55 protein-coding genes and 1 pseudogene (2 of these 56 only partly in view) are annotated in these 55,554 nt (G+C 64.6%); 25 read left to right on the plus strand and 31 right to left on the minus strand.

Annotated elements, in window-relative coordinates:
- From AC1RGE_RS21880 to AC1RGE_RS21895, 4 genes are all read left to right on the plus strand, one after another.
- On the plus strand, positions 1–609 hold the 3' portion of the coding sequence (locus AC1RGE_RS21880; RefSeq protein WP_065365119.1) for a FecR domain-containing protein. The gene continues 369 nt to the left of window position 1, outside the view; 609 of the gene's 978 nt are visible here — the last part of the coding sequence; the start codon falls outside the window, past its left edge; the stop codon is at positions 607–609.
- 181 nt (positions 610–790) lie between these two features.
- Positions 791–3,250 carry a TonB-dependent siderophore receptor gene (locus AC1RGE_RS21885; protein ID WP_103290320.1) on the plus strand — a complete coding sequence of 820 codons (2,460 nt, stop codon included), beginning with the start codon at positions 791–793 and terminating at the stop codon, positions 3,248–3,250.
- 61 nt (positions 3,251–3,311) lie between these two features.
- Positions 3,312–4,433: a PepSY-associated TM helix domain-containing protein gene (locus tag AC1RGE_RS21890; RefSeq protein ID WP_053154262.1), complete on the plus strand. Its 1,122-nt coding sequence runs from the start codon at positions 3,312–3,314 to the stop codon at positions 4,431–4,433.
- A complete protein-coding gene (locus AC1RGE_RS21895) occupies positions 4,430–4,618 on the plus strand; it encodes a hypothetical protein (RefSeq protein ID WP_011063883.1) in 189 nt (62 codons plus the stop codon). Before AC1RGE_RS21890 ends, AC1RGE_RS21895 begins: the two co-directional genes overlap by 4 nt.
- Here AC1RGE_RS21895 and AC1RGE_RS21900 read toward each other — a convergent pair.
- Positions 4,565–5,017, minus strand: coding sequence for a hypothetical protein (locus AC1RGE_RS21900; protein WP_492585031.1), 453 nt, complete (start codon positions 5,015–5,017; stop codon positions 4,565–4,567). The genes AC1RGE_RS21895 and AC1RGE_RS21900 overlap by 54 nt on opposite strands.
- A 100-nt stretch (positions 5,018–5,117) precedes the next feature.
- Here AC1RGE_RS21900 and AC1RGE_RS21905 point away from each other — a divergent pair, with 100 nt between their 5' ends.
- A complete protein-coding gene (locus AC1RGE_RS21905; protein ID WP_011063885.1) occupies positions 5,118–5,747 on the plus strand; it encodes a glutathione S-transferase in 630 nt (209 codons plus the stop codon).
- Here AC1RGE_RS21905 and AC1RGE_RS21910 read toward each other — a convergent pair.
- From AC1RGE_RS21910 to rloA2, 5 genes are all read right to left on the minus strand, one after another.
- On the minus strand, positions 5,744–5,914 hold the full coding sequence (locus AC1RGE_RS21910) for a hypothetical protein (protein ID WP_155246651.1): 171 nt from the start codon (positions 5,912–5,914) through the stop codon (positions 5,744–5,746). The two genes, AC1RGE_RS21905 and AC1RGE_RS21910, sit on opposite strands and share 4 nt — an antisense overlap.
- The gene (creD, locus tag AC1RGE_RS21915; protein ID WP_041120144.1) at positions 5,907–7,283 is read right to left on the minus strand and encodes a cell envelope integrity protein CreD; all 1,377 of its coding nucleotides are present in this window, start codon (positions 7,281–7,283) and stop codon (positions 5,907–5,909) included. The genes AC1RGE_RS21910 and creD overlap by 8 nt, the downstream gene beginning before the upstream one ends.
- 91 nt (positions 7,284–7,374) lie before the next feature.
- A complete protein-coding gene (gene creC, locus AC1RGE_RS21920; protein ID WP_019094051.1) occupies positions 7,375–8,793 on the minus strand; it encodes a two-component system sensor histidine kinase CreC in 1,419 nt (472 codons plus the stop codon).
- Complete coding sequence (gene creB, locus AC1RGE_RS21925; RefSeq protein WP_026020081.1) at positions 8,793–9,473, minus strand: two-component system response regulator CreB; 681 nt, start codon at positions 9,471–9,473, stop codon at positions 8,793–8,795. The genes creC and creB overlap by 1 nt, the downstream gene beginning before the upstream one ends.
- A gap of 59 nt (positions 9,474–9,532) precedes the next feature.
- On the minus strand, positions 9,533–10,033 hold the full coding sequence (rloA2, locus tag AC1RGE_RS21930; RefSeq protein WP_011063889.1) for a retropepsin-like aspartic peptidase RloA2: 501 nt from the start codon (positions 10,031–10,033) through the stop codon (positions 9,533–9,535).
- Positions 10,034–10,269: 236 nt separating this feature from the next.
- On the opposite strand from rloA2, the gene yihG reads away from it, so the two are divergent.
- Positions 10,270–11,157 carry a 1-acylglycerol-3-phosphate O-acyltransferase, YihG family gene (gene yihG, locus AC1RGE_RS21935; protein ID WP_492585033.1) on the plus strand — a complete coding sequence of 296 codons (888 nt, stop codon included), beginning with the start codon at positions 10,270–10,272 and terminating at the stop codon, positions 11,155–11,157.
- Here the strand turns inward: yihG and AC1RGE_RS21940 are convergent, their stop codons facing one another.
- From AC1RGE_RS21940 to AC1RGE_RS21955, 4 genes are all read right to left on the minus strand, one after another.
- The gene (locus AC1RGE_RS21940; protein ID WP_015637287.1) at positions 11,158–12,315 is read right to left on the minus strand and encodes a glutathionylspermidine synthase family protein; all 1,158 of its coding nucleotides are present in this window, start codon (positions 12,313–12,315) and stop codon (positions 11,158–11,160) included.
- Entirely contained in the window at positions 12,312–13,013 is a 702-nt protein-coding gene (locus tag AC1RGE_RS21945) for a DUF1190 domain-containing protein (protein WP_169892508.1), read from the minus strand. Before AC1RGE_RS21945 ends, AC1RGE_RS21940 begins: the two co-directional genes overlap by 4 nt.
- 10 nt (positions 13,014–13,023) lie before the next feature.
- On the minus strand, positions 13,024–13,452 hold the full coding sequence (locus AC1RGE_RS21950; RefSeq protein WP_123431061.1) for a DUF350 domain-containing protein: 429 nt from the start codon (positions 13,450–13,452) through the stop codon (positions 13,024–13,026).
- A 138-nt stretch (positions 13,453–13,590) separates the two neighbouring features.
- Entirely contained in the window at positions 13,591–14,157 is a 567-nt protein-coding gene (locus AC1RGE_RS21955; protein ID WP_011063894.1) for a DUF2780 domain-containing protein, read from the minus strand.
- A gap of 223 nt (positions 14,158–14,380) precedes the next feature.
- Between AC1RGE_RS21955 and AC1RGE_RS21960 the strand changes: the two genes are divergently transcribed.
- The 3 genes from AC1RGE_RS21960 to AC1RGE_RS21970 all read left to right on the plus strand — a co-directional run bounded on the left by AC1RGE_RS21960 (position 14,381) and on the right by AC1RGE_RS21970 (position 16,438).
- Positions 14,381–15,025, plus strand: a complete 645-nt coding sequence (locus AC1RGE_RS21960; protein ID WP_011063895.1) for a sigma-70 family RNA polymerase sigma factor — start codon at positions 14,381–14,383, stop codon at positions 15,023–15,025.
- Complete coding sequence (locus tag AC1RGE_RS21965; RefSeq protein ID WP_011063896.1) at positions 15,022–15,696, plus strand: anti-sigma factor; 675 nt, start codon at positions 15,022–15,024, stop codon at positions 15,694–15,696. Before AC1RGE_RS21960 ends, AC1RGE_RS21965 begins: the two co-directional genes overlap by 4 nt.
- Positions 15,697–15,853: 157 nt before the next feature.
- On the plus strand, positions 15,854–16,438 hold the full coding sequence (locus AC1RGE_RS21970) for a hypothetical protein (RefSeq protein ID WP_019094048.1): 585 nt from the start codon (positions 15,854–15,856) through the stop codon (positions 16,436–16,438).
- Positions 16,439–16,605: 167 nt separating this feature from the next.
- Here the strand turns inward: AC1RGE_RS21970 and fdhA are convergent, their stop codons facing one another.
- The 8 genes from fdhA to AC1RGE_RS22010 all read right to left on the minus strand — a co-directional run bounded on the left by fdhA (position 16,606) and on the right by AC1RGE_RS22010 (position 26,587).
- Positions 16,606–17,805: a formaldehyde dehydrogenase, glutathione-independent gene (gene fdhA / locus AC1RGE_RS21975; RefSeq protein WP_011063898.1), complete on the minus strand. Its 1,200-nt coding sequence runs from the start codon at positions 17,803–17,805 to the stop codon at positions 16,606–16,608.
- A 170-nt stretch (positions 17,806–17,975) separates the two neighbouring features.
- Positions 17,976–18,833, minus strand: a complete 858-nt coding sequence (gene purU, locus AC1RGE_RS21980; RefSeq protein ID WP_041752650.1) for a formyltetrahydrofolate deformylase — start codon at positions 18,831–18,833, stop codon at positions 17,976–17,978.
- A gap of 156 nt (positions 18,834–18,989) precedes the next feature.
- Positions 18,990–19,622, minus strand: coding sequence for a sarcosine oxidase subunit gamma (locus AC1RGE_RS21985; RefSeq protein ID WP_011063900.1), 633 nt, complete (start codon positions 19,620–19,622; stop codon positions 18,990–18,992).
- A 53-nt stretch (positions 19,623–19,675) separates the two neighbouring features.
- A complete protein-coding gene (locus tag AC1RGE_RS21990) occupies positions 19,676–22,693 on the minus strand; it encodes a sarcosine oxidase subunit alpha (protein WP_492585035.1) in 3,018 nt (1,005 codons plus the stop codon).
- Positions 22,690–22,992 (minus strand): sarcosine oxidase subunit delta, encoded by a 303-nt coding sequence (locus tag AC1RGE_RS21995; protein ID WP_019094046.1) that lies wholly within the window; start codon positions 22,990–22,992, stop codon positions 22,690–22,692. Before AC1RGE_RS21995 ends, AC1RGE_RS21990 begins: the two co-directional genes overlap by 4 nt.
- A gap of 14 nt (positions 22,993–23,006) precedes the next feature.
- The gene (locus tag AC1RGE_RS22000) at positions 23,007–24,257 is read right to left on the minus strand and encodes a sarcosine oxidase subunit beta family protein (RefSeq protein ID WP_016964291.1); all 1,251 of its coding nucleotides are present in this window, start codon (positions 24,255–24,257) and stop codon (positions 23,007–23,009) included.
- Between the two features lie 23 nt (positions 24,258–24,280).
- Positions 24,281–25,534, minus strand: coding sequence for a serine hydroxymethyltransferase (locus AC1RGE_RS22005; protein ID WP_125062331.1), 1,254 nt, complete (start codon positions 25,532–25,534; stop codon positions 24,281–24,283).
- Positions 25,535–25,846: 312 nt separating this feature from the next.
- The gene (locus AC1RGE_RS22010; RefSeq protein ID WP_210672114.1) at positions 25,847–26,587 is read right to left on the minus strand and encodes a TraX family protein; all 741 of its coding nucleotides are present in this window, start codon (positions 26,585–26,587) and stop codon (positions 25,847–25,849) included.
- A 100-nt stretch (positions 26,588–26,687) separates the two neighbouring features.
- Between AC1RGE_RS22010 and AC1RGE_RS22015 the strand changes: the two genes are divergently transcribed.
- The 3 genes from AC1RGE_RS22015 to AC1RGE_RS22025 all read left to right on the plus strand — a co-directional run bounded on the left by AC1RGE_RS22015 (position 26,688) and on the right by AC1RGE_RS22025 (position 30,376).
- On the plus strand, positions 26,688–27,728 hold the full coding sequence (locus AC1RGE_RS22015; RefSeq protein WP_011063906.1) for a threonine aldolase family protein: 1,041 nt from the start codon (positions 26,688–26,690) through the stop codon (positions 27,726–27,728).
- Between the two features lie 378 nt (positions 27,729–28,106).
- Positions 28,107–29,552, plus strand: a complete 1,446-nt coding sequence (locus AC1RGE_RS22020; protein WP_015637303.1) for a purine-cytosine permease family protein — start codon at positions 28,107–28,109, stop codon at positions 29,550–29,552.
- Entirely contained in the window at positions 29,549–30,376 is an 828-nt protein-coding gene (locus tag AC1RGE_RS22025; protein WP_011063908.1) for a nitrilase-related carbon-nitrogen hydrolase, read from the plus strand. The genes AC1RGE_RS22020 and AC1RGE_RS22025 overlap by 4 nt, the downstream gene beginning before the upstream one ends.
- Positions 30,377–30,454: 78 nt before the next feature.
- Here the strand turns inward: AC1RGE_RS22025 and gbcB are convergent, their stop codons facing one another.
- The gene (gene gbcB, locus AC1RGE_RS22030) at positions 30,455–31,555 is read right to left on the minus strand and encodes a glycine betaine monooxygenase reductase subunit (protein ID WP_011063909.1); all 1,101 of its coding nucleotides are present in this window, start codon (positions 31,553–31,555) and stop codon (positions 30,455–30,457) included.
- A gap of 291 nt (positions 31,556–31,846) precedes the next feature.
- Here gbcB and gbca point away from each other — a divergent pair, with 291 nt between their 5' ends.
- The gene (gbca, locus tag AC1RGE_RS22035; RefSeq protein WP_011063910.1) at positions 31,847–33,142 is read left to right on the plus strand and encodes a glycine betaine monooxygenase oxygenase subunit; all 1,296 of its coding nucleotides are present in this window, start codon (positions 31,847–31,849) and stop codon (positions 33,140–33,142) included.
- A 413-nt stretch (positions 33,143–33,555) separates the two neighbouring features.
- Here gbca and AC1RGE_RS22040 read toward each other — a convergent pair.
- The 7 genes and pseudogenes from AC1RGE_RS22040 to AC1RGE_RS22070 all read right to left on the minus strand — a co-directional run.
- Positions 33,556–33,858 (minus strand): annotated as a pseudogene (locus tag AC1RGE_RS22040) (GMC family oxidoreductase N-terminal domain-containing protein); the annotation flags it as partial.
- A 1,177-nt stretch (positions 33,859–35,035) separates the two neighbouring features.
- Positions 35,036–35,806 (minus strand): electron transfer flavoprotein subunit beta, encoded by a 771-nt coding sequence (gene etfB, locus AC1RGE_RS22045; protein ID WP_011063912.1) that lies wholly within the window; start codon positions 35,804–35,806, stop codon positions 35,036–35,038.
- 9 nt (positions 35,807–35,815) lie between these two features.
- On the minus strand, positions 35,816–37,036 hold the full coding sequence (gene etfA / locus AC1RGE_RS22050) for an electron transfer flavoprotein subunit alpha (RefSeq protein ID WP_015637306.1): 1,221 nt from the start codon (positions 37,034–37,036) through the stop codon (positions 35,816–35,818).
- Positions 37,036–38,985, minus strand: coding sequence for a dimethylglycine demethylation protein DgcB (gene dgcB / locus AC1RGE_RS22055; RefSeq protein ID WP_072443626.1), 1,950 nt, complete (start codon positions 38,983–38,985; stop codon positions 37,036–37,038). The genes etfA and dgcB overlap by 1 nt, the downstream gene beginning before the upstream one ends.
- Positions 38,986–39,099: 114 nt before the next feature.
- Positions 39,100–41,160: a dimethylglycine demethylation protein DgcA gene (gene dgcA / locus AC1RGE_RS22060; RefSeq protein WP_093405240.1), complete on the minus strand. Its 2,061-nt coding sequence runs from the start codon at positions 41,158–41,160 to the stop codon at positions 39,100–39,102.
- Positions 41,161–41,175: 15 nt separating this feature from the next.
- A complete protein-coding gene (locus AC1RGE_RS22065) occupies positions 41,176–41,706 on the minus strand; it encodes a 4-vinyl reductase (RefSeq protein ID WP_011063916.1) in 531 nt (176 codons plus the stop codon).
- 161 nt (positions 41,707–41,867) lie between these two features.
- Positions 41,868–42,845: a dipeptidase gene (locus AC1RGE_RS22070; protein ID WP_011063917.1), complete on the minus strand. Its 978-nt coding sequence runs from the start codon at positions 42,843–42,845 to the stop codon at positions 41,868–41,870.
- A 235-nt stretch (positions 42,846–43,080) separates the two neighbouring features.
- Here AC1RGE_RS22070 and AC1RGE_RS22075 point away from each other — a divergent pair, with 235 nt between their 5' ends.
- Positions 43,081–43,482, plus strand: a complete 402-nt coding sequence (locus AC1RGE_RS22075) for a lysozyme inhibitor LprI family protein (RefSeq protein ID WP_019095253.1) — start codon at positions 43,081–43,083, stop codon at positions 43,480–43,482.
- A 108-nt stretch (positions 43,483–43,590) separates the two neighbouring features.
- On the opposite strand, the gene AC1RGE_RS22080 is transcribed toward AC1RGE_RS22075, so the two are convergent.
- From AC1RGE_RS22080 to AC1RGE_RS22090, 3 genes are read right to left on the minus strand one after another with little or no spacing between them, the layout of a single operon-like run.
- Positions 43,591–43,941, minus strand: a complete 351-nt coding sequence (locus AC1RGE_RS22080; protein WP_492585037.1) for a hydroxyisourate hydrolase — start codon at positions 43,939–43,941, stop codon at positions 43,591–43,593.
- Positions 43,938–44,447, minus strand: coding sequence for a nucleoside deaminase (locus AC1RGE_RS22085; protein ID WP_041120175.1), 510 nt, complete (start codon positions 44,445–44,447; stop codon positions 43,938–43,940). The genes AC1RGE_RS22080 and AC1RGE_RS22085 overlap by 4 nt, the downstream gene beginning before the upstream one ends.
- A gap of 55 nt (positions 44,448–44,502) precedes the next feature.
- Complete coding sequence (locus AC1RGE_RS22090) at positions 44,503–45,840, minus strand: nucleobase:cation symporter-2 family protein (RefSeq protein WP_072451775.1); 1,338 nt, start codon at positions 45,838–45,840, stop codon at positions 44,503–44,505.
- Positions 45,841–46,021: 181 nt separating this feature from the next.
- Between AC1RGE_RS22090 and AC1RGE_RS22095 the strand changes: the two genes are divergently transcribed.
- The 4 genes from AC1RGE_RS22095 (at position 46,022) to AC1RGE_RS22110 (ending at position 48,048) form a co-directional block, all read left to right on the plus strand.
- Positions 46,022–46,936: a LysR family transcriptional regulator gene (locus AC1RGE_RS22095; protein ID WP_011063922.1), complete on the plus strand. Its 915-nt coding sequence runs from the start codon at positions 46,022–46,024 to the stop codon at positions 46,934–46,936.
- Positions 46,937–47,035: 99 nt separating this feature from the next.
- Positions 47,036–47,290, plus strand: a complete 255-nt coding sequence (locus tag AC1RGE_RS22100) for a type II toxin-antitoxin system RelE family toxin (protein ID WP_011063923.1) — start codon at positions 47,036–47,038, stop codon at positions 47,288–47,290.
- Positions 47,274–47,597, plus strand: a complete 324-nt coding sequence (locus AC1RGE_RS22105; RefSeq protein ID WP_015637312.1) for a helix-turn-helix domain-containing protein — start codon at positions 47,274–47,276, stop codon at positions 47,595–47,597. The genes AC1RGE_RS22100 and AC1RGE_RS22105 overlap by 17 nt, the downstream gene beginning before the upstream one ends.
- A 34-nt stretch (positions 47,598–47,631) precedes the next feature.
- Entirely contained in the window at positions 47,632–48,048 is a 417-nt protein-coding gene (locus AC1RGE_RS22110; RefSeq protein ID WP_093405244.1) for a DUF3010 family protein, read from the plus strand.
- Between the two features lie 37 nt (positions 48,049–48,085).
- Here the strand turns inward: AC1RGE_RS22110 and AC1RGE_RS22115 are convergent, their stop codons facing one another.
- Complete coding sequence (locus AC1RGE_RS22115) at positions 48,086–49,045, minus strand: GlxA family transcriptional regulator (RefSeq protein WP_015637314.1); 960 nt, start codon at positions 49,043–49,045, stop codon at positions 48,086–48,088.
- Between the two features lie 194 nt (positions 49,046–49,239).
- Here AC1RGE_RS22115 and AC1RGE_RS22120 point away from each other — a divergent pair, with 194 nt between their 5' ends.
- From AC1RGE_RS22120 to AC1RGE_RS22140, 5 genes are all read left to right on the plus strand, one after another.
- The gene (locus tag AC1RGE_RS22120; protein WP_011063927.1) at positions 49,240–50,184 is read left to right on the plus strand and encodes a choline ABC transporter substrate-binding protein; all 945 of its coding nucleotides are present in this window, start codon (positions 49,240–49,242) and stop codon (positions 50,182–50,184) included.
- Positions 50,185–50,272: 88 nt separating this feature from the next.
- Positions 50,273–51,160, plus strand: a complete 888-nt coding sequence (cdhC, locus tag AC1RGE_RS22125; RefSeq protein WP_011063928.1) for a 3-dehydrocarnitine:acetyl-CoA trimethylamine transferase CdhC — start codon at positions 50,273–50,275, stop codon at positions 51,158–51,160.
- A 159-nt stretch (positions 51,161–51,319) separates the two neighbouring features.
- A complete protein-coding gene (locus AC1RGE_RS22130; RefSeq protein WP_011063929.1) occupies positions 51,320–52,285 on the plus strand; it encodes an L-carnitine dehydrogenase in 966 nt (321 codons plus the stop codon).
- Between the two features lie 108 nt (positions 52,286–52,393).
- A complete protein-coding gene (locus AC1RGE_RS22135; protein WP_103408019.1) occupies positions 52,394–52,870 on the plus strand; it encodes a thioesterase family protein in 477 nt (158 codons plus the stop codon).
- 24 nt (positions 52,871–52,894) lie between these two features.
- Positions 52,895–54,055: a gamma-butyrobetaine dioxygenase gene (locus tag AC1RGE_RS22140; protein ID WP_492585039.1), complete on the plus strand. Its 1,161-nt coding sequence runs from the start codon at positions 52,895–52,897 to the stop codon at positions 54,053–54,055.
- 254 nt (positions 54,056–54,309) lie between these two features.
- Here AC1RGE_RS22140 and AC1RGE_RS22145 read toward each other — a convergent pair whose 3' ends face one another.
- On the minus strand, positions 54,310–54,738 hold the full coding sequence (locus AC1RGE_RS22145) for a DUF4952 domain-containing protein (RefSeq protein ID WP_492585041.1): 429 nt from the start codon (positions 54,736–54,738) through the stop codon (positions 54,310–54,312).
- Between the two features lie 312 nt (positions 54,739–55,050).
- Between AC1RGE_RS22145 and AC1RGE_RS22150 the strand changes: the two genes are divergently transcribed.
- Together AC1RGE_RS22150 and aac(6') are read left to right on the plus strand one after the other, a co-directional pair.
- On the plus strand, positions 55,051–55,314 hold the full coding sequence (locus AC1RGE_RS22150) for a hypothetical protein (RefSeq protein WP_015637320.1): 264 nt from the start codon (positions 55,051–55,053) through the stop codon (positions 55,312–55,314).
- A 62-nt stretch (positions 55,315–55,376) separates the two neighbouring features.
- Positions 55,377–55,554, plus strand: partial view of an aminoglycoside 6'-N-acetyltransferase gene (aac(6'), locus tag AC1RGE_RS22155; protein WP_011063934.1) — the beginning only. The gene runs 269 nt beyond the window's last position; only the first 178 of its 447 coding nucleotides appear in the window; the start codon lies at positions 55,377–55,379; its stop codon lies off the right edge, out of view.

Consider the following 55,554-nt stretch of genomic DNA (forward strand, 5'->3'; position numbering starts at 1 on the left):
CGCACCCTGCGCCTGGCCGACGGCACGGTGATCAACCTCAATACCCACAGTGCGCTGGATGTGCGCTTCGACGAGAAGCAGCGGCGGATCGTGCTTCAGGAAGGCGAGATCCTGATCGAGACCGGGCACAACGACAGCCGGCCGTTCATCGTCGAAACCCGCGACGGCCGCATGCGCGCCCTGGGCACGCGGTTCCTGGTCAAGCGCGAGGACCAGGGCACCCGCCTCGGGGTGCTGCAATCGGCGGTGGCGGCGCGGCCGCAAGCCGGTCAGGACGAGCACGTGTTCAAGGAAGGCCAGCAAGTGCTGATGCGCCGCGATGGCCTCGGCCCGCTGCAGGCCCTGAACCTGGGGGCCGACGCCTGGACCCGGGGCATGCTGGTGGTGGACAACGCCCGGCTCGGTGACCTGATCGATGAGCTGGGCCGTTACCGCCGTGGTCACCTGGGCGTCGCACCGGAACTGGCCGACCTGCGGATCACCGGCAGTTTCCCGTTGCAGGACACGGACCTCGCGCTCAATGCCCTGCTGCCGACCCTGCCGGTGAAGATCGAACGGCACACCCCCTGGTGGGTGACGGTGGTGGCCAAGGCCGACGCCAAGCACTGAGGTCGGTGTCGCAGTCTTCGCCGGCAAGCTGGCTCCTGCACCGATCCCCTAGGAGCTGGCTTGCCGGCGAATTAGCCTCAATCAGTCTAAATCTAAATTATTTTCAATCCGCCCCTATCACTTTTCCAATCTCGTCCGGCACCTAGGCAATTGCGAAACATTTCCATTCAGGAGCCGCCGTATGTCCCGCCCGCTAGACACCCTGTTGCGCCCCAGTCTCTTGGCCGTTGCCATCGCCCTCTGCGCCCCCCTGGCCAGCCCGGCGCTGATGGCTGCCGAACAGTCCACCAGCGTGCGCGCCTACAACCTGCCGGCCGCACCGCTGGCCAGCACCCTGAACCAGATCGCCAGCCAGGCCGGCCTGGCCCTGAGCCTGAATCCGTCCCTGGCGGCGGGCAAGACTTCGGCCCCGGTCAAGGGCCAGTTCGATGCACCGGGCGCCCTGCGTGAGGCCCTGCGTGGCACCGGCCTGCAACTGGAGCACAGCAGCGCCGGCACCTACAGCCTGGTGGCCACGCCGGAAGGCGTGGTGGCCTTGCCGCAAACCAATATCAGCGGCCAGAGCAGCTATGAAACGGCGTGGGGTCCAGTCGAGGGTTACATGGCCAAGCGCACTGCCGTCGGCACCAAGACCGATACCGAACTGCGTGAAGTGCCTCGCTCCATCTCCGTCGCTACCCGTGAGCAGATGAGCGACCGTGCGGTACAGAACCTCGACGATGCCGTGCGCTACATGCCCGGCGTCACCGCCAGCAGCTACGGCAGCGACAGCCGCGCCGAGTGGCTGAAGGTGCGGGGCTTCGAACCCACCCAGTTCCTCGATGGCCTGCCCCTGCCAAAGGGCACCTACACCATGCCCAAGCTGGAAACCTGGGACCTGGAGCGTGTAGCCCTGCTCCGCGGCCCGGCGTCCTCGGTCTACGGCCAGACACCACCCGGGGGCTTGCTGGACATGGTCAGCCGCCGCCCGGAAGACAGCATCAGCCACGAAGTGCAACTGCAGATCGGCAGCTACCAGCGCAAGCAGATCAGCTTCGACAGCACCGGCCCCATCGATGACGAAGGGCGATTCCTGTATCGCGTCAGCGGCGTGGTCCGCGACAGCAACACCGCCATCGAGCACAACCAGGACAAGCGTTACAACCTGGCCCCCAGCCTGACCTGGAACATTGACGAAGACACCAAGCTGACCTTCCTCAGCCAGTTCAATCGTGACGATACCGGCATCACCAGCCAGTTCCTGCCGTTGCAGGGCACCAAACTGGCGAGCCCGGCGGGCGAGATCAAGTACCACAAGAACCTTGGCGATCCGAGCTGGGAATACTACGACAAGACCTACTACGCACTGGGTTACGCCTTCGAGCACCGCCTGGATGACGTCTGGCAGTTCCGCCAGAACCTGCGCTACACCAAGAGCGATCTGTCGTTCCAGGGCATTACCGCCGGTGGCAGCTACTGGCCCAACAAGCCCGACCAGGCGGTGAGTGCCGACGGCACCGTGCGCCGTGGCGCCAACATCGTCAACGAGGACATCAGCCAGTTCGCCGTGGACAACAACTTCCAGGCCGACTTCGACACCGGCGAGCTCAAGCACACCCTGTTGCTGGGCCTGGACTACCAGCGCGTCAACACCAACTACAAGTGGCTGTACGGTGAAGCGCCAACCAGCAACATCATCAACCCGGTCTACGGTCAGGATTTCAGCAAAGTCGCCTACTTTGCCTACAACGACTACAACCAGAAGCGCCAGGGCACCGGCCTCTACGTCCAGGACCAGATGGCCCTGGACAACTGGCGCCTGACCCTGGGCGGGCGCCAGGACTGGCTGCACACCGAATCCCGGTTCTACAACATCGCCAACAAGCCCCACGATGAGCGCAACGACCAGGCCTTCACCGGCAACGCGGCCCTCAGCTACGTCTTCGATTCCGGCTTCACCCCTTACATCTCCTACGCCGAATCCTTCCAGGCCGAACCCGGCGGCAACGCCAAGGGCCAGGCCTTCGAGCCCAGCACCGGCAAGCAATACGAACTGGGCCTCAAGTACCAGCCTCCTGGCAGCGACATGCTGTTCACTGCCGCGGTGTACGACCTGACCCGGCAGAACATCGTCCTTACCGACAGCCTGGGTGTCAGCCGGCCCCTGGGGGAAGCCAAGGTCCGTGGTTTCGAGCTGGAAGCGGTGGGCAACGTCAATGAGAACCTCAAGCTGACGGCGGCCTATACCTATGCCAACAGCAAGATGACCAAGGTCGGCGACCCTCAGGACAAGAACCGCCCACTGCCATTGACCCCGGAAAACCAGGCCTCGATCTGGGCCGACTACACCTGGCACAACGGCTTGCTGGACGGCTTCGGCGTAGGCTTCGGCGCCCGCTATATCGGCGAGACCAACAACGTGCCGGCAGGCAACCTGGCCTATGTCGCGCGCAAATCCGACGGCGATACCGCGTCCTACACCGTGTATGACGCCGCGGTGCACTACGATCTCGGCCGCCTGGACAGCTCGCTCAAGGGCGCCAGCGTGGCCCTCAACGCCAACAACGTGTTCGACAAGGAATACATGTCGACCTGCGACGGCACCTACTGCTACTACGGCGACCGCCGCAACGTCATGGCCAGCGTGAATTACAAATTCTAAGAAGGGAAAACCCTCGCCGAAGGGCCGCCTGAACCGCGGCCCTTTTGCCATTGGAGCCTCGATGAAAAGCAAGACAATCCGCCGCTGGTCCTTTATCCACACCTGGACCAGCCTGATCTGCACGGTGTTCCTGCTGATGCTGGCGCTCACCGGCCTGCCGCTGATCTTCCACCACGAGATCGACCACCTGCTGGGGGATTCCCCCGAACTGCGGGAGATGCCTGCCGACACCCCGCACCTGGACCTGCAACAGCTGGTCAAGGCCGCCGAGGCTCATCGCCCGGGCGAGGTCATGCAGTACTTCGGCTGGGACGAGGACGAACCCAATGGCGTGATGACCATCATGGCCAGAACCGCCGGCACCGAGCCCAACGCCTCCCACACCTTCATGCTCGACGCCCGCACCGGCGAGGCCGTGGCCATGCCCTCGGCCAATGGCGGGTTGATGATGGTCATGCTGCGCCTGCATGTGGACATGTTCGCCGGGCTGCCGGGCAAGCTGCTGCTGGCCTTCATGGGCATCCTCTTCGTGCTGGCGATCATCTCCGGCACGGTGCTCTACCTGCCGTTCATGCGCCGCCTGAAGTTCGCCACGGTGCGCCAGGACAAGTCCAGCCGCCTGCGCTGGCTCGACCTGCACAACCTGATCGGCGTGGTAACCCTGACCTGGGCCCTGGTGGTGGGCGTTACCGGCGTGATCAGCGCTTGTGCCGACCTGATCATCGCCGCCTGGCGCAACGACAGCCTCAGCGCCATGGTCGCGCCCTACCGCGACGCGCCGCCACTGACCTCACTGGCGCCGGCCAGCCGCCTGCTGGATATCGCCAGGGAAGCCGCCCCGGGCATGCAGCCGGACTTCATCGCCTTCCCCGGCACACGCTTTTCCAGCGAGCATCACTACGCGGTGTTCCTCAAGGGCAGCAGCCACCTGACTTCGCACCTGCTGACCCCGGTGCTGATCGACGCCAGTAGCCTGCAGGTCACCGCCGTGGCCGGGCGGCCCTGGTACATGGACGCCATGGGCATGTCCCAGCCGCTGCATTTCGGCGACTACGGCGGCATGCCGATGAAGGTGCTGTGGGCGGCGATGGACGTGCTGACCATCATTGTCCTGGGCAGCGGCCTGTACCTGTGGCTAGCCCGCCGGCGAGCCGGCAAGTCGATGCCGCAGGTGCGCCCATGAAACCCCGGCAATCTAACTTCTGGAAGGTCTTCGCCGCGCCCCTGGGCATTGGCCTGCTCTGCGCCGCCGGGTTGTTCGCGGCGCTACTGGGAGACGGGGCCTGGGACAGCCTGAGCTGGCTGGGCCTGGGCCTACCGACGCTGATCGCCCTGCGCGGCCTGTTGCGGCGCAAGCCGGCGGCCTGAACCTGGCGCCGGGAAACCACGCCACAGGTACATCGAGAGCCCGAGGCCGATCAGCATCACCGGGATGAACAGGCGATTTTCCAGCAGCGCCTCGATGGCCACCAGCACGCTGAACAACGCCAGCCCCAGCAGCGGCACATAGCTGGCCGCCAGGCTCCAGCGCCAGGGCTGGGTCACCGGGTCGGGCCCGCGCCAGGCCAGCAGTGCGCAGCCCAGGCCCGGCAGGGCCAGTGCCGGCAGGGCCCAGTACCAGGCCATGTAGGCGAACGCCATGACCAGCTCCGGCTCCCCTTCACCCTTGCGGCGGAACTCGTATTGCAAGGCCATATACACCGCCAGCGCGCCCAGCAGGGTCAGGGCCAGGCTGTACAACCCGTGTAGAAGATAGGACCTGCGCACTCATCACTCCTCGTCTGTATCGCCAATCGCTCCTGTGGCCAATGCCACAGGCTGCGCTAAGATCCCCGGGCTGCGAGACTTCCACCCGCGAGGAATATTCATGTCCACCCCAAGCATGACGCTGTTCCACAACCCGGCATCACCTTACGTACGCAAAGTCATGGTGCTGCTGCATGAAACCGGGCAGTTGAACCGGGTCGCCCTGCAAGCCAGCCAGTTGAGCCCGGTAGCTCCGGACGCCGCGCTGAACCAGGACAACCCCCTGGGCAAGATCCCCGCCCTGCGCCTGGACAACGGCCAGGTGCTGTACGACAGCCGGGTAATCCTCGACTACCTGGACCAGCAGCACGTCGGCAACCCGCTGATCCCCCGGGACGGCTCGGCCCGCTGGCGGCGCCTGACGCTCGCGGCCCTGGCCGACGGGATCATGGACGCCTCGGTACTGGTGCGCTACGAGCTGGCCCTGCGTGCCCCGGAAAAACACTGGGAACAGTGGCTCGACGGCCAGCGCGACAAGATCCGCCGAGCCCTGGCGGTTCTCGAAGCCGAAGCGATTGCCGAACTGGCCAGCCACTTCGATATTGCCGCCATCAGCGTTGCCTGCGCCCTGGGCTACCTGGATTTCCGCCACCCCGACCTGGAATGGCGCCAGGACCATCCCCAGCTGGCCGCCTGGTACTTCGAGATCAGCCAGCGCCCGTCGATGCTGGCGACCCGGCCGCCGGTCTAATCGGTCAGGCGATCGGGCCTCTTCGTCGGCAAGCCGGCTCCTGCAGCACGGGGCATGGCTTGCTGGCGTACCAGCCACCAGGCATCGAGCGGAAACAACTGGCCGATGCGCTGCGCCAGATGCTCCCGCTGGCGCTGATCCTCACGCAAACCCAATGACCTACTCATGGACGGCCTCCAGATCGAACTGCAAAGGCTGCGCTGCCTTGCGCTGGCCAATGCCATACCAGTCCAGCTTGCGGGTCAGCACCATGAACACGCCCAACAGCCCGAACAGCAGCAGCGAGCCCATCAGCAGCGCGTAATCCTCGGCGCTGAGCAGGCCATAGAGCAGGCCGTACAAGGCCGCCAGCGCGATCGCGAACAGCGCGCCGTTACGCCAGCTGTGCAGCACATGGCTGACATAGAAGCCGATCAGCCCCACACAGGCTGCCGCCGACACGCCATAGGCCAGCGCAAAGCCCAGGTGCTCCGATAGCGACAGCAGCAACAGGTAGAAGAACGCCAGGGCCACGCCCACCAACCCGTACTGGATCGGGTGCACCGACAGACTCTTGAGTACCTCGAAGAGAAAGAAGCCGGCGAAGGTCAGGCCGATGAACAGCAAGGCGTATTTGATGGCCCGGTCGCTCTTCAGGTACTGGTCCACCGGGTCGATGAAACTCACGCCGAAGCTGCGGCCGTTGAAGTCCTGGCATTGCGTGCCGAATGCGCAACGCTCCATGGCCTGTTCCAGGTTGGTGGAGAAGAACGAGGTCTGCCAGATGGCTGAAAAGCCCTGCTCGGTCACTTCACGCTGCACCGGCAGGTAGTTGCCGATAAAGCTCGGGTGCGGCCAGTTGGCCGTCAGCAGGACCTTGCTGGTCTTGCCCACCGGCAGCACCTGCAACTGGCCGGTGCCCTGCAGGCGCAGGTCGAAGGCGAAATCCAGGCGGGTGTTCTTTTTCAGGTCCAGGGGCGGCAGCAGCACATGCACGCCTTCATCCAGCCAACTGACAAAGGTGCCCGGGGCGAAGTCCAGGGTCTGGCCGTTGAGTTGCAATTGCAGGGCGTTCTCGATGCCGCGGATATCGCTGATGCCCACCGCCAGGAAGGGCTGGTCGAACTGGTAGTCGGCAAAATCTTCCTTGATCCCGTATTGCTCGGGCACGGCGAAATGGCCGCTGATGTGATTGTCGGCGTGGAACAGCCGAGCCTCGTAGATGCCCCGGGCACGCAGCTCGGTCTGGGCCTTGCCGTCCAGCTCGAAGTGTTCCGGCAGGAAGAACATGCGCCCTTGCTCCTCGCCGATTTCCTGATAGCGCTTCTTGGTCTTTTCGTCGGTCTTCCAGGTGCGCACGGTCTTGCGGTAATCCACCACCATCACCGGACCGCGGATCTGCTGCTGGGTGCTGGAGCTGCGGGCAATATCGTCGAGCACGCCGTCGCGCAGGCTCTGGCGCTCGCTGATCAGGCCGCTGATCATCAGCAGCGGTATCAGCAACAGCAGGATCAACAGGCCAATGGCCCCGAGTTTGAAGGTCAGGTTGCGGTTCATGAGGCTCTCCCGGTTCGAATGGGAGAGAGTCTGGAACGCGGCTATGGGGGTTTTATGGAAGCAATGTGGAGAGTCTGTGGAGAATCCCCGCTCAGGGCAGGCGCAAGGTCACCTGCACCCCGCCCGGAACGTTGTCGATACGCATCTGGCCGCCATGCAACTGCACCACTTCCTCGACGAAGTTCAGCCCCAGGCCGGTGCTCTTGCGTCCGCTGTCCGGGCGCGGCAGGGAATAGAACCGCTCGCACAGGCGCGGCAGGGCATAGTCCGGAATCGGCTCGCCCTGGTTGAACAGCACCAGCTCCACGCCCTCCTCCACAGGTTGCGCGCTGCAACGCAACAGGCCGCCCACGGGGCTGAAGTCCAGGGCATTGGTCAGCAGGTTGCCCAGGGCCTGGCGCAGCAGGAACGGCTCGCCGGACCAGGCCAGGTCCGCCGGCACCCGAAGTTCCACCTGCAGTTGCTTGCCTTCGATACGCCCGTGCTGGCTGTTCAGCAGCTCCTTGCACAACGGCGCCAGGGGCACATTCACCCGCTCTTCCAGGCCCTGGCGCTGCTCCACCTGCGCCAGGTTCAGCAGGCGCTCGATCAACTGCTGCATGCGCGCGCTTTCGCTGTCGATATTGCCGACGAAACGCTGGCGCTGTTCCAGGGGCATTTCGCCCTGCAGCAGCTCCGCCGCCCCGCGAATCGCCGCCAGGGGGCTTTTCAGTTCGTGGGTCAGGGTATGCACGTAGCGCTCGACGTAGGCCTTGCCTTCGAGCTGGGTGCGCATGTGTTCCACCGCCGTGGCCAACTGCTCCATTTCACCGCCGCGATAGTGCGGCAACTCGGCCCGGCGCCCTTCGCTGACCGCCAGGGCGTAGGCGGTCATGCGCCGCAGCGCGGCGCTCAGCCACCAGGACAGCAAGGCACCGAACAGCAGGCCCATGGCGATCAGCCCGGCGCCGTACCACAGCAGGCGCCGCTCGGTGCGGTCGACATAGGGCTGCAGGGAACTGTTGGGCTTGGCCACAGTGACCACGCCGATGATCTGGCCGTTGTCGCGGATCGGCGCACCCACGTGCATCACCGAGGAATTGGGATCGTCGGCCAGCGAGCGCGACGAGCGCGCGCCGTACTGGCCACGCAGGGTCAGGTACACGTCGTTCCAGCGCGAATAGTCCTGGCCCACCGCCAGGCCGCTGGAATCCAGGACCACGATGCCCTTGGCGTCGGTCACGTAGATGCGGTGGTTGACCTGATTCTTCGGCAGGCCCCAGATGGTCGCCGCCGGTTGCCGCTCGCCATAGGCACGCAACAGCTGCGGCCAGCGGTTCTCGCTGAGGGTGCCGGCCTTGAAGTCATCCCGCAGGATCTCCGCCAGCAGGTTGGCGGTGTCCACCAGGGTTTCCTCGGTGGACTGGCGGACCCCGGGGCGGATCTCCTTCATCACCGTGCTCAGCACGAAATAGCCGGTCAGGCTGATGAACAGCAAATAGACCAGGAAGATCCGCAGCCCCAAGGTCATCAGGCGTGGCTCGGGCTGTAGCTGTAGCCCAGGCCGCGATGGGTCTGGATCGGTTCGGCCTGGGCCGCCACCAGGCGCAGCTTGGCCCGCAGGCTCTTGATATGGCTGTCGATGTTGCGCTCATAGCCCACATCCGCCATTACCCCCAGGGCGTCCAGCAACTGCTCGCGGCTGAACACCCGCTCGGGCTGTTCCAGCAGGCATTGCAGCAGGCGGAACTCATGCCGGGTCAGGCTCAAGGGCTGGCCACGGTAACTGATCTGCACCCGCTCAGGGTCAATCACGAACAACGCCGCGACCGCCTCGGGAGCCACCCGCGGGGCCATGCGCTTGAGGATAGCCTTGACCCGCGCCGCCACTTCCCGCGGGCTGAAGGGCTTGACCACATAATCGTCGGCACCGATTTCCAGGCCCACCACCCGGTCGATCTCGCCGTCCCGGGCACTGAGGAACATCACCGGCACCTCGCTGAAGCGCCGCAGTTGCTTGCAGGTTTCGAAGCCGCTGATATCCGGCAGGCCGATGTCGAGGATGATCAGGTCCGCCGGGCTCGCCTGCTGATGCTCCAGGGCCGCACGGCCCAGGCTCAGCCAGGTGGTAGTGAAGCCTTCGCCTTGCAGGGCAAAGATCAGGGTGTCGGCAATCGCCGCTTCGTCTTCGACAATCAGGATATGGGGCATGGCATCCAAGCACGCAAATTCAGTGGGCGAACGGTGCCGGATGCCTGGTAAGTCGTCAATCAGCAGTCGGGTTTATCGGCGGTATAACGCCGCGCCGGGTTCACCGCCGCACCGAATTCGCGCAGGGCCTTGGCGCCAATCAGCAGCGGGTAGTTGAAGCTGCTGCGGTCGGTGAGGTTGACCTCCACCGTGCGCTTGACGTTGCCCAGGCACATTTCCAGTTCCACCACCGGGCGCTTGGCCGCCTGCGGCTCTTCCCGGTCATCGTCCTCGTCGGAACGGCTCTTGATCTTGCTGATGCGCGCCACCTTGTGTTCGTAGACCTTGCTGCCAGCGTCCTTGGTGGCCAGGCGGAAGCGCACCCAGTCCTCGCCATCGCGGGTGAAGGTCTGGATATCCTTGGCCGACAGCGAAGCGGTCAGGGCCCCGGTGTCCATCTTGGCTTGCAGGGTTTCGCCGATTTCCGGCAGGCGGATGTATTCGTAACGGCCATACAGGGTCGGCTCGGCAGCCATCACCGGCAGCGCCAACAGAGACACAAGAGCAAGGACAGATTTCACGACGGTGGATTCCTTGAAGAAAGTGGGCAGCGGGATTTTAGACCGCTGCCAACGAATTGGTTCTACCCGAGCCCCGTAGGAGTCGGCTTGCCGGCGAAAGGGCCCCGATAGACACCCCAGCCAATTGCCACCACCGTACCCGCCCCCAGGTGAAACATTCGTCAGCACACTAGAATTTGGCCTGCCCGCCGAAGCTGCTTATCATGGCGCGCCCAAAAGATTGCAAAGAGTGCCTTATGCGCCGCCTGCTCACCGGCTGTTTCGTCACCCTGCTCCTGCTGCTCAACACCCTGGTGCTGTTCGGCCCGTTGATGGTGTTCGCCCTGCTCAAGCTGGTCCTGCCTGGGCGCCTGCGTGACTACGCCTCGGCTGCGGTGATGTGGATCGCCGAGACCTGGGCCGAGATCGACAAGCTGATCTTCGCGCTGTGCATCCCCACCCGCTGGGACATACGCGGCGGCGAGGGCCTGCGGGTCGACACCTCCTACCTGGTGGTGAGCAACCACCAATCCTGGGTCGACATCCCGGCCCTGATCCAGACCCTCAACCGGCGCACGCCGTTCTTCAAGTTCTTCCTCAAGAAGGAACTGATCTGGGTGCCGTTCCTGGGGCTGGCCTGGTGGGCCCTGGACTACCCCTTCATGAAGCGCTACAGCAAGGCCTTCCTGGCCAAGCACCCGGAACTGCAAGGCAAGGACCTGGAAATCACCAAGGCTGCCTGCGAGCTGTTCAAGCGCCAGCCGGTGACCGTGGTCAACTACCTGGAGGGCACCCGCTTCACCCCGGCCAAGCGCCAGCAGCAGGCCTCGCCCTTCAAGCATCTGCTCAAGCCCAAGGCTGGCGGCGTGGCCTTTGTCCTCGCGGCCATGGGCGAACAGCTGGACGCCATGCTGGATGTCACCGTGGTCTATCCCCAGGAACGCATTCCCGGTTTCTGGGACCTGATCTGCGGCAGCGTGCCCAAGGTGATCATCGACATCCGCACCCGCGAACTGGACCCCGCGCTGTGGCAGGGCGATTACGAAAACGACCCGGCGTTCCGCCAGCAGGTGCAGGACTGGGTCAACCGGCTGTGGACCGACAAGGACCAGCGCATCAGCGAGTTGCTGGGCGAAAGCCGCTGATCAATCGCTGATCACGTGGGGCAGGAAGCGGCTGCTGTCCTTGGTGATCGGCGAGTTGTCCTCACGAATGCCGATACCCGCCGGCTGGTCCCCGATCACCCAACTGCCGATCACCGTGTGGTTGCCGGCAAACACCGGCAAGGGGTGGAACTGCTGGCGGATGCAGGGCCCGCCGCCGTAGGGCCCGGCCTCGATCAAATGCTCGCCGCCTTCGGTGCAGATTTCCACATTGGCGCCCTCTCGGGAAAAGAACGGCTTGCGCACCCACCCCGGGCCCAGGCTGGCGGCGGGGTCGTCGTCGATAAACGCCGGCAGCAGGTTCGGGTGCCCCGCATGCCGTTCCCAGAGCAGGGCCAGCGCGCCCTTGTTGGAGAGAATGGCTTTCCACGGGGGCTCGACAAACTGCGTGCGGCTGCCGGCAATGGCCGGGCCAAAGGCTTCGTTGAACAGGTGCTCCCAGGGGTAGAGCTTGAACAGGCTGTCGATGGGGGTGCCCAGCAGGTCGACGAAACGCCCGCCGGCATTCAGACCGATGTCCTCGATGTCGAGCAACCGCGTCCCCAGGCCAGCCTGACGGGCAATGTCGCGCAGGTATTCGACCGTGCCGCGGTCTTCGAGCGAATCCCTGACCGAGGCAAAGTGCATCGGCGACTTGAAGCCGCCCTGGACGAAGGCCTGGAGCAGCTTGTCCTCGATGCTGTTGAACTGGTCGCAGCCGGCCGGCAATTGCCCGCGCTGCATCTGCTGTTCGAGCCAGACGTACTGGAAGAAGCTCGCCTCGTACAGCGAGGTCGGCGTGTCGTAGTTGGTTTCCAGGAGCTTGGCCGGGCCGGTGCCGTCGTAGCACAGGTCCATGCGCCCATAGAGGTGGGGGTCGCCCTGCTTCCATGACTGGCGGATCAACTCATGAAAGGCCGCAGGGATAGCCAGGCGCTCCAGCAGTTCCTCGCTGTCCACCACCTCGGCCACCAGGGCCATGCACAGCTCGTGCAGTTCCTGGGTCGGGTCTTCCAGGTCGTCCTCGATCTGCCGCAGGCTGAAGCGGTAGTAGGCCGACTCGTCCCAGTAAGGCTCACCGTCGAAGGTGTGGAAGGCAAAACCCAGTTGCTCCGCCGTGGCTTGCCAGTCCGCACGCGGAGTGCTGGGGATGCGCTTCAAGAACCGAAGCTCCAACTGCTGCGGCTGGAGGAACCGAAGCCGCTGCGGCTGACCACTTCATGGGCGCCGGCCAGCGGGTTGCCGGCGCTGGTGAAGTGTTCCGGGCTGGATATCCCGAAGCGCCCGCCACTGGCGCCGGAGAAGGTCTTGCCGGCCTCCACCTGCTGGCTGAGGGTGCTCAGCTGGGTACCGCCACGACCATCGCGCTGCTTGTACAGGGCCTCGCTGAAATAGCGCGGTTCAGGGGTCGAATCCAGGCCGATCCAGCGCCAGAAGCGCGAGCCCGAGCTGGAGCCACCACCACCACCACCACCACCACCACCACCACTGGAGCTGGTCTGTTGTTCTTCTTCGGGCTTGTCCGGCACCGTGCGCTGGGAGGTCAGGGCAAAACCGCTGGAAATCGGTACATAGGCTCGGTTATCGCGCGAGACCATGCAGTTGGCGGTGACGAAATCCTCCTCGCAACGTTGCAGGTCCAGGTAACGCGGGGCCACACGCTCCCCACGTTCGCGGGCGTCATCGCGGGCGGCCTGGCAAATGGCGGACGGAATCTGTGCCCGTTCGCATTCGCTGACGCTGCTGAAATTCTGGGTCTGGCGCACTTCCCGGGTCGCCTGGGACTGGCCGTCACAGGCGGCCAGGGCAAACGGCACGCTGCCCAGCAACACCAGGCGCACGCTCTTGCTGCGTTTCATGGCCGCGCCCTCAGACCGAAGGGGTCATGCAGGCCGCGTTCAGCAGGCCGACACCGACAGAAACCGATGCCACCAGGATGGCCGCCGCGTACTCCTGGCTGGCAATGCGCTGGGACAGGCCCTTGAGGGTCAGGCTGACCACAAAGAACGCCAGCAGCTGCACCACCGCGGCGATGCCGGCCCAGAGCAGGAAGTCGATGATCGAGATTGAATGGGAAATAGCGCTGGCCACCGGAATGGCAAAACCCAGCAAGGCACCGGACAGGGCGATGGAAGCCGCGCTGTTGCCCTCGCGGATCAGGGCGAATTCGTTATAGGGGGTCAGGCGCGTATAGATGAACGCATAGAGGGCAAAGACCAGGGCCGCGCCCAGCATGTAGAGCATGAAACCGAGCACCGCATCGGCGGGCAGAGACATCTTCAGTGCATCCATGAACATCGCGTTCAAGCTTCCTTGGAAAACGGGGCGCGAGATATAGCACAGGCCCGATTCGGCGAAAACTCCGGGAAAGGTAAAGACCAGGATTGCAGGAAACTGGGAGGGCCCCGGCGCGCCAGGCGCCGGGGCCGGAGCGCGCTACTTGGCCACGCCCCAGATGCCGCTCAGGCTTTGCAGCAGGGAGCCGCCAACGCCCTGCTGGCCCAGGTACTGCAGGATCACCGGCGCAAACTGGCCGATCATGCCGCTGTCCATGCCCAGGGCGCCGAAGGCGTTGTTCAGGTCATTGGTGTCCTTGACGTCGCCCAGGGCGCTGTCCAGGCCCTTGGTCTGCCCGGACGACTGGCCCAGCAGGCCGCTCAGGGCACCCAGGCTGCCCAGGGCGTTGCTGCCCGAGAGCTTGTCCAGGCCCGGGACACTTTTGCTCAACTGGGAATAGTCGGTGCTGCTCAACTGGTTCTTCGCCAGGCCAAGCATGGCGCCCGTACCGCCGATGGCTTGCTGGGGAGTGACATTCAGTTGCGAACCCAGGGCTCCGAGCAGGCCGGCGGTCTGGGAAGTGGGGGCCGCGGCGGCAGCCTTGTCGCCGCCCTGCATGCCGGAAATGGCATTGGCCGCGTCGTTCAGGCTGAAACCGCCGGCCAGGGCCGAACCGGCTGCCAGGGTCATCAGGGTAGCCAAGGCGAAACCGCGTGGAATATTCATCGAAACAACCTCATGGGGCAGGAAACCACCCGTGTTCGGATGGCTGGAAAACAGCCTTTTGACTGAAGCTTCGGGCGAATGTTCCGAAAGTGACGCAGCGGCGCCCGCACCCTGTGGATTTTAGTCGAGAATCACGCATCCACGGCTCGCCGCTCTGCGTATATGCAGCAACGACGACCGGCGCAGGCACATCGGCACCGGCCGTAGCAGGAGGTCGCAACCCGTGAATGGAACAACCGCCCACCCTGGACTACCCTCTGGCTGGATCGACCGATGCCAGCCGTGGTCCATTCATTTGCCACCTGCCTGGAGAACCGCCATTTCCGCTCTCGACCCCGATCAACTGCGGCACTTGCTGGCCCAGTGCTCACTGGGCGATCGCCGCGCCTTCGAAACCCTGTACCGCAGCGTTGCCCCGTACCTGAATGGGGTGGCCCTGCGCTTCATGGGCCGCCGCGACCTGGCCGAGGAGGTGCTGCAGGAAAGCTTCGTGCGCATCTGGAACAACGCCGTGCGCTACCAGCCGCACCTGTCCGCCCCCCTGACCTGGATGATCAACATCACCCGCAACCAGGCCATCGACCAACTGCGCAAGCACCGCGAGCGGCCCCTGGGCGAGGGGGAGCAGCAGCAACTGATGGACGACGCCCCCTCGGCCCACGAACAACTGGACAGCGCCCGCCAGGCCCGGGCCCTGAACCGCTGCCTGGAAAGCCTGGAGGGCATGCAGCGCCAATCCATCACCGTGGCCTACTTCCAGGGCCTGTCCTGCTCGGAACTCGCCGAGCAGCTGGCCGCGCCCCTGGGCTCGGTCAAGTCCTGGATCCGCCGCGGCATGGAACGCCTGCGCAGGTGCCTTGAATCATGAACTATCGAACCCCCGAACGGCGCCGCGCCCTCGCCGCCGACTACGCCATCGGCCTGATGCAGGGCGCCGCGCGCCGGCGCTTCGACATGCTCCTGCTGGACGACCCGGCCCTGCGCGAGGAACTGGCGCAGTGGCAGGAGAGCCTCGCCAGCCTGACCGCAGGCCTGCCCGAGCAGGAAGTGCCGGAGCATGTGTGGCAAGGCATCCAGGCGCGTATCCAGCCCCAGGTCCTGCACATGCCGCAGAAAAACCCGCTGTGGATGCGCCTGCGCCTGGCGATCGCCGCCTGCGCCGTGCTGGCCACCCTGTACATCGGCTTTATCCGGCAGGACGACCAGGTACGCTACAGCGCCACCCTGCTCAGCGCCGACCAGCAACCGGCCTTGCAGATCAAGGCCCACGCCCAGTACCTGCAGGTGGAACCCCTGACCCTGGCCGCCATCGGCCTGGACCGCAGCCTGGAACTCTGGGCGATTCCTGCCGATGGCAAGCCTATTTCCCTGGGCGTGGTACCGGTGGGCGGCAAGGGCCGGATCAACCTGACCCAGGCCCAGCGCGACCTGCTGGGTACCCCGATCGCCCTGGCGGTGAGCCTGGAACCCCACGGCGGCTCGCCTACCGGGCAACCCACCGGGCCAGTGCTGTACCAGGGGCAATTGGCGGCGCTCTGATGGGATTCTTCGCCGGCAAGCCGGCTCCTGCAAGGCTTGTGTAGGAGCTGGCTTGCCAGCGAAGCCGCCAACGCTAAACTGCCCTGCCCACTCACCAGCAGGGTCTGCGCCAGCCCCGGGTTGCCGCGCAAGCCCCCCGCACCTTTCGGCACTTGCAGTGAAACGATCTCCAATCAGAACGGCCCTCTACAGCTGCATCGCCCTGGCCCTGGCCATCCCCCTCGTCATCTGGATCATCGGCCGCCCCATCGACGGCAACCGTTGCTCGGACGCAGCCCATGCCACCGGCCCCCTGACCGAGGTCATCAGCCAGTACTTCCAGGAGACCCACGGCGCCGACTGGCAAGAGGAGATCCACTCACTGATCATTCTCGAAGTCCCGGCGGCCCAGACCCTGGCTCGCCAGCCCCAGGCCCATTACTGCGAAGCCCTGGGCCTGCTGGAAAACCCGCAACGAGCGCCCACGGAAAAATTCCATACCGCCGTGCTGATGCTCTCGCTGCCCATCGGCTACTACCTGGATTTCATGGACCGCATTCACCAGTTGTATCAGCGCGGGCTCATCGACCAATCCGTCCTGAGCATGGTGCTTTTCCCAAGAGGCACGGCGCTCAACTACTGGTGGCTACCCCAGTGGCGATCGCGTTTCCAGCGGGATGCGCCAGGCGTGTTTAGCGAGGCCGCCGCGCAGTACATCCTCAGTGGAGAACACTGGGTCGACTACCCGGGCAAGGGTTTCTGACTCGGTATCGGCAGTGCCCGACGCAGGATCGCCACGCAAGCTCGACAGCGGCTACTGGGGGGTGTTTTTAGCCACAGGGTACGAAGTGCTCGCGGCGGTATCGGGCTTACGCCACAACGCAAAAGGGCGACCCGTGGGTCGCCCTTTTTCTTCTATCGCCTCAAGTCTCAGGCAGCACTGAACAGCTTGTGCGGATCGATGACGAATTTCTTCGGCACGCCGGCATCGAACTCGCCATAGCCGCGCGGGGCGTCGTCGAGGCTGATGACTTCAACCCCTACCACGTCGGCAATGTTGATGCGGTCCCACATGATGGCCTGCATCAGTTGGCGGTTGTATTTCATCACCGGGGTCTGGCCGGTGTGGAAGCTATGGGACTTGGCCCAGCCCAGGCCGAAGCGAATGCTCAGGCTGCCCATCTTCGCCGCGGCGTCCACGGCGCCCGGGTCTTCGGTGACGTACAGGCCGGGAATGCCGATCTTGCCCGCCACCCGCACCACGCCCATCAGGGAATTGAGCACGGTGGCCGGGGCTTCGTGCTGGGCACCGGCATGGCCGTGGCCACGGGCTTCGAAGCCCACAGCGTCCACCGCGCAGTCGACTTCCGGCTCGCCCAGCAAATCGGCGATCTGTTCGTGCAGCGGGGTGTCCTTGGACAGGTCGGCAATTTCAAAACCCTGGGCCTTGGCGTGGGCCAGGCGTACCGGGTTGACGTCACCGACGATCACCACCGCGGCCCCCAGCAGGCGCGCCGAAGCAGCGGCCGCCAGGCCCACCGGACCGGCACCGGCCACGTAGACGGTGCTGCCAGGGCCGACACCGGCGGTGACGGCGCCGTGATAACCGGTGGGCAGGATGTCGGAAAGGCAGGTCAGGTCGCGGATCTTCTCCATGGCCTTGTCGCGGTTCGGCAGTTTCAGCAGGTTGAAGTCGGCGTAAGGCACCAGCACGTATTCGGCCTGGCCGCCGGTCCAGTCGCCCATGTCGACGTAGCCATAGGCACCGCCGGCGCGAGCCGGGTTGACGGTCAGGCAGACCCCGGTGTGCTGTTCCTTGCAGGAGCGGCAGCGCCCGCACGCCACGTTGAAGGGCACCGAGACCAGGTCGCCGATCTTCAGGTTCTCGACGTCGCTGCCCTTCTCGATCACCTCGCCGGTGATTTCATGGCCCAGCACCAGGCCGACCTGGGCGGTGGTACGACCACGGACCATGTGCTGGTCCGAACCGCAGATGTTGGTGGAGACCACGCGCAGGATGACGCCGTGCTCAATCTTCCTGCCGCGCGGGTCCTGCATTTTTGGATAGTCGATTTTCTGTACCTCGACCTTGCCGCTGCCCAGATACACGACACCACGATTACCAGACATGCTTTCACCTCGCTGTTGTTGTTATGGAACCGCGTAACCCAAAGGGGAAACACGTGGATTGCTCGGGTACAGATGCTGTTTCGTTTTCAAAATCGCTTTCGCGCGAACAGGCGCAACGCCTGTAGGAGCGAGCTTGCTCGCGAAGGGCTGCGCAGCAGCCCCGGGAATCATCAGAGCACCACCGTCCGGTTGCCGTTCAGGAACACCCGCCGCTCGATGTGATAACCCACCGCCCGGGCCAGGGTCAGGCCCTCGATATCCCGGCCCTTGGCGATCAGGTCCTCGGGGTAATAGCTGTGGTCCACCACCTCCACGCCCTGGGCGATGATCGGGCCTTCGTCCAGGTCGTTGTTGATGTAGTGCGCCGTGGCCCCCACCAGTTTCACCCCCTTGTTGTAGGCCTGGTGATAAGGCTTGGCGCCCTTGAACCCCGGCAGCAGCGAGTGGTGGATGTTGATGGCCTTGCCATCGAGCTTGCGGCACAGCTCCGGCGACAGCACTTGCATGTAGCGGGCAAGGATCACCAGTTCGGCGCCGGAGTCCTCGATCACCTGCCACACCTGACGCTCCTGGGACGGCTTGTCGTTGGGATCGAGGGGGAAGTGGTGGTAGGGAATCTGGTGCCAGTCGGCCAGGGGCTTGAGGTCCGGGTGGTTGGACACCACCGCCACCACGTCCATGGGCAACTGGCCGATGCGCTGGCGGTAGAGCAGGTCGTTGAGGCAGTGGTCGGCCTTGGAGACCATGATCACCACCTTCGGCCGGTAGTGCGGCGCGGTCAGTTCGAAGTTCATCTCGAAGGCCTTGGCCCGCTGCGCCAGACCATCGCGAAAGCCCTGTTCGTCGAGGCCGTCGGGCTGGCGAAACTCCACGCGAATGAAGAAGCGGCCCGAGAGCCGGTCATCGAAGGAATGGTGCTCGGTGACGTAGCAGCCCTGCTCGAACAGAAAGCGGGTCACCGCGTCCACCGTGCCGAGCACGCTGGGGCAGTCGGCGGTGAGGATCCATGTGTCGGGGGCGCGGCTCATGCGGGATAACTCCTGTTCGTTAGGGCAACCGCAGCGCGGTCGGTTCTCTGTAGGAGCGAGCTTGCTCGCGAAAAATCCAAGGGCGCTGTGGTCTTCCGGAAAATCCATCCTTCGCGAGTTCACGAGCCAGCTCGCTCCTACCAGGCCAAGCTGGGCTCAGGCCTGGACGCTCAGGCCATATTCGGCCGCGGCATCCTGCAGCCACATCCACCAGTAATCGGAGAAGCTACGGCGCACCAGCAACTCCCAGGTGTCTTCGCCGGTACGGCGGATCACCAGTTGCGACTTGGCGAACACCGTGCCCACTGCCTTGCCCACCGGGAAGTTGTTGGGGTGCACGTCGTAGCTGGTGGACTTCATCAGCACCTGACGCACGTTGGGGCCGGACAGTTCGAGGATCTGCTGGCCGCCGCTGACGTTGACGATCTGGATATGCAGGTCGCCCAGGGCGGCCCGCAGGTTCTGCTCGGCGGCGAACTCTTCGCCGCTGGGCACGATCAGCAGCCACTCATCCGGGCCCAGCCATTGCAGGCTGGTCTCGCCCTTGACCACTACGCTCAGGGCACCCGGCAGTTCGATGCCCAGGGCCTTGTGCACGCCGGCGGCGAAGGCCGGATCGTGGCCGTCGCCACGGATCGTCAGGTGGCCGAGGAGTTTTTTCTCGCGCAGGGTCACCCCGGCGTTCTTGCGGCCCTTGCCCACCAGGCTCGGCAGGTCGGCGTGGTGCAACGACGACTCGGCCTTGGCCCCGGTGGTGGGGCGCTGTTGGTAAACGTTGACTGCGGTCATAGAGCACCTGTCCTGAATTCTGTTGATAACACCCTGTAGGAGCGTGTTGTGCCTTAGATGTTCTGGCGGTCGCCTTTGGGGTCGAAGAACACCGAGGAAACGATTTCCGCCTCGATCACCCGGCCATCGGCCAGCGGTGCGAAGACCCGCTCGCCCAGGCGCTTGAGCCCCCCCTTGACCACACCCAGGGCGAAGGAATAACCCAGGGAGTTGTGGGCATAGCTGGAGGTCACGTGGCCCACCATGCTCATCGGGATCGCCTGCTTGGGGTTGAACACCAGTTGCGCACCTTCCGGCAGCCACTGGGTCGGGTCGATCGGCTTGAGGCCCACCAGTTGCTTGCGCTGCTCGCGCACGCAGTCTTCACGGTTCATGCCGCGCCAGCCGATCCAGGAGAATGGCTTGGTCCGGCCCACGCACCAGCCCATGTTCAGGTCGTCCGGGGTCATGGAACCGTCGGTGTCCTGGCCGACGATGATGAAGCCCTTCTCGGCCCGCAGCACGTGCATGGTCTCGGTGCCATAGGGGGTCAGGTTGTACTTCTTGCCGGCCTCGACGATCTGCTCCAGCACGCCCATGGCGTAGTCGGCCTGGACGTTGACCTCGTAGGACAGCTCGCCGGTGAACGAGATACGGAACACCCGCGCCGGTACGCTACCCACCAGGCCTTCCTTCCAGGTCATGAACGGGAAGCCGTCCTTGTCCAGGTCGATGTCGGTGACTTCGCTCAGCAGCTTGCGGCTGTTGGGCCCGGACAGGGTCATGGTGGCCCAGTGGTCGGTGACCGAGGTGAAGTACACCTTGAGGTCCGGCCATTCGGTCTGCTGGTAGATCTCCAGCCACTGCAGCACGCGGGCCGCGCCGCCGGTGGTGGTGGTCATCAGGAAGTGGTTGTCGGCCAGACAGGCGGTGACGCCGTCGTCGAAGACCATGCCGTCTTCCTTGCACATCAGGCCGTAGCGGGCCTTGCCCACGTCGAGCTTGGTCCAGGCGTTGGTGTAGATGCGGTTGAGGAACTCCCGGGCATCGGGGCCCTGGATGTCGATCTTGCCCAGGGTCGAGGCGTCCAGCAGGCCGACGCTGTCACGCACGGCCTGGCATTCACGCTTGACCGCGGCATGCAGGTCTTCGCCGTTTTTCGGGAAGTACCAGGGGCGTTTCCACTGGCCGACGTCTTCGAACTCGGCGCCATTCTTCACATGCCAGGCATGCAGCGCGGTGAAGCGCACCGGCTCGAAGATGTGCCCGCAGTGCCGGCCAGCCACGGCGCCGAAGGTGATCGGCGTGTAGTTCGGACGGAACATGGTGGTGCCCATCTGCGGAATGCTGACGTTCAGCGAACGGGCGGCGATGGCCAGGCCGTTGACGTTGCCCAGCTTGCCCTGGTCGGTGCCGAAGCCCAGGGCGGTGTAGCGCTTGACGTGTTCCACCGACTCGAAGCCCTCGCGGGTCGCCAGTTCGATGGCGGCCGCAGTGACGTCGTTCTGCAGGTCGACGAATTGCTTCGGCGCACGCGCCGTGCCTTTTTCGTGGGGCACCTGGAACAGCGCCAGGGTCGGTTCTTCAAGACGGGCCAGGGCCTTGGGCAGAACGCCCTCAACGGCCTGGAAACCGGCTTCGCTGGCGGCGCGCACACCGCCTTCGAAACCGTCGGCCAGGGTATCGCCGAGGCTGTAGACGCCGTTGATGCCACCGACGCACACACGTTTCTGCGGCGCTTCACCGGGCACGAAACCGAGGATGTCTTCGCGCCACACCGGCTTGCCGCCCAAGTGCGAGGCCAGGTGCACCACCGGGCTGTAGCCGCCGGAGCTGGCGATCAGGTCGCAGTCGAGCCATTCGCCGGGGCTGGTGACCTTGTGTGCCTTGACGTCGATGGCCGCTACACGCGCGCCGGTCACATGCTTGCTGCCACGGGCCTCGATCACCGCGCTGGAGGTGAGGATGCGAATGCCCTTGGCCCGGGCTTCTTCCACCAGGGCGCCGCGCGGGTTGTGCCGCGCATCGGCGATGGCCACCACTTGCAGGCTGGCGTCGAGCCAGTCCAGGGCCACACGGTAGGCGTGGTCGTTATTGGTGGACAGCACCAGTTTCTTGCCCGGGGCCACGCCGTAGCGGCGCACATAGGTGGAGACCGCGCCAGCCAGCATGTTGCCCGGCACGTCGTTGTTGCCGTAGACCAGCGGCCGCTCATGGGCGCCGGTGGCCAGCACCACGCGCTTGGCGCGGACCCGATGGATGCGCTGGCGTACCTGGCCGATGGGCGCGCGGTCGCCGAGGTGATCGGTGAGGCGCTCGTGAATGGTCAGGAAGTTGTGGTCGTGGTAGCCGTTGACCGTGGCCCGCGGCAGCAGCAACACATCCGGCAGCGACTGGAGTTCGGCAACCACACTGGCCACCCACTCCGCCGCCGGCTTGCCGTCCAGGCTCTCGCGGCTGTCCAGCAGGGTACCGCCGAACTCTTCCTGCTCGTCGGCGAGGATCACCCGGGCGCCACTGCGGGCCGCTGCCAGGGCGGCGGCAAGGCCCGCGGGGCCGGCGCCGACGATCAGCACGTCGCAGTGCTGGTTCATGTTGTCGTAGGTGTCCGGATCGTTCTCGGTGGGCGAGCGGCCGAGGCCCGCCGCCTTGCGGATGTACTTCTCGTAGGTCATCCAGAACGATTGCGGGTACATGAAGGTTTTGTAGTAGAAGCCCGGCGGCATCAGCTTGCCGCCGACCTTGCCGAGGATTCCCATCATGTCGTTGTTGACGCTGGGCCAGCCGTTGGTGCTGGTGGCCACCAGGCCCTGGTACAGCGCCTGTTGGGTGGCACGCACGTTGGGGATCTGGGTAGCTTCGGTAGCGCCGATCTGCAGCACCGCGTTGGGCTCCTCGCAGCCTGCGGCGAAGATGCCCCGGGGCCGAGAGTACTTGAAGCTGCGACCGATGATGTCCACGCCGTTGGCCAACAGGGCCGAGGCCAGGGTGTCGCCCTCAAAGCCTTTGTAGCTCTGGCCGTTGAAGGTGAAAGTGAGGACTTTGTTGCGGTCGATGCGTCCGCCGTTGGACAGGCGATTGGTCTGGCTCATACCTTCTCTCCAGCAGCCTTGGCGGTGAACTGCGGCTTGGTGCCAATCTTGTAGGTTTCAAGAATTTCGTAGGTCACGGTGTCGCGGGTGGCGTTGAAGTACTGGCGGCAACCGGCGGCGTGAATCCACAGCTCGTGGTGCAGGCCGCGAGGGTTATCGCGAAAGAACATGTAGTCGCCCCACTCCTCGTCGGTGCAGGTGTTGGGGTCCAGGGGCCGGGGAATGTGCGCCTGGCCGGACGAATGGAATTCCTCTTCGGAGCGCAGCTCGCCGCAGTGAGGACAGAAGATATGCAACATAGGGAGTTGTCCTTTTAGTGGGCGACCGCAGCAGCGCCGTGTTCGTCGATCAGCGCACCGTTGTGGAAACGGTCGATGGAGAAAGGGGCGGCCAGAGGATGCATCTCGCCCTTGGCCAGACTGGCGGCAAACACGTTGCCCGAGCCCGGGGTGGCCTTGAAGCCACCAGTGCCCCAACCGCAGTTGAAGAACATGTTCGGCACCGGGGTCTTGGAAATGATCGGACAGGCGTCCGGGCTGGTGTCGACGATGCCGCCCCACTGGCGGTTCATGCGCACTCGGGAGAGGACCGGGAACATCTCGACGATGGCCTGGATGGTGTGCTCGATCACCGGGTAGGAGCCGCGCTGGCCGTAGCCGACCCAGCCGTCGATACCGGCACCGATCACCAGATCGCCCTTGTCCGACTGGCTGATATAGCCGTGCACCGCGTTGGACATGATCACGCTGTCGATGATCGGCTTGATCGGCTCCGACACCAGCGCTTGCAGCGGGTGGGATTCGATCGGCAGACGGAAGCCCGCGAGCTTGGCCATGTGCCCGGAGTTACCGGCCGTGACCACACCGACGCGCTTGGCGCCGATAAAGCCCTTGTTGGTCTCGACGCCGATGCACACGCCGTTTTCCTTGCGAAAGCCAATGACTTCAGTTTGCTGGATCAGGTCCACGCCCAGGGCGTCGGCGGCCCGGGCAAAACCCCAGGCCACGGCGTCGTGACGGGCCACGCCGCCACGGCGCTGGACCGTGGCGCCGAGGATCGGATAACGGGTGTTTTTCGAGCAATCCAGGTAAGGAATCTCGTCCGCCACCTGCTGGGTGTTGAGCAACTCGCCATCGATGCCGTTGAGGCGGTTGGCACTGACCCGACGCTCGGAATCACGGATGTCTTGCAGGGTGTGGCACAGGTTGTAGACCCCGCGCTGGGAGAACATCACGTTGTAGTTGAGGTCCTGGGACAGGCCTTCCCACAGTTTCATGGCGTGCTCGTAGAGCTGCGCAGACTCGTCCCACAGGTAGTTGGAACGCACGATGGTGGTGTTGCGCGCGGTGTTGCCGCCGCCCAGCCAGCCTTTTTCCACCACCGCGACATTGGTGATGCCGTGCTCCTTGGCCAGGTAGTAGGCAGTGGCCAGGCCATGCCCGCCACCGCCGACGATGACCACGTCATAGACCTTCTTCGGGGTCGGCGTGCGCCACATCCGCTGCCAGTTTTCATGGTGGCTGAGAGAGTGCTTGAAGAGGCCGAAGCCCGAATAGCGTTGCATAGTCATTGCTCCAGTTGCGGCTCTCAGCGGTAAACCGGGAAATCAGCGCACAGGGTCGCCACCTGGCGAGCGACATTGGCCTCGACATCGGCATCGCCGAGGTGGTCGAGGATGTCGCAGATCCAGCCCGCCAGTTCGGTGCACTGGGTGACCTTGAATCCGCGGGTGGTGACCGCCGGGGTGCCGATGCGCAGGCCGGAAGTCACAAACGGCGACTGCGGGTCGTTGGGCACGGCGTTCTTGTTCACGGTGATGTGGGCACGGCCCAGAGCGGCATCGGCATCTTTACCGGTCAGGCCCTGACGAATCAGGCTGACCAGGAACAGGTGGTTGTCGGTGCCGCCGGACACTACATCGTAGCCGCGTTTGATAAACACGCCGGCCATGGCCTGGGCGTTGTCGATCACTTGCTGCTGATAAGCCTTGAAGCCAGGTTCCAGCGCTTCCTTGAAGCACACCGCCTTGGCCGCAATCACATGCATCAGCGGACCGCCCTGGGCGCCGGGGAATACCGCGGCGTTGAGTTTCTTCTCGATCTCTTCATTGGCCTTGGCCAGGATCAGGCCGCCACGGGGACCGCGCAGGGTCTTGTGGGTGGTGGTAGTGACCACGTCGGCATAGGGCAGCGGGTTGGGATACAGACCGGCGGCCACCAGCCCGGCGACGTGGGCCATGTCGACGAACAGCAGCGCCCCGACCTTGTCGGCGATCTGCCGGAAGCGCGGGAAGTCCAGGGTCTTGGAGTAGGCCGAGAAGCCGGCGACGATCATCTTCGGCTTGTGTTCCACGGCCAGGCGCTCGACTTCGTCGTAGTCGATCAACCCGGTGCGGGTGTCGATGCCGTACTGCACCGCGTTGTACAGCTTGCCCGAGGACGACACCTTGGCCCCGTGGGTCAGGTGGCCGCCATGGGCCAGGCTCATGCCGAGGATGGTATCGCCGGCCTGCAGCAGGGCCAGGTACACCTCGCTGTTGGCCGAAGAACCGGAGTGCGGCTGGACGTTGGCGTAGTCGGCACCGAACAGTTGCTTGGCGCGCTCGATGGCCAGGGCCTCGACCTTGTCCACGTGCTCGCAGCCACCGTAGTAGCGCTTGCCCGGATAGCCTTCGGCGTACTTGTTGGTCAGGCCGCTGCCTTGCGCCTGCATCACCCGCTTGCTGGTGTAGTTTTCCGACGCGATCAGCTCGATGTGATCTTCCTGGCGTTGTTCCTCGGCATTGATGGCCGCCAGCAGTGCATCGTCGTAACCCTGGATCTGGTCTTGCTTGCTGAACATCACGTCTCTCCCAGCGGCGGCGGTGCGCCTTTCGTCTCGGTGAGGCGAGCCTTACAGCTACGCCCTTTGGATGCGATGGTATGACCGGGAAGGGGAACTCAAATGCCTATGGACGCCACGCAAAGGTGCGTTTACGACATGCCCTGGCGTGCGGAGATAAATGCCTGCCCGCACCACCCGCCAACGGCTCTGGATCGGGCCTGTCCTTCCCCCGCAACGCAACGCTCTCTGCCGTAGGAGCCGGCTTGCCAGCGAAGAGGCCCGCAAGCCGGGCGCAAACCCTCACGGGCGCCTTCGCCGGCAAGCCGGCTCCTACAGGGCTGCGCGCAGGGCCAGCAGCAGGAGAAAGTGCGCCGGGTACAGCAGGTAGGCCCAGCGGCGCATGGCCGGCACCGACCTGCCACGCAGCCCCCGCAGCAGCATCAGCCCCAGCCACGGCGCCAGCAGACAAGCGGCAATACCGCAGGTCGCCACCTGATTGCCCAGGCGCGCCGCCGGGAACAAGGTTTCCCATTGATTGGCCGCCAGGCACAGCGCCCCAGGCAGCAGGCTGAAATACCAGGGCCGGCGCAACACCAGTACCAGGGCCAGCGGCAGCAACACCCCGAAGGCGCCGAACATCAGCCGCTCGCTGAAAACCACCGCCAGCAGCGAGGCCAGCAGGCCAAGCCCCAGGTCCAGGCCTCTGCGCCGCTGCCAGCCGCGAGCCACCAGCAGGCCCAGGGCCAGGGTGGGCAACACATTCAAGGTATCGGGGTCGGGAATGAACAGGCGATAGGGAATCTCGCTCAGCAGGCTGAACAGCAGCAACCAGCCCAGGTAGCGCCATGGGCCGGGCCGGCGGTCGATTTCATCCCTGGCCCGGGTCAGGTTCACCGCCATGGCCAGGCAGAACCAGGGAAACGCCAGGCGCCCGGGTACGTAAAGCCAGTCCAGGCTCAGGCCCACATAACGCAGGTGATCGAGGACCATGCTCAGCAGCGCCAGCCATTTCAGCGCATCCAGCGCCCCGTCGCGCCGGGCAGTGTCGGGTTTCAGCATCGCGTCACGCATAAATCCTTATGGGCCATGCATTATTCCGGCATAAACAGAGCGTGTGCTGGGCCATTATTCTTGGTTAAAGTGCGCACCATCATCGACCACGGAGCCGGCCATGACCGACAAGAGCCAACAATTCGCCAGCGACAACTACTCCGGCATCTGCCCCGAAGCCTGGGCCGCCATGGAGCAGGCCAACCACGGCCACGAGCGCGCTTACGGCGACGACCAGTGGACCGCTCGCGCCTCGGATCATTTCCGCAAACTGTTCGAAACCGATTGCGAAGTGTTCTTCGCCTTCAACGGCACCGCCGCCAACTCCCTGGCCCTGTCGTCGCTGTGCCAGAGTTACCACAGCGTGATCTGCTCGGAAACCGCCCACGTCGAAACCGACGAGTGCGGCGCCCCGGAGTTCTTCTCCAACGGCTCCAAGCTGCTGATCGCCGGCACCCAGAACGGCAAGCTGACCCCGGAATCGATCCGCGAGATCGCCCTCAAGCGCCAGGACATCCACTATCCCAAGCCGCGGGTGGTAACCCTGACCCAGGCCACCGAGGTGGGCAGTGTCTACACCCCGGAAGAAGTTCGCGCCATCAGTGCCACCTGCAAGGAACTGGGGCTGAACCTGCACATGGACGGCGCGCGCTTCTCCAACGCCTGCGCCTTCCTCGGCTGTACCCCGGCGGAGCTGACCTGGAAGGCCGGCGTGGACGTGCTGTGCTTTGGCGGCACGAAAAACGGCATGGCGGTGGGTGAAGCGATCCTGTTCTTCAACCACAAGCTGGCGGAAGACTTCGACTACCGCTGCAAGCAGGCTGGCCAGCTGGCCTCGAAAATGCGCTTTCTCTCCGCGCCCTGGGTCGGCCTCCTGGAAAACGACGCCTGGCTCAAGCACGCCCGCCACGCCAACCACTGCGCGCAGCTGCTGGCCCAACTGGTGGCCGACATTCCTGGCGTGGAACTGATGTTCCCGGTGCAGGCCAACGGCGTGTTCCTGCAACTCTCGGAACCGGCCATTGCCGCACTGACGGCCAAGGGCTGGCGCTTCTATACCTTCATCGGCAAGGGTGGCGCGCGCTTCATGTGCTCCTGGGACACCGAGGAAGACCGCGTGCGCGAACTGGCAGCCGACATCCGCACCGTCATGAGCGCCTGACCCACCCCCCGCCTGTAGGAGCTGGCTTGCCAGCGAAGAGGCCCGCAACCCGGGCGCCGCGCTCACCGACGCCTTCGCCGGCAGCCGGCTCCTGCAACGGCCAGCGCACCTCCCACCCCGTAGGAGCTGGCTTGCCAGCGAAGAGGCCCGCAACCCAAGCGCCGCGCTCATGGACGCCTTCGCCGGCAAGCCGGCTCCTGCAATGGCCAGCGCACCTCCCACCCCGTAGGAGCTGGCCTGCCAGCGAAGAGGCCCGTCAAGCACGCCCCCTTCATCAGTTCACAAATTCCTGAACTGATTATTTGCCCCCACTGATTCAACAACCGCAGCGTTTGTCCGAGACTCCGGGGTCGACCTATAAAAATAAGGCTGTACCCCATGACGACTTCTTCTTGCGTCACCGAGAACGCCCAGCCTCCCGGCCTGAAGATCGAAACCCGTTCCATCGACTACGTGCCGCGCAACGAGCGCCACGGCAAGGTCTGGCACCAGGGCCCCTTCTGGTTCACCGGCAACTTCGTGCTCACCACCATGGTCACCGGTTTCACCGGCGCAGCCCTGGGCCTCGCCCTGCAATACGCCATCCTGGCGATCGTCATCGGCGTCTGCCTGGGCACCTTCTGCATGGCCTTCCACGCCAACCAGGGCCCGCGCATGGGGCTGCCGCAGATGATCCAGTCCCGCGCCCAGTTCGGCCTGCGTGGCGCCATCGTGCCGTTCACCGCCGTGGTGTTCGTCTACATCGGCTTCAACGTGTTCAACGTGATTCTCGCCACCGATGCCATCAACACCGTGATTCCCGGCGCCCGGGCGCCCTGGTACACCCTGATGATCGCCGTGGCGGTGCTGATCGCGGTGATCGGCCATGACCTGCTGCACACCGTGCAGCGCTGGCTGACCTACGTGATGATCAGCGTGTTCGCGGTGCTCACCGTCAGTGCCCTGCTGACCCTGCAGGCCGACTCGGCCCTGGCCGACCCGCAGTTCTCCTGGTCGGCGTTCCTGATCCAGCTGTCGGCCGCCGCCGGCTACCAGATCAGCTATTCGGTGTACGTCTCCGACTACTCACGCTACCTGCCGCACCAGACGCCGTCGCGCCAGGTGATCTTCTGGACCTACCTGGGCGCCGCCGGTTCGGCCCTGTGGCTGATGTCCCTGGGGGCGTTCCTGGCTTCGGCCCTGCCCTCCCCCGATGCCATCGCCAGCGTGCGCGAAGTGGGCAACCGAGTGATCCCCGGCTTCGGCACCTTCACCGTGCTGATCGCGGTGCCGGCGCTGGTGGGCATCATGGCGGTCAACTGCTACGGCGCCATGCTCACCGGCATCAGCGCCATCGACGGCTTCAAGTCGATCAAGCCCAACCTCAAGAGCCGGGTCTGCGGAATCGTGCTGGTGGCGGTGGTGATCTTTCTCATCGCCATGAACATTCCCGAGAGCTACCTGGGCAGCTTCAACACTTTCGTGCTGCTGATGCTGTATTTCCTGGTGCCCTGGACCGCAGTCAACCTGGCGGACTTCTACCTGGTGCGCAAAGGTCGCTATGCCATCAGCGACATCTTCAATCACACCGGGATCTATGGCCGCTGGTCCAGCGCCGGGCTGCTGGCGTATTTCCTCGGCCTGCTGGCGATGGTGCCGTTCATGTCCCTGAGTTTCTTCCAGGGCCCGCTGTCCCAGGCCCTGGGCGGCGCCGACATTGCCTTCGTGGTTGGCCTTGCCGTGGCCGCGCTGGTCTACTGGGCGCTGACCCGCAACCTGGACCTGGACGCGGAGCGCCTGGCCATCCAGGCCAGCGAGCAGCAACTGGAAGGAGGCGCGCAATGATTCCTCAGGCATCCCTCAAGGTGGCCTGCCAGCAAGTGGCCCCGCGCATCGGCGACCTTAAGTACAACCGCGCCCTGGGCGCCGAGGCGATACGCCAGGCCGCCGCCCGCGGCGCCCAGGTGGTGGTGCTGCCGGAACTGGTGCAGAGCGGCTATGTGTTCAGCGACCGCAATGAAGCCCTGGCACTCTCGGAAAGCCTCGACGGGCCGACCCTGAGCCTGTGGAAAACCCTGGCCGAAGAGCTGCAGGTGGTGATCGTCGGCGGCTTCTGCGAGCGCCTGGACCAGGAGCGCGTGGCCAACAGCGCGGCGCTGGTCGAACCCGAAGGCAGGCTGACGCTGTACCGCAAGGCCCACCTGTGGGATCGGGAAAACCTGATCTTCACCCCAGGCGACGAACCGCCGCCGGTGGTGGCGACCCGCTTCGGGCCGATCGCCATGATGATCTGCTACGACTTGGAGTTTCCCGAGTGGGTGCGCCTGCCAGCCCTGGCCGGCGCGGCCCTGCTGTGCGCCCCGGTGAACTGGCCGGATGGCCCGCGCCCGCTGGGCGAGCGGCCGGCGGAGATGGTCCGGGTGCAGGCCAATGCGGCGGTCAACCGGATGTTCATCGCCGCCTGCGACCGCTGCGGCGAGGAACGTGGAGTGAACTGGGTGGGCGGCTCGACCCTTGTCGATGCCGACGGTTATCCACTGGCGGGCAGGGATCGGGAAAGCGCCGAGCAGTTGCTGTTGGCGGAGCTGGACCTGACCCAGGCCTGGCACAAGTCCATCAGTGAACATAACCATGTGCACCTGGATCGGCGCCCGGCGTTGTATCAGTAACCGAAGGATCAGCTTGCACCTGTTCGCTGGCAAGCCGGCTCCTACAGCAAACGGATGCAGGGGCCGGTTTGCCGGCGATCAGAACTCCACCCGCACGTCGCCCTTGGGCACGCTGCAGCAGGACAGGATGTAGCCTTCGGCTTCGTCTTCCTCGGTGATCCCGCCGTTGTGCTCCATCTCCACCTCGCCCCCCAGCTTGAGCACCTTGCAGGTGCCGCAGATGCCCATGCCGCAGGCCTTGGGAATCATCAGGCCAAGCTTGGCCGCCGCCGCGTGCACGGTTTCCCCGGGGGCCACGCGGATGCTCTTGCCCGAAGCGGTGAACTCCACCTGATGCAGGTCCGCCAGGTCCGGCTCCGGCGCCTCGGCCGCCTGTTCGGCGTGTTCCACCGCATCGGCCCGGGCTTCGGCCGGGGTCGCGCCGAAGGATTCCTCGTGGTAGCGCGCCATGTCGAAACCGGCGGCTTCCAGCAGCCGCTTGACCGCGCTCATATAGGGCGTGGGGCCGCAGCAGAACACTTCCCGCTCCAGGAAATCCGGGGCCATCAACTCCAGCATCTTGTGGTTCAGGTAACCGCGATAACCGGCCCAGGGCTCGCCCAGGCCGTGCTTTTCGCAGATCAGGTGCAGGCTGAAGTTGTCGATCCGCGAGGCCATGTGCTCCAGCTCGCGGTGGTAAATGATGTCCTTGGGGGAACGGGCGCTGTGGATGAACACCATGTCGACGTTGGCGTTGGTGTCGTAGAACCAGCGCGCCATGGACATCACCGGGGTAATGCCGACGCCGCCGCTGAGGTAGAGGATCTTCGGCGCCGGAAAGTCGATGGCGTTGAACAGCCCCACCGGCCCGTGCACCGCCAGTTCCTGGCCTTCGTGCAGGGTGTCGTGCAGCCAGTTGGAGACCTTGCCGCCGGGCACGCGCTTGATGGTCACCGAGAAGCTGTAGGGCACCGAGGGCGAGCTGGAGATGGTGTAGGAACGCATCACCGGCTGGCCCTCGATCTCCAGCTCCAGGGTGACGAACTGCCCAGGCTTGAAGAAGAACATGATCGGCTGGTCGGCCATGAAGCAGAAGGTCCGCACGTCCCAGGTTTCCTGGATGACTTTGACGCAACGGACGATGTGACGGCCATTGGCCCAGGTCTGGGTGGTTACCGGGTTGAGGAAGGTGTTGGACATGCTGTTCTCCACGGCCGACGGTCGGCGTCTTGTCAGCGATTCTGCGTAAGGCTTCTCGCGCCCATTTACCTATCTGCGACATTCACATGCTTATCGCGACCAGCCCCCAGCTGCCGGGGCTGGCGCGTCGGGAACAGATTGGGCCATGTCGCCCATGGATAAGGTTCTTGGCGCCTGCGGACCCACACTCGCCTCAACGACAACAGCCGTTTTTTTCGTGACTTGCGTAGCACCCACCGTAGCCACTAATTAATTCGCCGGCCGCACTGAACGGCCATGAGGACTTGAACGATGGACGTCACCGCAACCCTGAGCTTGGGCGATCCGCTGGAACCTGCACGCAAGGCCACTGCACAGATGCTGCAGGAACGTGAGCGGACCTTTTCCCTGCCGCAGCCGTTCTACTGCGATGAAAGGCTGTTCGATATCGACATGCAGGAGATCTTCCAGAAGGAATGGCTGATCGCCGGCATGACCTGCGAGATCCCTACCAAGGGCAACTACATCACCCTGCAGATCGGCAAGAACCCGATCATCGTCATCCGCGGCGCCGACGGCGTGGTCCACGCCTTCCACAACGTCTGCCGCCACCGCGGCTCACGGCTGTGCACCAGCGACAAGGGCAAGGTCGCCAAGCTGGTCTGCCACTACCACCAGTGGACCTACGAACTGGACGGCCGCCTGCTGTTCGCCGGCACCGAGATGGGCGCCGACTTCGACATGAAGCAATACGGCCTGAAACCGGTGAACGTGAAGACCGCCGGCGGCTACATCTTCATCTCCCTGGCCGAGAACCCGCCGGCCATCGACGACTTCCTCGCGACCCTGGCCCATTACATGGAGCCCTACGACATGGAGAACACCAAGGTGGCGGTGCAGACCACCTTGCATGAAAAGGCCAACTGGAAGCTGGTGCTGGAGAACAACCGCGAGTGCTACCACTGCGGCGGCTCGCACCCCGAATTGCTGAAAACCCTGCTGGAATGGGACGACGTCACCGACCCGCGGGCCGACCAGGCGTTCAAGGACCACGTGGCCGCCTCCGCTGCCGCCTGGGAAGCCGAGAAGATCCCTTACGCCCACGCCAGCTTCGGCCTGCGCAACCGCATCGTGCGCATGCCGCTGCTCAAGGGCACCGTGTCCATGACCCTGGACGGCAAGCAGGGCTGCGCCAAACTCATGGGCCGGATCAAGAACCCGGACCTGGGCTCGATGCGCATCCTGCACCTGCCCCACTCGTGGAACCACTGCATGGGCGACCACATCATCGTGTTCACCGTGTGGCCCATCAGCGCCCAGGAAACCATCGTCACCACCAAGTGGATCGTGCACAAGGACGCCGTGGAAGGCGTGGACTACGACGTCGAGCGCATGCGCCAGGTGTGGGACGCCACCAACGCCCAGGACCGGCGCCTGGCGGAAGAGAACCAGCGCGGCATCAACTCCACCGCCTACCAGCCCGGCCCGTACTCCAAGACCTACGAGTTCGGCGTGGTCAATTTCGTCGACTGGTACAGCGAGCGCATGCTGAGCAACCTGGGGGCGGAACCGGCGCCTTACCTCAAGGGTGTTCCGGTCACCGGCTGACACTGCAAGCACCGTAGCGGCTACAAGGCTTGTGTAGCCGCTGCCGCAGGCTGCGAACGGCTTGGGCGGCATTCCGACGCAGCAGGCGCAGCGATCTTGAGAGCGCCTGGGTTCGGCGGAAAACCGTCAAGCAAGGTCCTGCGGACCTTGTCCGCAGCCTCGCGGGCTCGGCAGCGGCTACAGGGCCTTCAGGGCCGCGACCAGCTGACCGCGCCGGTCTCGCCGATGAAGGTCTCGCTGATCTGCGGGCCGTCCAGCCTCACCTTCACATAGCCATTGCGCACCCGTAGCGGGTAGTTCGGATCGTCTGCCGAAAGGGTTTCCGACCATTGCACCTGGGTGTTGCCCTTCAGTTCGCTGGTAACGCCATAGGGAATCGCCCATGGCCGATGCAGCGCCCATACATGCCGTCCCTGGGCGCTGTCCAGGTACTGGAAGCGCACGATCCAGCCGTCGCCGTCACGCTCCAGATGACGCACCTGGGCCTGGCAGAAAATCTGCGCACCGTGATTGCAGGCGTCCGGCAAGTAGTTCATCAGGGTGGTGTTCTTGGCCTTGTTGTTACAGCCCCAGACGCAGTCGCCACAGTGGTTGCACGGCAGTTGCTCGACCCCGGCGTGGCTGAGGTTGTTGGGCAACTTGGCGAAGGTCACGTTGATCGGCGGCTTGTAGAAATGCGCCCCCTGCTTGAGAAAGTCCGCGGACTTCTGGTTGGCCTGGAACTTGGCCAGGGAAACACAAACTGTGGAAAAAGTGCCAACCGGCGGCAGCCCGAGGGTGCAGCTATAGGCGGGTGCGCTGGCTGGTGGCGCGGCGGCGGGTGCGTCGAGGGAGAAAGGCGCGGATCGCAGAAGCCTGTGATAAACGACAGTCCATTGCCTGAGCTCCCGGGAACCGGATGTGGATAAGTAACTGCCAAGTCCTTGTGGCATCAGTGAAGACAGGCCACTTGCCAGTGTCAAGGCAGCCATTAGAACTGTATGAAATTTGATCTATTGCCGTGCAAGCCATGGATTACAAGGGGTGCAGCCTTCGACGAACACCTTATCCACACCTTGGCCCACAGCAACTGTGGGCAAGTTCCTCTGGCATGGGGATATTTCGCCGGGCAATGGCAATAAAATCCGTGACTTATGAAGAAAGTGCTGTTTCACAAGGTATTGATCATTTTTTGAACATAGCCATCAAAGCCACGTACTCAGAGGGCTACAGAGGAAGGCGAACACCTTATCCACAGAACGGCCAACAGACTTTGGGGGCAACTCGGGTGCACGAGTCATGCACTGTGGAAAACCGCCAGAAGCCGCGCATTATCAGGGGCACGCCAGGATATTCTGCGGAAAAACCAGCATTTGGTCGTTTTTTGAACAAAAGCTTGAAAGCCCCGTTCTGCAAGGGATACAGCGCTAAGCGAACATCTTATCCACAGAAGCGCCAACAGACTTTGGGGGCAACTGCTGTGCAAAAGTCTACCCGACGGTTTTCCCATCATGGAAAAAACGCCATAAAAAACCCCGACTTAGCCTGATCAAAAATCGTACAGGCGGCGCCAGGGCCCGCTGCACAAGGGCTGGAGCGAGGCGCGAACACCTTATCCACAGGTCCGCACACAGGGATTGTGAGTAACCCTACCCCCCTGTCGCGAAAGACGGCCGGGAATTGTGCAAAACCGCGCTGGCCTCTTCGCCGGTAAGCCGGCTCCTACAGGGCATCGGTGCATTTCCCCTTGTGGGCACTGGCTTGCCAGCGCACGGCTGCGCCCGGGAATTGTGCAAAACCGCGCTGGCCTCTTCGCCGGCAAGCCGGCTCCTACAGGGCATGGGTACATTTCCCTCCCGTAGGAGCTGGCTTGCCAGCGAACAGCGGTGCCAGGGGTTGTGCATAACCCTGAGGTCAGCGCACTACGCCTTCTTCGATGAGCAATTTGAGAATGGCTTCGGCACCCGCCTCAGGGCTGACGCCCTTGAGTACCTGGCCGGTGCCGCCGCTGGCCTTGGCGGTAGCGGCTTTCATGCGGTCGGCGCCGCTCTTGGCCTTGATCACTTTCAGGCGCTTGGGCCGCGGCTTGGCCGGTTGCAGGCTGGAGCCTGTGAACAACTCGTCCTCCACCACCAGCACCTGGTCGGTTTCGAGCACGCCCCGGCGCGCCGGGCCGTAGGCGCTCTGGCGCGGCTTGGGTGCGGCGTTATCCACAGTGGCGAGGAATGGCAGGCGCACCTTGAGCCGGCGTCGCTGGCCGCGAGGCAAGGCTTGCAGGACATGGGCCACGCCATCGCCCAGGGACTCGACCTGGGCCAGCCCCACCACCAGCGGCCAGCCGAGGTTTTCCGCCAGCAGGAATGGCAGCATCCCCGAGCCCTCGCCGGTTTCCGCCTGGCTGCCGGTGAGCACCACCTGGGCGCCGGCATGACGCAGGTACTGGGTCAGTGCCGGCAGGGCATCGGCGCCCGCCGGCTGCTCCAGCACATGCAGCTGTTCCAGGCCCATGCCCAGGTAGGCGCGCAGGGCCGGTTCGGCTACATCGCCGGCATGCAGCACCTGCAACTGCGCACCGGCCAGTTGCAGGCCCAGTTCCACTGCCCGGGCATCCTGTTCGGCACGCCGCGGGCGGCCGGAGGTGGGGTGGGCGCCAATCGAAATCAGGCTGATTACATTGCTGTGCATAACATCCCCTTAAGCCGCATCGCGCTTGGCGTCGTTGCGGTAGGCCGCTACCGCCGCGATCAAGGCCTTGAGAATCTCCGCGCTGTCGCCAATCACCGACAGGTCGGCACGCTTGATCATGTCGCAACCCGGGTCGAGGTTGATCGCCACCACCTTGTCGCAGGCACCAATGCCTTGCAGGTGCTGGATCGCTCCGGAAATCCCCACCGCCACATAGACCCGCGCGGTGACCCAGATACCACTGGCCCCCACTTGCCGGTCGCGGGCCATGAAGCCGTCGTCCACCGCCACCCGCGAAGCGCCTTCGGTGGCCCCCAGGGCGGCGGCGGTCTGGTGAAACAGCGGCCAGTCCTTGACCCCGTTGCCCCCGGAAAAGATGAATTCGGCCTCGGCCATGGGAATCGCCGCCGGGTCCACCGCCACTGCGCCCAGGTCTTCGATCCGCGCCAGGCTGCGGGCCACGCTTGTGGATAACTCCACCGGCAAGGCTTCGTGGCGGGTTTCGCTGACCGGCTCCGCGCATTCGGCGGCGGCCAGGATCAAGCGCGCGACCGGCCGCGCCAGGTCCTGCAGGCCCGCGCCGGCACGGCCGATGCACTGCCCGTCCTTGACCTGCCAAACTCGGGTCGCCGGGCGTTCGCCCAGGGCCGCGGCAAAGCGCCGGCCCAGTTCGCCGCCGCCGGTGCGGCTGTCGGGCAGCAGCCAGTGGCGCGGGCTGAACTGGTTATCCACAGCCCGCAGGCCCTGCACCCGTTGTTCCGGTGCATAACCTTCGAACTCGCTGCCTTGCAGCACCAGCAGGCGGTCGACACCCGCGGTGGCGAAGGCCGATTCCTTGTGTTCGCCGAACACCACCGCCAGCACCGCGCCGTCCTGGCCCGCCAACTGATGGGCCAGGCCCAGCAGGTCGCGGTCGTGGCTGCTCAGGCGGCCACCGACCATGTCCGGCACCACGCTGATGTAGAACGCCGGCTGCGCCACTTGATGCAGCGGCAACTGCACCTCGGCCGCTGCCGTGCGCTTGGCGCTGCCGCCCTGCTGGGCGCCACTGCGGTCGATGCGCTTGAGGCCGTTGGGGCCGATGAAACCGATGCCGTGGGGGTTCTTGCGGATCAGGCCATTGGGCCCCATCCAGCTGTGTTGCGCCGGCTGCATGGCCGCGTGCAGCGGGTGCAGGCGGTTGCGGGCGATCCACTCGGCCCGGGGATCGCGGCGGATAATGTCGCTCATCAGTGCACCTCCGCAGGTTCAGGTTTCACCGACGCCGGCGCTTTGCTCGGGGCGGCGTCTTCGAGCAAGGCATCGGCTACCAGTTCGGCGATGTCCTTGATCATCGGCCGCGGCTCCACCACCCCTTCGAGCATCGCCGTGCACTGTGGACAACCCACGGCCACCAGCTCGGCGCCGGTTTCGCGGATGTCCTGCATGCGCATGTCGGGAATCCGTTGCTTGCCCGGAATGTCGGTGATCGGCGCGCCGCCGCCACCGCCGCAGCAACGGGAACGGAAGCCCGAGCGCTGCATTTCCTTGATCTCGATGCCCAGGGCCCGCAGTACGTCCCGAGGGGCTTCGTACTCACCGTTGTAACGACCCAGGTAGCAAGGATCGTGATAGGTCACGCTGCTGCCCTTGTGCTGGCCCAGGTTCAGCGCACCGGCGCCGATCAGCTCGGCCAGGTAGGTGCTGTGGTGCTGCACCAGGTAGTTGCCATCGAAGGCGCCGTACTCGTTCTTCAGCACATGGAAACTGTGGGGATCGCAGGTGACGATGCGCTTGAAGCGGTACTTGGCCAGGGTCTGGATGTTGCGCTTGGCCAGCAGCTGGAAAGTCGCTTCGTCGCCCAGGCGCCGGGCCACGTCACCGCTGTCGCGCTCTTCCAGGCCGAGCACGGCGAAGTCCACCTTGGCCGCCTTGAGCACTTTGACGAAGGCCCGCAGGGTGCGCTGGTTGCGCATGTCGAAGGCGCCGTCGCCGACCCAGAACAGCACGTCGGTGCTTTGTTTGTCGCTGAGCAGGGACAGGTTCAGGTCCGCCGCCCAGTTCATCCGCCCGCCGGGGTTGAAGCCGCCGGGGTTGTCGGTGGCAATGAGGTTTTCCAGGACCTCGGCGCCCTTGTTCGGCGTGGCGCCCTTCTCCAGGGTCAGGTGGCGACGCATGTCGACGATGGCATCGACGTGTTCGATCATCATCGGGCATTCCTCGACACAGGCCCGGCAGGTGGTGCAGGACCACAGGGTCTCGGCGTCCACCAGGCCGTTGACGATGGGCTGGTGCGGGTTGCCGCCGTGTTCGCCGATGGCCTTGCCAGGGTACGGGCTGCCAGCGAACTGCGCGTCGGTACCGCCGGCCAGGCCGACCACCATGTCCTGGATCAGTTTCTTCGGGTTCAGCGGCTGGCCGGCGGCGAAGGCCGGGCATGCCGCCTCGCACTTGCCGCACTGCACGCAGGCGTCGAAGCCCAGCAACTGGTTCCAGGTGAAGTCCTTGGGCTTTTCCACCCCCAAAGGCGCGTTCGGGTCTTCCAGGTCCAACGGTTTGAGGCCGGTGGAGCGCCCGCCACCAAAGCGCTCGGCGCGCCGGTGCCAGGCCAGGTGCAGGGCGCCAGCGAAGGCGTGCTTCATCGGCCCGCCCCAGGTCATGCCGAAGAACAGCTCGGACACGCCCCAGAGCACACCCAGCGCAAGCAGCGCCGCCAGCAGCCAGCCACCGAAGTTTTCCGGAAGGATCCCGGCCACCGGCAGGGTCGCCACGAAGAAGCTCACGGAGAATGCCAGCAGGCTTTTGGGCAGGCGCATCCACGGCCCTTTGGACAGCCGCGCCGGCGGGTTGCGCCGACGCTTGGCGACGAACAGTGCGCCGACGAACATCAGCGTGGTGGCCAGCAGCAAGGCATAACCCAGGATGCGGTTGTGCAGGCCGAAACCGTGCACCAGGATCGCCAGCACGGCGGCCAGGACAAAGCCCCCCGCCGTGGCCACGTGGGTGTTGGCCATGTATTTGTCCCGGGCCACCACGTGGTGCAGATCCACCATGTAGCGCTTGGGCATGGCCAGCAGGCCGCCAATCAGATCGACCTTGGAGGCTCGCCCCCGGCGCCACATGGCCACGCGTCGCAGCGCGCCAAGGACCGCAAGGCCGATGGCGGCGAACAACAGAATGGGAAGAAGGGTGTTCAACATGGTGGAGCTCCCAAAGACCTGGGGCCTTGTAGGAGCTGGCTTGCCAGCGATCAGGCAGCACGCGGTATCTCGCCAGTGCCGATCGCCGGCAATCCGGCTCCTACAGGAAGTGGCTTAGAAATCCTTGCACAGGCGCAGTGCGTCGTAGATCGCGGCATGGGTGTTGCGCTGGGACACGCAGTCGCCGATGCGGAACAACAGGTAGCCCTCCCCCGTCTCGCTCAGGCACGGCTGCGGCTTGATCGCGAACAGCGCCTCGACGTCCATCTGGCCCTTGTTGCGCGAACCTTCCTTGAGCCCGTAGTAGAGCTCCTCGTCGGGACGCACGCCGTTTTCCACCACCACCTGATCCACCACCCGTTCTTCCCGGGCGCCGGTGTATTCGTTCTCCAGCACCGCCACCAGCTTGTCGCCCTCGCGGTAGACCTTCTCCAGGGTCAGGTCCCCGGTCATGATCACTTCCTTGGGGTACAGGCTGCGGTAGTAGGTAGGGAACGAGGTGCCGCCCACAGCGATGCCCGGCTTGATGTCGTCGGTGACAATCTCCACTTGCGAACCCTTGTCGGCAATGAAGTCGGTGACCGACATGCCGGTGAACTCGCAGATGGTGTCGTACACCAGCACGTTCTTGCCCGGCGCCACCTTGCCGTCGAGGATGTCCCAGCTGCTGACCACCAACCCTTCGGCGGCGCCCCAGTGCTCGTTCTGCTCGATGAACGGATGGCCGCCCACGGCCAGCACCACCACGTCGGGGCGCAGGTCGAGGATGGTCGCGCTGTCCGCCGCGGTGCCCAGGCGCAGGTCGACTTTCAAGCGCGCCAGTTCCAACTGATACCAACGGGTAATGCCGGCGATCTGGTCCCGTTGCGGCGCCTTGGAGGCCGTGGTGATCTGCCCGCCAATGGCATCCTTCTTCTCGAACAGGGTCACGTCATGGCCACGTTCGGCCGCCACGCGGGCGGCTTCCATGCCGGCCGGTCCGGCACCGACCACCACCACCTTGCGCTTGATGCCGGTGGTTTTCTCGATGATGTGCGGCACGCCCATGTACTCACGGGACGTGGCGGCGTTCTGGATGCACAGCACGTCCAGGCCCTGGTACTGGCGGTCGATGCAGTAGTTGGCGCCGACGCACTGTTTGATCTGGTCGATCTGGCCCATCTTGATCTTGGCGATCAGGTGCGGGTCGGCCATGTGCGCGCGGGTCATGCCCACCATGTCGACGTAACCGCCTTCGAGAATCCGCGTGGCCTGGTTCGGGTCCTTGATGTTCTGCGCGTGCAGCACCGGGACCTTGACCACTTCCTTGATGCCCGCCGCCAGGTGCAGGAACGGCTCCGGCGGGAAGCTCATGTTGGGGATCACGTTGGCCAGGGTGTTGTGGGTGTCGCAGCCCGAACCCACCACGCCGATGAAGTCCAGCATGCCGGTGTCGTCGTAGTACTTGGCGATCTGCTTCATGTCCTCATGGGACAGGCCGTCCGGGTGGAACTCGTCGCCGCACAGGCGCATGCCCACGCAGAAATCGTCGCCCACTTCAGCGCGTACCGCCTTGAGCACTTCCAGGCCGAAACGCATGCGTTTCTCGAAGGTGCCGCCCCATTCGTCGGTGCGCTTGTTGACCCGCGGGCTCCAGAACTGGTCGATCATGTGCTGGTGCACCGCCGACAGCTCGACACCGTCCAGGCCACCGGCCTTGGCCCGGCGCGCGGCCTGGGCGTAGTTGCCGATCACCCGCCAGATCTCCTCCGGCTCGATGGTCTTGCAGGTGGCGCGGTGCACTGGCTCGCGCACCCCGGACGGCGACATCAGGGTCGGCCAGTTGAAACCGTCCCAGCGCGAGCGCCGGCCCATGTGGGTAATCTGGATCATGATCTTGGCGCCATGCTTGTGCATGGCGTCGGCCAGGTTCTGGAAATGCGGGATGATCCGGTCGGTGGACAGGTTCACCGAGCTCCACCACTCCTGGGGGCTGTCGATGGCCACCACCGAGGAACCGCCACAGATCGCCAGGCCAATGCCGCCCTTGGCCTTTTCCTCGTAGTACTTCACATACCGTTCGGTCGTCATGCCACCGTCGGTGGCGTAGACCTCGGCGTGCGCAGTGCTCAGCACACGGTTGCGGATGGTCAGTTTGCCGATCTGGATCGGCTGGAACATCGCTTCGAAAGCCATTTTTCTTAACTCCGCTTACAACGGTTTGACGACGAACAGGCCATCGTCGTGGCCTTCTTCGGAACCACCGTAAACCTGCTCTGCCACGGTGCGGATCTTGCTGCCACGGGCCGCCAGGATCTGGTCCATGGCACCGGCGAACCAGCCGGTGAACATGTAGTCCACCTTGCGCCCGACCTTGCCGTACACGTAGACGAAGGCCGAGTGTTCGAGCTTGACGCTGGCGGTGCCTTTATCCAGGTCGATGTCCTGGATCTTGAACAGGCCCCAGCCGCGCTGGGACAGGCGCTTCATGTAGTGCTCGAACACTGCGACGCCTTCCAGGCCGTGGCATTCGGCTTCTTTTTCACACCAGTGCCAGGCGGACTTGTAGCCGGCCTTGTAGAGGATCTCGGCGTAGGCATCGGCGCCCAGTACTTCCTCGATGCCCATGTGGTTGTTGACGAAGAAATGCCGTGGCACGTAGAGCATCGGCAGGGCGTCGGAGGTCCAGACACCGGTTTCGCTGTCGACTTCGATAGGCAATTGCGGGGCGATCTTGGCCATGTTTCAAAACTCCGGAATTCTGTGGATAAGTACGTCTGTAGCCGCTGCCGCAGGCTGCGAAAAGGCTCGAAGAGCCTTCCGAGGGCCGCAAGAGCGCGTCTCCTTCGGAGCCGATCGCAGCCTGCGGCAGCGGCTACAGGAATGTGCTGTGGGGGGTGGCCTTATTCGCCCCAGACGTCCTTCAGGACGCTGACCCAGTTCTCGCCCATGATCTTGCGCACCACGCGCTCGCTGTGGCCGCGCTTGAGTAGGGTCTCGGTGAGGTTGGGGAACTCGCCCACGGTGCGGATGCCCAGGGGGTTGATGATCTTGCCGAAGTTGGTCAGGCGCCGGGCGTAGCCCTTGTCGTGGGTCAGGTATTCGAAGAAGTCCTGGCCATGGCCCTGGGTGAAGTCGGTGCCGATGCCAATCGAATCTTCACCGACGATGTTCATGGTGTATTCGATGGCTTCGGCGTAGTCGTCGATGGTGGAGTCGATGCCCTTGGCCAGGAACGGCGCGAACATGGTCACGCCGACGAAACCGCCGTGGTCGGCGATGAATTTCAGTTCGGCATCGGACTTGTTGCGCGGGTGCTCCTTGAGGCCCGACGGCAGGCAGTGGGAGTAGCAGACCGGCTTCTTGGATTCGAGGATCACTTCCTCGCTGGTCTTGGAACCAACGTGAGACAGGTCGCACATGACCCCGACGCGGTTCATCTCGGCGACGATCTCGCGGCCGAACCCGGAGAGCCCGCCATCACGCTCGTAGCAGCCGGTGCCCACCAGGTTCTGGGTGTTGTAGCACATCTGCACGATGCCCACGCCCAGCTGTTTGAACACCTCGACGTAGCCGATCTGGTCTTCGAAGGCATGGGCATTCTGGAAGCCGAAGAGGATGCCGGTCTTGCCCAGCTCCTTGGCCTTGCGAATGTCCGCGGTGGTGCGCACGGGCATCACCAGGTCGCTGTTTTCGCGGATCAGCTTCTGGCTGGAGGCAATGTTGTTGACCGTGGCCTGGAAACCTTCCCAAACCGACACGGTGCAGTTGGCTGCGGTCAGGCCGCCCTTGCGCATGTCCTCGAACAGCTCGCGGTTCCACTTGGCAATGATCAGCCCGTCGATAACGATGCTGTCGGCGTGTAGTTCGGCTGGGCTCATCAGGCTGTCCCCTTATTGGCGATTCATGCGCCGAATCGTCTGCCGGCGCTTTGGGGTCAGCATATGCTTGAGGGCCAGGGCGCCTGGGTGCAAAAACGACAGGGGAATTGCCGAAAGCGTCAAGCGCCGACAAAGGGCCGGACGGAGGGCATGGGTGGCCTCTGTTCTTTGCCCGGGGCTTGCGCCAGAATTCGCCGCTTCAACGAAAGCGTCACTGGATGAGGGCAGCGCTGCAATGAAACCGATCTTCCTGGCCTTGTTACTGATAACGACAGGCGTACAGGCGGCCGAAGAGGCCGACAACACGCCCTGCGACGGCGTGGAAAACGACGTGCAGACCCTGGAATGCGCGACCTACAACAGGACCACCGCCGAACAGTTGCTGGGCGACAACGTGCAGAGCCTGCTGGAACGCCTGGGTACCCTCTATGGCAGCGACAAAGGGCAACTGGCCGACATCAGCGCCAAGGTCAAAAATGCCCAGCAACTGTGGCAGAAGCAGCGCGACGCCGACTGCGCGATGGAGTCCTTTCCGGCCAAGCCCGGCACCAAGGCCTACACCATCGCCACCAATGACTGCCTGGCGCGCATGAGCGACGAACGCTCGGAGTTCATCGAATCCATCGCCCAGGAATGACCCGCCACCGCTAGGAGCGGGCCGGCCCGCGAAAAGCGCTCTGGCAAACCGGTTGTGGTGGCTGCGAGCGTTTCGCGAGCACGCTCGCTCCTACAGGTCAGCGCCGGGTCAGGCGCCACCGCGAAAGCACGAGACGCCCCAGGCGGTGAGCTTGAACGGCAGGTGGTAGTGCTGGCGCGGATCATCCAGGCCGAAGCGGTACACCAGCACCTCGAGGAAGGGCACCGGCGGCAGCGCCTGGCCTTGCTCGCGATAGAACGCCGCCACGTCCAGCTCCACTTCGTAGACGCCCTGGCCGAAGCTCGCCGAGCGCTCGGCAAGCTCGCTCAGCAAGCCGTTACTGGCAATTCGCCCTGCGCAGAGCAGCTCGCCGCCCAGGCGGCGCACCCGCACCGCCATGCCTTCGGCCACCTTGCCGCTGGCGACGTCCACCACATGGATGGATAGGCCGCCGTTCATTTCCAGAAGCCCTTGTGCGCCAGCGCGGCCTCGCTCTCAAGCATCGGCCCGAACACCGGGATCTGCCGCTGCCCACGGGCGAACACTTCGCGGCACGGCAGGGAAAAGGTCGGGTTTTCCGGGTGGTCGCCGGTCAACTCCAGCAGCTCATGTTCAGACAAGGCGTAGACCACCCGACCAATGCCGGTCCAGTAGATGGCCCCGGCGCACATGCAGCAGGGCTCGGCGCTGGTGTACAGGGTGCACTCGGCCAGGGCCTGGGGGCTGAGGCGCTTGGCCGCCAGCGCCGCTGCCGCCAGTTCGGCGTGCTGGGTCGGGTCGCCTTCGGGGGGCATCGAGTTGTTGCCGGCGCTGGCGATGACCTTGCCGTCGCGATCGGCCACCAGGGCCGCGAACGGATGACGGCCGCGGGCCTTGGCCTCTTCGGCGAGCTGGATGCTCTGGCGCAGCAAGTGCAGGTCCAGTTCGGTGACGCCGGCAGGGATGGAAGAAAGAATCTGGGTCATCTTGACCTCCTTTTCATGGGCAGGAGCCGCCACAGCAATGGCGGCGAGAAAAACGTCAGTCATTGAGCTCGACATGGGCTGCCAGCACCTGGGTGGCGGCCTCACGGGGGTTGAGCAGCAGGTTGAGAACGATGGCGGTGATGGCGCCAAGGAAGATGCCGCTTTCCAGCACCAGCCTGAGGGGACCGTGCAGATGGGCGAACAGCGCCGGGAAGGACATCGGCAGCACCCCGACGCTGACCGACACCGCCACCACGATGGCGTTGCGCGTACCTTCGAACGGCACCCGCGACAGTTCCTGGATGCCGGCCACTGTAGTCATGCCGAACATCACGATGGCGCAACCGCCAAGCACCGGGGTCGGCACCGCGGCCACCAGGGCACCCAGCTTGGGAAACAGCCCCATGAGCACCATGATTGCCCCGGCCGCAGCCACCACGAAGCGGCTCTTGACCCTGGACAGCGCGATCAGCCCGGTGTTCTGGGTAAAGGCGTTGTAGGGAAAGCTGTTGAACAGCCCGCCGAGCAGGGTCGACAGGCCATCGGCGCGGAACGCATCGCCCAGGGTGCGCTGGGTGGTCGGCTTGCCGGTGAGCTTGCCGATGGCCAGGCAGTTGCCGGTGGTCTCGGCCATGATCACCAGCATCGCCAGGGTCATGATCAGGATCGGCACCAGGGAAAACTGTGGAGCCCCAAACGCCATGGGCCGGCTCAGTTCGAACCAGGCCGCCTGGCTCACCTGGGCAAAGTCGGTCATGCCGAACGCCGCGGCGATCAGGCTGCCCACCAGCAAGCCGATGAGCACGCTGAGGTTGCCGATAAAGCCCGAGAACTTGCCGTAGATCACCAGCGTCACCGCTACCGTGGCCAGCCCCAGCAGCAGGTTGGCCGGCGCGCCGAAATCGTCCGCCGCGGGGTTGCCGCCGCCGAGCCAGATCGCCGCTGCCGGCATCAGGGAAATGCCGATGATGGTGATCAGGCTGCCGATCACTACGGGCGGGAAAAACCGCAGCAAACGGCTGAACAGCGGCGCCAGGGCAATGGTGATGACGCCTGCGGCGATCACCGCGCCGAACACCTCGGTCAGGCCGAACTGCTTGCCGATCATGATCATCGGTGCCAGGGCGATGAACGAACAGCCCTGGATCAACGGCAGCCGCGCGCCAAAACGCCAGAACCCCAGGGTCTGGACCAGGGTGGCGATGCCCGAGGTCAGCAGGTTGGCGTTGATCAACAGCACCACCTGCGCCGGGGTCAGGCCCAGGGCATTGCCTAGAATCAACGGCACCGCCACCGCACCGGCATACATCACCAGCACATGCTGCAGGCCGAAGGTGAACAGCTGGCGGACGGGCAGGACCTCGTCCACGGGATGCACGCGGGAAATTGTCATGTCGCAGGTCTCCTGAAGGTGCAGCTTTTGCTTTTGTTTTGGCAGGCATCCGGGGCAAGCGCCGCCGGCAGGAAGTACGGACGTCGGGGCCATGATCTGTGCTTGAATACGATGAAACAAATGAGCAGCCATCGTTTTTAACGATGGATCAGACAGCCCTCTTCCAGGGCCGGGAGCCGCGATGCGCTTTTCGCTGGATCAACTGCAGATGTTCGTACAGGCCGCGCAAAGCGGCTCGTTCTCGGCCGCCGCACGCAAGCTGGGCAAGACCCAGTCCACGGTCAGCGTGGCCATCGGCAACCTGGAGGCGGACCTGGGGGTCGAGCTGTTCGACCGCAGCGCTCGCAGCCCGGTGCTGACGGCCACCGGGCAGAAGATGCTGCTGCAGGCCGAGGCGGTGCTGGAGCGCTGCCTGACCCTGCAGGCCAACGCCGACTGCCTGTCGCAGGTGGTGGAGCCACACCTGTCGATCGTCATCGAAACCCCCTATGGCCCGCTGATGCCGGCCCTGCGGGAGTTCGAACAGGCCTTTCCCTATGTCGACCTGCTGATCCGCCACCCGCTGTCCGGGGACGCCAGCGAGCTGGTGGCCCGGGGTGAGGCGGTGCTGGGCATCGCCTTCTCGCAACCGGGCTACCCCCAGGAGCTGGAGTTCCAGCAATTGGGCAAGCTGATCATGTTGCACGTCTGCCACCCGGACCACCCGCTGGCGCAGCTCGACAGCGTGACCTTCGACGACCTGCACGTGCACCGGCGCCTGGCCTTCAGCGCCCACGCCAACAAGCTGCCCAGCAGCGAATACCTGCGCTCCACCCAGCTGTGGCAGGCGGAAAACTACCTGGCGCTGCTGGAAATGGTCCGCGCCGGCCTGGGCTGGGCCACCCTGCCGCGGCAACTGATCCAGCGTGAACTGGCCAAGGGCGAGCTGGTGGAACTGCAACTGGGGGCCTACCCCCATACCGACTGGCTGATCGGCGTCGACCTGCTCTGGGCCCGACAACGGGTGATGGGCAAGGCCGAGCGCTGGCTCAAGGAGCGGTTGCTGCGCCAGAAGGTGTACGAGGTGGACCGGCGCGGGCAGTCCACGACCTGGTAATGCTGGCGCGGGCAACAAAGGGACAAGGTTCTGCACTTGGCCGGGCAGGAAATATAAGCAAGGATTCGCATTACTTATAAAAGACTTATATAGTCCGCCATGAACGAGATCCTCTGGAGTAGAAAAGCGGTCAAGCAGTTGATGCGACTGCACCACGAGCATCAGGTCCAGGTTCGCGATGCGATTGCCCTGCTGGCCGACATGCCCGCCAGTGGCAACGTCAAAGCCCTGTCCGGCCACACTTATGCCTATCGTCTTCGGGTCGGGCAGTACCGGGTCCTGTTCGACTGGGACGGAGCCATACACATCGTCAGTGTTCAAGAGGTCAAGAAACGTGATGAACGTACCTACTGACATCCAGATCATCCACGGCCCGGACGGCAGCCCGGCATTCGTGGTGATTCCCTACGCGCAGTACATGGCGCAGTACAAGGAAGCCGATCTGATACCCCATGACGTGGTCAGCCGCATGGTCGACGGCGCCACGCCGATCCGCGCCTGGCGCGAGCACCTGCACCTCACCCAGGACGAAGTCGCCAGGCGCCTGGGGATCTCCCAGCCGGCCTTTGCCCAGCAGGAAAGCGTCGCCCGGCCGCGCCGGGCCACCCGGGAAAAGATCGCCGCCGCCTTCGGCATACGCGCCGACCAGCTGGAGCTGTAAGCTGCGCCTCACTCACTGATTGAAAGGGTTCCCCATGAGCATCTGCGGTATCGAGATCAAAGGCAGCGAAGCCATCTTCGCCCTCGCCACCCTGCAAGACGGCGCGGTGCAACACCAGCCGCTGGCCACCAAGAAAATCGCCCTGGAAGACGATGACGAGGCCGCCAACGTCAAGGCCTTCGCCAGCCAGGTCGGGGCCTTCGTGCGCGAACACGGGATCACCCGCATCGCCATCAAGAAGCGCAGCAAGAAAGGCGAGTTCGCCGGCGGCCCCACCACCTTCAAGATCGAAGGCGTGTTTCAGTTGCTGGAGAATTGCGAGGTGACCCTGCTGTCGCCCCAGACCATCAACGCCCAGTACAAGAAGCACGGCTTCGCTCTGGCCGCGAGCCTCAACAAATACCAGCACGAAGCCTACAAAGCCGCCTGCGCCACCCTGCTGAAAAAGTAACCCTAGGAGCCGGCTGGCCGGCGCTACCGAGCCCGAGTCAAGCCAGCTCGCGGCCGCCGCCCGACGGGCGCCGGTCTTCCCGCGGGCACCGCACGAAACGCGCGCGGTAACTGCGGGTGAAGTAGGACGGCGATTCAAACCCGCAGGCAATGCTCACCTCCAGCACGCTCATGTCGGTCTGGCGCAGCAGTTTGCGGGCTTTCTCCAGGCGCAGGCCCAGGTAGAAATTGCTCGGGGTGTCGTTGAGGTGCAGGCGGAACAGGCGCTCCAGCTGGCGCCGGGTGACCTTGATCGACTCGGCCAGGGCCAGGGTACTCAGGGGCGGTTCGCTGTGCTGTTCCATTTCGCCGATCACCTGCACCAGCTTCTTGTTGCTGATGCCGTAGCGGCTGGCGACTTCCATGCGCTGGTGATCCTTGCGCGGGCGGATGCGCCCCAGCACGAACTGCTCGCTGACCTGGACCGCCAGTTGCGGGCCGTGGGCCTGGGCGATCAGGTCGAGCATCATGTCGATGGACGCCGTGCCGCCGGCACAGGTGATGCGCCGTCGATCGATCTCGAACAGCTCCTGGGTCACGCTCAGTTGCGGGTAGGACTCCTTGAAGGCCTCGATGGCCTCCCAGTGCAAAGTCACCCGGTGCCCCTCCAGCAAACCGCTCTCGGCAAGGATCACGCTACCGGTGTCGATCCCGCCCAGGGTCACGCCCTCCACCTCCAGCCGCCGCAACCAGTGCTCCAGGGCCGGGGTGAGAAACTTCAGCGGCTCGAAACCGGCCACCACCCACAAGGTTGCGCCTTTCTTCAGCGGCTCCAGGGCCGCATCGACATTCACCGACATGCCATTGCTGGCCAGCACCGCGCCGCCGTCGGCGCTCAGCACATGCCAGCGGTACAGCTCGCCACGAAAGCGGTTGGCCACCCGTAGCGGCTCGATGGCCGAGATGAAACCGATGGCGGAAAACCCCGGCATCAGCAGGAAATAGAAGTCCTGGGACATGCAACACACTCCGGTGACGGCCAGCGTGGGCCTTGTGATACGCCAAATGCCCCCGTGCCACAAGGGGGCAGGTCGCTGCAGTGCAAGAGTCGGTCGCCGCTGTGCGCTTGCCACCGGCGGCGCCTGCGTACCTTGGCAACACCTGCGCACAAAGACGCCGGGACCGACAATAACGACCTGCCGAGGAAAGCATCATGAAACGACTGATCAGCAGCTGTGTGCTTGCGCTTAGCGGTAGCGTTTTTCTGAGCAGCGGGGCCCTGGCCGCCGATGCCGCCAGTTGCCAGAACGTGCGCCTGGGCGTGGTCAACTGGACCGACGTGATCGCCACCAGCGCCCTGACCCAGGTCCTGCTCGACGGCCTCGGCTACAAGACCAAGCAGACCAGTGCTTCCCAGCAGATCATCTTCGCCGGCATCCGTGACCAGCGCCTGGACCTGTTCCTGGGCTACTGGAACCCGCTGATGACCCAGACCATCACCCCCTTCGTCGACGCCAACCAGGTCAAGGTCCTGGCCGAACCGAGCCTCAAGGACGCCCGCGCCACCCTGGCCGTGCCGGCCTACCTGGCGGACAAGGGGCTGAAGACCTTTGCCGACATCGCCAGGTTCCAGAAGGAACTGGGTGGCAAGATCTACGGCATCGAACCGGGTTCGGGAGCCAATACCCAGATCAAGGAAATGATCGCCAAGAACCAGTTCGGCCTGGGCAAGTTCCAGTTGGTGGAGTCCAGTGAGGCGGGCATGTTGTCGGCGGTGGCCCGGGCGGTGAAACGCAACGAAGCCATCGTGTTCTTCGGTTGGGCGCCGCACCCGATGAACGTCAACTTCAAGATGACCTACCTCAGCGGCAGCGAAAACGCCCTGGGGCCCAACGAAGGCCAGGCCACGGTGTGGACCGTCACCGCGCCTAACTACGCCGAGCAGTGCCCGAACGTGCACCGGCTGTTGACCAACCTGACCTTCAGCGCCGAAGACGAGAGCCGCATGATGCAGCCGCTGCTGGATCACAAGGATGCCCTGGAATCCGCGCGGCAATGGCTCAAGGACCACCCGCAGGACCAGCAGCGCTGGCTGGAAGGGGTCACCACCTTCGATGGCAAGCCGGCCGCCGAACACCTGCAACTGACCAGCAAATAAGCCACCGCCACTGCCGCCCCGCAGCCCGCCCAGGGCTGCGCACGGCCACCTCACGCCCTCAGCAAACACGCCTGTAAGGAACCGCACCATGAACCACGACGTCATCATCACCTGCGCACTCACCGGTGCTGGCGACACGACCGCCAAGAGCCCGCACGTGCCGGTCACCCCGAAACAGATCGCCGCGGCCGCCGTAGAAGCCGCCAAGGCCGGCGCCACCGTGGTGCACTGCCATGTGCGCGACCCCGCCACCGGCAAGTTCAGCCGCGATGTGGCGCTGTACCGCGAAGTGATGGAGCGGATCCGCGAGGCCGACATCGACATCATCGTCAACCTCACCGCCGGCATGGGCGGCGACCTGGAGATCGGCGGCGGCGAGAACCCCATGGAGTTCGGCCCCAACACCGACCTGGTCGGCCCCTTGACCCGCCTGGCCCACGTCGAGGAACTGCTGCCGGAGATCTGCACCCTGGACTGCGGCACCCTGAACTTCGGCGACGGCGACACCATCTACGTCTCCACCCCGGCCCAACTGCGGGCCGGCGCCAAGCGTATCCAGGAGCTGGGAGTGAAGGCCGAGCTGGAAATCTTCGACACCGGGCACCTGTGGTTCGCCAAGCAGATGATCAAGGAAGGCCTGCTGGACAACCCGCTGTTCCAGCTGTGCCTGGGCATTCCCTGGGGCGCCCCGGCGGACACCACCACCATGAAGGCCATGGTCGACAACCTGCCGGCGGACGCGGTCTGGGCCGGCTTCGGGATTGGCCGCATGCAGATGCCCATGGCTGCGCAAGCGATGCTGCTGGGGGGCAACGTGCGGGTCGGCCTGGAAGACAACCTGTGGCTGGATCGCGGCGTGCTCGCCACCAACGGCCAACTGGTGGAACGGGCCACGGAAATCCTCAGCCGCCTCGGCGCCCGGGTCCTGACCCCGGCCGAAGGCCGCCAGAAGATGGGCCTGAAGCAACGCGGCTGACCCCAATCCACCTCTCCCCCCGTAGGAACGAGCTTGCTCGCGAAGAGGCCGTCACATCCGAGCTCGTAGCAGCCGGCGTGCCGGCGAAGGGGCCCGCAAGGCCGCCAATAGCTTCGCTGGCAAGCCAGCTCCTACGAACTCTTTATCCAGGAAGACGCGATGACTTTTATTACCGATATCAAAACTTTCGCCGCCCTGGGCAGCGGCGTGATCGGCAGCGGCTGGGTGGCCCGAGCCCTGGCCCACGGCCTCGACGTAGTGGCCTGGGACCCGGCGCCCGGCGCCGAAGCGGCCCTGCGCAAGCGCGTCGCCAACGCCTGGGGCGCGCTGGAAAAACAAGGGCTGGCCCCCGGAGCATCACAACAGCGCCTGCGCTTCGTCGACACCATCGAGGAATGCGTGAAGGATGCCGACTTCATCCAGGAAAGCGCTCCCGAACGCCTGGAGCTCAAGCTGGAACTGCACAGCAGAATCAGCGCCGCGGCCAAGCCTGAGGCGCTGATCGGCTCCAGCACCTCGGGCCTTTTGCCCAGCGAATTCTACGAGGGCTCGACCCACCCGGAACGCTGCGTGGTGGGCCACCCGTTCAACCCGGTGTACCTGCTGCCACTGGTGGAGGTGGTGGGCGGCAAGCGCACCGCGCCCGAAGCGGTCCAGGCCGCGATCAAGGTCTATGAGTCCCTGGGGATGCGCGCCCTTCACGTGCGCAAGGAAGTACCCGGGTTCATCGCCGACCGTCTTCTCGAAGCGCTGTGGCGCGAGGCCCTGCACCTGGTCAACGACGGCGTGGCGACCACCGGGGAAATCGACGATGCGATCCGCTTTGGCGCCGGCCTGCGCTGGTCGTTCATGGGCACCTTCCTCACCTACACCCTGGCGGGCGGCGACGCCGGCATGCGCCACTTCATGGCCCAGTTCGGCCCGGCACTGCAACTGCCCTGGACCTACCTGCCGGCCCCGGATCTGACCGACAAGCTGATCGACGACGTGGTCGAAGGCACCGCCGAGCAACTGGGCACCCACAGCATTGCGGCCCTGGAGCGCTATCGTGATGACTGCCTGCTGGCGGTGCTGGAGGCGGTGAAAACCACCAAGGCCAAGCACGGCATGCACTTTCACGACTAACCCAACCCCGTAGGAACTGGCTTGCCGGCGAACGGGCCGCCAAGCCAGGCGCAAACCCAACGGACGCCTTCGCCGGCAAGCCGGCTCCTACCGTTATCCGGTGACCTTATGCCTGCCCTGACCACCTACAGCACCCGCATCATCAGCGACTGGGTCGATTACAACGGCCATCTGCGCGATGCCTTCTACCTGCTGATCTTCAGCTATGCCACTGACGCCCTGATGGATCGCCTGGGGCTCGACAGCGACAACCGCGAAGCCAGCGGCCACTCGCTGTTCACCCTGGAACTGCACCTGAACTACCTGCATGAGGTGAAGCTCGACACCGAGGTCGAAGTGCGCACCCAGGTCATCGGCCACGATCGCAAGCGCCTGCACCTCTACCACAGCCTGCACAGACTCGATGATCCCCGGGAGCTGGCAGGCAACGAGCAAATGCTGCTCCACGTCGACCTGGCCGGGCCGCGTTCGGCGCCGTTCAGCGAGCCGGTGCTGCAACGCCTGCAAACCCTGGCCGCCGAGCAGGCGGACCTACCGCGCCCAGCCTGCCTCGGCCGGGTGATCGCCCTGCCCGCGGCAAAATAGCCCTCAGAAGAAAAGGAGATCGCCGTGAACACCGCCGCCCTTGCCGACTACCGCAGTTACCCGTTGATCAGCGCACTGGCCACTGTCCAGGTCCTGCCGGACCGGCTCCAGGTGCACTGGGCCGACGGCCGTCTCAGCCCTTTTCACCATCAATGGCTGCGGGACAACTGCCCTTGCCCGCAATGCGTCTACAGCGTGACCCGCGAACAGGTGCTGGAAATCGTCGATGTTGCCGAAGACCTCGAGTGCAACGCCGCACGCATTGATGCCGACGGCTGCCTGAACCTCGACTGGGCGGACGGCCACCGCAGCCGCTTCGACCCCGGCTGGCTGCGGGCCCATGCCTATGATCGACAGTCGCGCGAAGAACGGCAGGCCGCCAAGGCCCGGCACTCGCTGTGGGACGCCAGCCTGCAACTGCCCGTGTTCCAGTACCAGGCGCTGATGGAGGACCCCCAGGTGCTCCTGCAATGGCTGCTGGCCCTGCGCGATACCGGGCTGACCCAGGTCCGTGGCGCGCCCACCGAACCCGGCTCGCTGGCCCTGATTGCGCGGCGTATTTCGTTTATCCGCGAAAGCAATTTCGGCGTGCTGTTCAACGTGCAGTCCAAGGCCGATGCCGACAGCAACGCCTACACCGCCTTCAATCTGCCGCTGCACAGCGACCTGCCGACCCGCGAGCTGCAACCGGGGCTGCAATTCCTGCATTGCCTGGTGAATGACGCGGTAGGCGGCGAAAGCATTTTCGTCGACGGCTTTGCCATAGCCGATGCCTTGCGCCGCGAAGACCCCGACGCCTTCCGCGCGCTGTGTGAAATACCCGTCGAGTTTCGTAACAAGGACCGCCACAGCGACTACCGCTGCCTGGCGCCGATCATCGCCCTGGATGCCTTGGGCGAAGTGGCGGAAATTCGCATGGCCAACTTCCTGCGCGGTCCTTTCGACACCACCGAACAACAGATGCCCCGGCTGTACCGCGCCTACCGGCGCTTTATCGCCCTGACCCGCGAAGCAAGGTTCCGGGTGATCCGCCGCCTTGATCCGGGCCAGCTCTGGTGCTTCGACAACCGCCGCACCCTGCACGCGCGCAACGCCTTCGACCCGGCCAGCGGCGCCCGGCACTTCCAGGGCTGCTACATCGACCGCGACGAACTGCTCTCCAGAATCCTGGTGCTGCAGCGCTGATCCTCACCCCTCCCGCCCCCGGCTCCCCTGTAGGAGCCGGCTTGCCGGCGAAACTTGCCGGAGAGCTTTCCACAGGCAAAAAAAAGCCCCGATCAAGCCGTGACAGGATCGAGGCAGGGACTACTTCTGAGGAGCTGCGGTGAGAAGGTGACCAAACCGACACGACGCGAGCTGGTTTCAGTCTGCCCACTCTGCCTTCCCGCGAGTTAGCCGAGAGCGACCTGCTCATAGGTAATAGGGCCACTGCCACGCCTTCAGATGTCCTCGGTATACAGCACCACCGTCACATAGAAATAGCCGATCTTGTGCCAATCCTGGCGCCGGTTGTAGGGCGTCTCTTCAGAGCCCATGCCAATCTGGTAATTACGCCCGGTCTTTCTATCCCTATAGGAAATGAAACCCTTCGTTTCCCAGCCGCAGCAGACAAACCTGAGCCCCTCCTGCCCCCCCAACTCCCGCTGCAGATAGCGCTCTACCTCATGGGCGTCCTTACCTTTGACCCGGTAACTGGCAGTCAGCGGTGCGCCCTGATCCTGGGGCTTCGACTCACAACGGAAAAACTCCAGGGACTTCGGTGGATCGGTCATGGCCTTCAGAAAATCGCCGCACTCGGGAGCGGCCAGAGCGGCGCCGGAAACCATCAACAACAAACAGGCGAACCCCATTCTGAACATCACTTTCATCCACTCCAGCTCCATGGTTTGCCACTCGGCGGCCATCCTACCGAACACCCAGCGCTTGCACAGAGAGTCTTTGCGCGGCAGGAGCGCTCATTACCCCCCCTTCAGGCAAGCCCGAGGCCTCACAAGCAAGCGCCCAAGACTTGATTGCGCCGCCTTTTCCCAACGCTGTGGCAACCGGCCATGGCCATCGACTTAGCCGAAAACGACCTGTTCATAGGTAAACGGGCCATCGCGACAATCTGCCCTTGCCGCCACCCGGACGCCCTACCAGAATCGGCTCACGACCACGCTCCCTGAACAAGGATAAGAGTCATGATGCACGCGGATCTGATTGACCAGGACGACCTGCTGGGACAACTCCGGGCCCTGGGTTTCGAAATGCCCGCAGGCGCCAGCGCCGAGCAGGCCTGCGAATGTGCGGTAAGGGGCTTGAGCGATGCGCGGGCCAAGGCGCTCAAGGGCATGGTCGAGCAGATGCTCACCGGCAATGCGACCATCCTGCCTGCCGTACGCCAGGCCATCGACCGCCAACTACTGCCGGCCCTGGCCGAGTACCAGCAGCAAAAACGCGCGTGAACGCCCCCGGGGCCCGGGCGGGTTGCTAAAGTGGGTTTCCTCCACAAACCACAGGCCCGCTCATGACCCCCATTGAACCTGGTTCATCCGCCAACGCTGGCGGGTGGCTGCAATTGCGCCAGGGCCTGTGGCCCGATTGCCCGCAGGATGAACACCAGGCCGAAATCCAGCAGATTCTGGCCGAGCCCCAGCGCTATGGCTGCTGGCTGGCCTGCACCGAGAACGGTGAGGCCGTGGGCC

Source organism: Pseudomonas sp. GW823-FHT02C05, from assembly GCF_058797595.1.

Bases quoted from the DNA above. Each gene is read 5' to 3' on its own strand.
- dgcA (WP_093405240.1), bottom strand. From the start codon at position 41,160: ATGGCTTTCGAAGCGATGTTCCAGCCGATCCAGATCGGCAAACTGACC.
- AC1RGE_RS22075 (WP_019095253.1), top strand. From the start codon at position 43,081: ATGAAACCGATCTTCCTGGCCTTGTTACTGATAACGACAGGCGTACAG.
- AC1RGE_RS21965 (WP_011063896.1), top strand. From the start codon at position 15,022: ATGAACTATCGAACCCCCGAACGGCGCCGCGCCCTCGCCGCCGACTAC.
- creC (WP_019094051.1), bottom strand. From the start codon at position 8,793: ATGACCTTGGGGCTGCGGATCTTCCTGGTCTATTTGCTGTTCATCAGC.
- AC1RGE_RS22135 (WP_103408019.1), top strand. From the start codon at position 52,394: ATGCCTGCCCTGACCACCTACAGCACCCGCATCATCAGCGACTGGGTC.
- AC1RGE_RS21990 (WP_492585035.1), bottom strand. From the start codon at position 22,693: ATGAGCCAGACCAATCGCCTGTCCAACGGCGGACGCATCGACCGCAAC.
- AC1RGE_RS22005 (WP_125062331.1), bottom strand. From the start codon at position 25,534: ATGTTCAGCAAGCAAGACCAGATCCAGGGTTACGACGATGCACTGCTG.
- fdhA (WP_011063898.1), bottom strand. From the start codon at position 17,805: ATGTCTGGTAATCGTGGTGTCGTGTATCTGGGCAGCGGCAAGGTCGAG.
- AC1RGE_RS21995 (WP_019094046.1), bottom strand. From the start codon at position 22,992: ATGTTGCATATCTTCTGTCCTCACTGCGGCGAGCTGCGCTCCGAAGAG.
- AC1RGE_RS21910 (WP_155246651.1), bottom strand. From the start codon at position 5,914: ATGAGTAGGTCATTGGGTTTGCGTGAGGATCAGCGCCAGCGGGAGCAT.
- AC1RGE_RS22115 (WP_015637314.1), bottom strand. From the start codon at position 49,045: ATGTCCCAGGACTTCTATTTCCTGCTGATGCCGGGGTTTTCCGCCATC.
- AC1RGE_RS22020 (WP_015637303.1), top strand. From the start codon at position 28,107: ATGACGACTTCTTCTTGCGTCACCGAGAACGCCCAGCCTCCCGGCCTG.
- AC1RGE_RS22150 (WP_015637320.1), top strand. From the start codon at position 55,051: ATGATGCACGCGGATCTGATTGACCAGGACGACCTGCTGGGACAACTC.
- AC1RGE_RS22070 (WP_011063917.1), bottom strand. From the start codon at position 42,845: ATGAGCCCAGCCGAACTACACGCCGACAGCATCGTTATCGACGGGCTG.
- AC1RGE_RS22100 (WP_011063923.1), top strand. From the start codon at position 47,036: ATGAACGAGATCCTCTGGAGTAGAAAAGCGGTCAAGCAGTTGATGCGA.
- dgcB (WP_072443626.1), bottom strand. From the start codon at position 38,985: ATGTTGAACACCCTTCTTCCCATTCTGTTGTTCGCCGCCATCGGCCTT.
- AC1RGE_RS22015 (WP_011063906.1), top strand. From the start codon at position 26,688: ATGACCGACAAGAGCCAACAATTCGCCAGCGACAACTACTCCGGCATC.
- AC1RGE_RS21955 (WP_011063894.1), bottom strand. From the start codon at position 14,157: ATGAATATTCCACGCGGTTTCGCCTTGGCTACCCTGATGACCCTGGCA.
- AC1RGE_RS21985 (WP_011063900.1), bottom strand. From the start codon at position 19,622: ATGACCGCAGTCAACGTTTACCAACAGCGCCCCACCACCGGGGCCAAG.
- AC1RGE_RS21905 (WP_011063885.1), top strand. From the start codon at position 5,118: ATGTCCACCCCAAGCATGACGCTGTTCCACAACCCGGCATCACCTTAC.
- AC1RGE_RS21950 (WP_123431061.1), bottom strand. From the start codon at position 13,452: ATGTTCATGGATGCACTGAAGATGTCTCTGCCCGCCGATGCGGTGCTC.
- creB (WP_026020081.1), bottom strand. From the start codon at position 9,473: ATGCCCCATATCCTGATTGTCGAAGACGAAGCGGCGATTGCCGACACC.
- AC1RGE_RS22010 (WP_210672114.1), bottom strand. From the start codon at position 26,587: ATGCGTGACGCGATGCTGAAACCCGACACTGCCCGGCGCGACGGGGCG.
- yihG (WP_492585033.1), top strand. From the start codon at position 10,270: ATGCGCCGCCTGCTCACCGGCTGTTTCGTCACCCTGCTCCTGCTGCTC.
- AC1RGE_RS22085 (WP_041120175.1), bottom strand. From the start codon at position 44,447: ATGACCCAGATTCTTTCTTCCATCCCTGCCGGCGTCACCGAACTGGAC.
- AC1RGE_RS21890 (WP_053154262.1), top strand. From the start codon at position 3,312: ATGAAAAGCAAGACAATCCGCCGCTGGTCCTTTATCCACACCTGGACC.
- AC1RGE_RS21945 (WP_169892508.1), bottom strand. From the start codon at position 13,013: ATGAAACGCAGCAAGAGCGTGCGCCTGGTGTTGCTGGGCAGCGTGCCG.
- AC1RGE_RS21895 (WP_011063883.1), top strand. From the start codon at position 4,430: ATGAAACCCCGGCAATCTAACTTCTGGAAGGTCTTCGCCGCGCCCCTG.
- etfA (WP_015637306.1), bottom strand. From the start codon at position 37,036: ATGAGCGACATTATCCGCCGCGATCCCCGGGCCGAGTGGATCGCCCGC.
- AC1RGE_RS22130 (WP_011063929.1), top strand. From the start codon at position 51,320: ATGACTTTTATTACCGATATCAAAACTTTCGCCGCCCTGGGCAGCGGC.
- AC1RGE_RS22105 (WP_015637312.1), top strand. From the start codon at position 47,274: ATGAACGTACCTACTGACATCCAGATCATCCACGGCCCGGACGGCAGC.
- AC1RGE_RS22095 (WP_011063922.1), top strand. From the start codon at position 46,022: ATGCGCTTTTCGCTGGATCAACTGCAGATGTTCGTACAGGCCGCGCAA.
- AC1RGE_RS22065 (WP_011063916.1), bottom strand. From the start codon at position 41,706: ATGGCCAAGATCGCCCCGCAATTGCCTATCGAAGTCGACAGCGAAACC.
- AC1RGE_RS22000 (WP_016964291.1), bottom strand. From the start codon at position 24,257: ATGCAACGCTATTCGGGCTTCGGCCTCTTCAAGCACTCTCTCAGCCAC.
- creD (WP_041120144.1), bottom strand. From the start codon at position 7,283: ATGAACCGCAACCTGACCTTCAAACTCGGGGCCATTGGCCTGTTGATC.
- AC1RGE_RS22025 (WP_011063908.1), top strand. From the start codon at position 29,549: ATGATTCCTCAGGCATCCCTCAAGGTGGCCTGCCAGCAAGTGGCCCCG.
- purU (WP_041752650.1), bottom strand. From the start codon at position 18,833: ATGAGCCGCGCCCCCGACACATGGATCCTCACCGCCGACTGCCCCAGC.
- cdhC (WP_011063928.1), top strand. From the start codon at position 50,273: ATGAACCACGACGTCATCATCACCTGCGCACTCACCGGTGCTGGCGAC.
- etfB (WP_011063912.1), bottom strand. From the start codon at position 35,806: ATGCACAGCAATGTAATCAGCCTGATTTCGATTGGCGCCCACCCCACC.
- AC1RGE_RS22145 (WP_492585041.1), bottom strand. From the start codon at position 54,738: ATGAAAGTGATGTTCAGAATGGGGTTCGCCTGTTTGTTGTTGATGGTT.
- AC1RGE_RS21885 (WP_103290320.1), top strand. From the start codon at position 791: ATGTCCCGCCCGCTAGACACCCTGTTGCGCCCCAGTCTCTTGGCCGTT.
- AC1RGE_RS22110 (WP_093405244.1), top strand. From the start codon at position 47,632: ATGAGCATCTGCGGTATCGAGATCAAAGGCAGCGAAGCCATCTTCGCC.
- AC1RGE_RS22090 (WP_072451775.1), bottom strand. From the start codon at position 45,840: ATGACAATTTCCCGCGTGCATCCCGTGGACGAGGTCCTGCCCGTCCGC.
- AC1RGE_RS22120 (WP_011063927.1), top strand. From the start codon at position 49,240: ATGAAACGACTGATCAGCAGCTGTGTGCTTGCGCTTAGCGGTAGCGTT.
- gbca (WP_011063910.1), top strand. From the start codon at position 31,847: ATGGACGTCACCGCAACCCTGAGCTTGGGCGATCCGCTGGAACCTGCA.
- AC1RGE_RS22080 (WP_492585037.1), bottom strand. From the start codon at position 43,941: ATGAACGGCGGCCTATCCATCCATGTGGTGGACGTCGCCAGCGGCAAG.
- gbcB (WP_011063909.1), bottom strand. From the start codon at position 31,555: ATGTCCAACACCTTCCTCAACCCGGTAACCACCCAGACCTGGGCCAAT.